We start from the raw sequence: 57,671 nt of genomic DNA on the forward strand, positions 1-57,671 counted from the left end.
ATAGTTCCTACACCCGCTTCAGAAACTAATTTTACAGAGATTCTAGCGGCTCTATTCGCATTCTTTAAGTCAAAGATTAATTGTGCTAAATCTTCAATTGAATAGATATCGTGGTGCGGAGGAGGTGAAATTAAACCTACTCCTGGCGTACTATGACGAGTTTTACCAATCCAGTCATCTACTTTGTGTCCTGGTAATTGACCTCCTTCTCCTGGCTTTGCACCCTGCGCCATCTTGATTTGAAGTTCCTTCGCATTGGTTAAATAATGCGCCGTTACACCAAATCGACCAGAGGCCACTTGCTTAATAGCTGAATTCATTGAATCTCCATTCGCCATTTTTTCAAAACGAATTGGATCCTCTCCACCCTCACCGGTATTTGATTTACCACCAATACGGTTCATCGCGATAGCTAATGTGGTATGGGCTTCATACGAAATGGATCCAAAAGACATAGCTCCTGTAGCAAAACGGGCTAAAATATTTTCAACCGGCTCTACTTCATCAATCGAAATCGCTTTACTTGATTTGAATTTCAATAAACCACGTAAGGTGATGGACTTTTTGCTTTGGTCATCAATTAATTGCGCATACTTCTTGTACACAGAATAATCATTCTGCTTCGTGGCTTGCTGCAATAAGTGAATCGTTGCTGGATTGAATAAGTGCTCCTCTCCTCTTTGTTTCCATTGGTAAATACCACCTACTTCTAATTTAGGCGACTCTTGCTTGCGCAATTGATAACCAGAAGTATGCTTAATAAGGGCTTCTTTGGCAATCGTATCTAAGCTAATTCCGCCTATACGAGAGATGGAACCACTGAAATACGTATCTACTACGTCTTTACCTAAACCTAGAATTTCAAAAATTTGAGCCCCTTGGTAAGATTGCAAAGTAGAGATCCCCATTTTAGAGAAGATCTTCAGTAATTCCCCATTAACGGCTTTGATGTAATTGTACTCTAGTTTATCGTAGCTCAAGTCTTTGTTCACAAATCCTTGATCTTTCATCGCTTTGATCGTCTCAAAGGCCATATACGGATTTACCGCACTAGCACCATAACCGATCAACGTCGCATAATGGTGTGTTTCCCACACATCCCCTGCTTCGATAATAATACCCACTTTTGCTCTTTTCTTCGTACGAATCAAGTGATTGTGAACAGAAGCCAAGGCTAATAAAGACGGAATAGGCGCATGTGAACTATCAATACCACGATCTGTCAATAAAATGATTGAATAACCATCATCCACCGCATCTTCTGCGTATTGATTAATACGGTCCAAAGCCTTTTTCAACACTCCTTCCTCCTCAGAAGCGCGGAAAGTCATGTGAATGGATTTTGTTTGGAAATTTTCATGGTCAATCCAACGGATCTTCTCCACCTCTTTGTTACGTAGAACAGGTTGTTGGATCTCGATTTGACGACAATGGGTAGGACTTTCCTCTAATAAGTTCGATAGACCTCCGATATCTGACAAAAGAGACATAACCATTCTCTCCCGGATGGGGTCAATCGGTGGATTCGTCACCTGGGCAAATAATTGCTTGAAGTAAGAAGATAAGTGTTGAGCCTTCTCAGATAAAACCGCTAATGGCGTATCAATACCCATAGAACCTAATGCTTCCTTCCCAGTTTCAGCCATTTGGGCTAAAACGATGCGGATATCTTCGGTTGTAAACCCAAAAATTTGTTGTCTAGAAACTAGCTCGATCGCCTTCGGTTGTCTGTACTCAGATCCGGCTTCTGGAAGATCTTCCACACGAATCTTATTGTTAACCAGCCACTCTCCATACGGTTGTTGTTGGCAAATCTTTTCTTTTAATTCTTCGTCTGGAATGATACGTCCTTGCTCCATGTCCACTACGAACATTTTACCTGGTTGTAAGCGTCCTTTCGATACAATCGCGGCTGGATCTAAATCTAAGACACCTGCTTCTGAAGCCATGATAACATGGTCATCTGACGTTACCCAATAACGAGATGGACGCAATCCATTTCTATCCAATGTAGCGCCAATCATTTTTCCATCCGTAAACGAGATACTGGCTGGACCATCCCAAGGCTCCATCATCGCCGCATGGTACTCGTAGAAATCCTTTTTGTATTTCTCCATACTCTCATTACCATCCCATGCTTCCGGGATTAACATCATCATGACATGTGGTAAAGAGCGACCTGTTAAATACAATAATTCAATAGCATTATCTAAAATCGCAGAATCGGACTGTCCTAAACTACATACCGGAAGAATCATGTCTAATTCTTCTTGAGTAAAGTATTTGCTTGAGAATAAAGCGGATTGCGCTTGCATCCAAGATGAGTTACCTTTTACCGTATTGATCTCTCCGTTGTGCGCGATAAAGCGGAATGGTTGAGCTAATTTCCACTCTGGGAAGGTATTGGTAGAGAAACGGGAGTGTACGATGGCCAAAGCCGAAGTAAAGTTCTCCTGGAATAAATCCAAGAAGTAACCCGGAACCTGCATGGTCGTTAACATACCCTTATAAATGATGGTACGGCAAGACAAAGAGGCAAAATAAAACTTATTGTTTAGGCCCGCAATTGTTTCATTTAACAACTTAGACACATATTGTCTGAAAACATAAAGCTTTCTTTCAAAATCAATTTCAGTCGCGCAATCTGCTGGTCTTTCAATAAACAATTGTTGAATAGACGGCTCTGCGTTTCCTGAATCTGCTCCTGTGATTTCCGAATTATCTACAGGAACTATTCTATAACCTAAAATACGTAATCCTAATTTCTTAGACTTACGCTCAATGACTTCTTTGCATTCTTTAATAAGCGTTTCGTCTTTAGGGAAAAAGACCATCCCTACTCCATAGTTTCCTAATGAAGGTAAAGCAAAACCTAAAGAACTAGTTTCTTCTAAGAAGAATTCGTGAGGGAGTTGCACTAAGACACCTGCGCCGTCTCCTGAATTAGGGTCACAACCACAAGCCCCTCTGTGATCCATACGAATCAACATTTTGATGGAATCTTGAACAATGCGATGCGATTTGATACCTTTTAAACTGGCAACAAATCCAATACCACATGCATCGTGTTCAAATTCTTTTCTGTACAAACCTACTTCATTCGGATTTCTCATAGGAAACTATAAATATTCTAATATAAACAATAATGAATCGAAAACAACTGAACCTGACTACTGGGTCATTTCAGATAGATAATATACCTAATTTCAAATTTAATTAAAAATAAATTTGGCAAAACGATCTATAGACAAAATATTCTTCTGAATTTGAATTATCAGAAATGCAACACAAAAAATCTTGCTATAGTGCAATTTTAATCATAATCCTCTCCATAAGACTCTCCAAATTCGCTCTCTCCCTCTGTATCGTCCTCGTCTTGGAACTCATTTTCTAAGTCATTCAAATAGATAGCATCGACTCCTTCCTGCACGGTATTCAACAAGGTAAGGTTTTCAATTTTAGCTGCATCTAATCGTTCAGCAATTGGATCGCTTTTAGTAACCACAACAAAAAGTCCACCTTCATTAGTACAAATTTTAGTCCCTTTGCGGATAGCGGAAACCCCAAATCCATCTAAATCTTCAATTTTACCTATATTTAAGATCATGTTAGCGTAGTCTTTTTTAAACAAAAGACGGATAGCATTTTCTAATTCCTCAGCGTTAGCTGATCCTAATTGTTCTGCCTTCCAATCAATAACGGCATAACTTTCGTTTTGTTCGAGTTGAAATGAATTCATATTAGACATGTTGCAAATACTGGATTGTGTTGTTATAAATACGGTTATAAATATCTTCTTGAGGTTCTTTGTGAAATGGTAAGCCTGTGATTTCCTCGTATAACAAAATGTAACGTTCAGAAATTTGCTGAACGAATTCATCTGTAATGGTGGGTATATTCTGACCTTCTTTTCCTTGGAAACCATTAGCTATTAGCCACTCACGAACGAATTCTTTCGATAATTGTTTCTGAGCCTCTCCTTTCGCGAATAATTCAGCATACGGTTCCTTATAAAAATAACGAGACGAATCAGGTGTGTGAATTTCATCCATTAACATGATCTTCCCTTCATAAAGACCAAATTCGTATTTCGTATCGACTAAAATCAAGTTTTTTTCAGCTGCCATTTCCTGCCCTCTTAGGAACAATTGATGTGTGATGGCACATAGTTCATCCATGTGGCCTCTTGAAACAATGCCTTGTTCAATAATCGCCGCTACAGAAATATCTTCGTCGTGTCCTTCACTTGCCTTTGTGGTGGGCGTAATAATAGGAGTAGGCAGTTGTTGATTCTCTACTAAACCATCCGGTAAGGTGACACCACAAACGCTTCGTTTTCCAGCTTTGTATTCACGCCAAAGATGTCCTACTAAATAACCCCGAATAACCATTTCGATGGCAAATGGCTCGCATTTTAAACCATAAGCCGCATTAGGATCTGGTGTAGCCACTAACCAATTAGGCACGATATCAGCCGTCTTCTGTAGAAAATAGCTGGCAATTTGATTTAAGACCTGACCTTTAAAGGGAATTAACTTAGGAAGAACGACATCAAATGCTGAAATACGATCTGAAGTAATCATCAGTAAATGGTCTCCTATTCCATAGACATCACGTACCTTTCCTCTATAGAAAGACGTCTGATTAGGGAATTGATAAGGGGCTGGAATCATGGTTTGGCTAATTAATAGATAAGATTTTTTTGCTTCTTCTTCATTAAGTCAAGTAAAGATAAAGCTTCTTGTGTATTTATTTTTTGAGTTTGGCTGATCATTTGAGCTGAACTGGCTTGTTTCTTTAATTTGTTCTGAGGAAAATTGATTGCGTACAATTCAAATGCTTTAACGAGTGTATCTACATTTCCATTTTGAATGATAGAACGATGTAAATCAGTATATCCCTCCCGAGTATGACCATTTAAAGCCATAAAATAACTATATAAAATGTCATTAGAGATACTTTGATCTTTAATCAATAGGTGTTCTCCCTGAATCGAATTCTTATGTGTTTTTAATTCCAGAATGGCGATAAGGTGCTCGACTTCCGGGTTTGTATAGAGCGTAAAATGTTGAAGAGTTTGTGCATTACGTAACGCTGCCTCATATTGATGCGAAGCAATTTGCTTGTTAAGTAGTGTAATTTGGGCATTGTATTCTTCTGATGATTTAGCGAATATACCATCATAGAATAAAATAAAAAGATAGAATAAGGTAGAAAACATCTAAATTTTAATGGCTTTGGCTGTAAAAACACTATCAATAAATACTAAAATAACGATTAAAACTACTAAATACACTCTAACATAGGAGCCTCCAATCCAGCCATTCAGGGTATTAGTTGAAAAGATTGAAGATTTATTGCTTTCAATCGAAGTAGCTTGCCATCGGTCATTAGTTAAACCAAACAACTCAAACTGATCCTCAGAGGGGTGCTTAGGTGGTGTGGGTGTTAATACGTGTTTATGGTGAGATAATTTAGATCCATTAGCCTGTTCTAGCAAATTTAAAAATGACTCTTTGTTCGTTCGTGGGATCACTAGAAAGAATTCATCGCGCTTCCCTTCGTAGATACCTAGGCTGTAATTTCCTTTTTCAGGTAGTTCATTCAATTTATCTCGGAGCGCGTTCCATGTTAAACTGGAGCTATTATTAGCGATGACAAATAAGGTCGAACCTGCTTTTTGGCCTATGGAATCACTATTTTGCTTTCCATTTATGGTGTATAGACAGAGAGCCATAAAGGTTACTAAAAGCATAAAACGGAGAATATATTTAAAAACGACTATTCTCGAGATTTGAAATACCTTTCCTTTGGCTATATAATACTTATAAGCAATCAATAGGCAGGAACCCATAAATAATCCAACCAATAAAATACCAATTTCCTTTAAATTCATAAAAGGGGGTAAATTCAATTAAAATTAAATTGCTATTTTTACAATTCTATCAAAAATAGCATGGATATATTAAAAAGTAAGCGTCTCGATCACCTAAAATATGAAATTCGAGGACCTGTGTATGATAAAGCGTTAGCTCTTCAAAATCAGGGTTACAAGATCACTTCCTTGAATATAGGTAATCCCGCCGCCTTTGGCTTTGAAACGCCAGACGAGATTGTCCATGATATTATTGTAAATATACGAAATGCTCAGGGATATGTTGATTCCCGAGGTCTATTTGCTGCGCGCAAAGCGGTCATGCAGTATTACCAAAACTTAGGTGTTAAGAATATTTTAATAGAAGACATCTATATAGGAAATGGGGTTAGTGAGCTTATTTCCTTAGTGATGACTGCCCTATTGAATACAGATGATGAAGTATTAATCCCTTCGCCAGATTATCCGCTGTGGACGACTGTGGCAGGTTTAGCAGGCGGAAAAGCGGTGCATTACATTTGCGCAGAAGAGAAAGATTGGGCTCCCGATTTAGCCGATATTGAAGCTAAAATAACCGCTAAAACGCGGGCTATTGTTTTAATTAATCCTAATAATCCTACAGGAGCAGTTTACTCGGAAGAAACAGTGAAGCAAGTGGTGGCCTTAGCGGCTAAGCATCAGCTTGTTCTCTTCGCAGATGAAATATATGATAAAATTTTGTTTGATGGAACAGCTCACCATACGGCAGCCGGTCTTTCTGATGATATTTTGATTATCACGATGGGAGGATTGTCTAAAAATTACCGGGCGGCAGGGTTTAGAGGTGGTTGGATGATTTTGACAGGTGCAAAACACAAAGCTAAATCTTATATTGAGGGGTTGAATTTCTTATTCAGCACGCGACTGTGTGCGAATGTGATCACACAATATGGAATTCAAACGGCATTGGGCGGATATCAGTCTATTAATGATTTAGTGGCTAAAGAAGGCCGCTTAAACCGTCAAATGAACCTTGCGTATGAACGTATTAATGCCATAGATGGAGTTAGCGCAGTTAAGCCTAAAGGTGCTTTGTATTTATTCCCTAAAATAGATTTAACTAAATTCAATTTTGAAGACGATAACCATTTTGTGATGTCTTTACTAGAAGAACAAAAAATTCTAGTGGTAGGTGGTCAAGGGTTTAACTTCAAAGGAAAGGATCACTTTAGAATCGTCTTTCTCCCGCATGTAGAACAATTAGGTGTGGCTCTAGATAAAATTGCCTTACATTTTGAAAATTACCGTAAATGATTTTTAACGAATTCTCTCGGAAGCAAAAGCTGTTTATATTCCTTTTTGGAGTATTCTTAACGAATGCAATCGTGGCGGAGATAATTGGTGTTAAGATTGTTAGTATTGAGCGGACGCTTGGATTTTCGCCTTTACATTGGGCAACACCATGGGGGGATTTTTGGGATTTAAATCAAACGGCTGGAGCCTTAAACTGGCCTTTGGTATTTATTACTTCCGATATTATTAACGATTATTTTGGAAAAAAAGGGGTTCGATTCATCTCTTTCACAACTGCCCTATTTATCGCATTTTCCTTCCTAATTATTTATACAGCGACTTTATTAGTACCAGCGGATTTTTGGGTGGAGGTAAACAAGGGGTCCGAAAATTTTAATATCAATTCAGCATTTGCGAGAATATTTCGTCAAGGATTGGGAATTATTCTGGGATCGTTATCCGCGTTTTTAGTTAGCCAAATCATTGATGCGTTGGTTTTTGAAAAGATTAAATCCAGAACGGGTTCTAAGCACATTTGGTTGAGAGCTACTGGTTCCACCTTGATTTCACAATTAATAGATAGCGTGTTAGTAATTGGTATTGCTTTCTATGCATTTGGAAATTGGACTTTTGCACAATGGATGAATGTTTCCTTCAATAATTACTTCTACAAATTTATAGTAGCTATTCTATTTACGCCTATACTTTACCTAGCTCATTGGTTAATTGAAAAGTATCTAGCTAAGGATAAAGCGCTTTAAATTATCCGCAATCACGGCAGTTGAAATACCTACGTTTAAAGATTCTGCTTCACCAAAAGCAGGAATGGTAATTTGTTCATCTAAGCTTTCCATTATTTCCTCCCGTATTCCATTGGATTCATTACCTAAAATAATAAAACCCTTATCTGGAAACTGATAGTGATGGATATTTTCGCCATTCAGAACGGCTCCAATCTTTTTATATTCCGGGTGTTCTTTGAAAAAAGTAGGTAAATCAACGTAGGTAAATTCGATGCGCGAGAACGAACCCATGGTAGAAATAATTACTTTGGGATTATAAAACTCGGTGCAATCCTCCGAAAGTACTAGTTGCTTGAAACCATACCAGTCGCAAATACGAATAATAGTTCCCAAATTACCTGGATCCCGAATACCATCAAGTACGATTGTATACCGATCTTGAATGATAAATGGAGGAAATTTCTTTTGTTGAACGACAGCTAGTCCAATCTGATTGTTAACTAAGGTGCTTAATTTTTGAATACTCTCTGCATCCAAAAAATAGATAGGAGCTTTTGATTGTTGACTAATTTGATCGGCGAGAGAAACATGAACTTCGTTCAACAGGAAAAAATCTACTGTAAAGTCAGACTTTAACAATTCAAGTAGCGACTTCTCCCCTTCCACTAAAAATAAATCATTCTCTTTTCTTCCTTTTTTAGAATGTAGGGAATTAATTAACTTTATTTGTTTATTAGTTAGCATCTCTTGAAGAATCAATCAATTATCGGTTTTATTATCCTCAGTATAGGGCTCATTTCTTGTGGTCAATACCACTCCTTTGAGATCCCGAGTCCGGTTATAAATCAAATTAACTTAACGGGTAATCGCCAAATTTCTAAAGCTGAATTACGCACCAATGTAATGGGCGTTAAGAATTCATATCGCCGATTACTGCCTGCAAAATTATACACTTATCTGGGCATTAAAAGGAAAAGAAAAGATTCTCTTGAAATTAAACCTAGTTTCATTCAATTCTTTAAGTCCCCTAACCCTAGTTATAATTTAGCATGGTTAACGACAAACAAGGTACAAATCGAACGCTATTATCGAGAAAATGGCTTCTTAAAAGCCAAGATAAAGTCGAATGTAGATTCTATAGCTAATTTAGTTAATGTAACTTTTGAGATTGAAGAAGGAGAACCTAGTTATTTCACAAAAGAGGACTCGCTTTCGGTTGATAATCCCATTTTAGCAGAGCACGTTAATTCTTACATAAAAGAAAATAGTCTAATTCGTCCCATGGGTCGGTTAAAATTAGAGGTATTAAAAAAGGAAAAAGAGCAATTAAGTCATCATTTGCGAAACGAAGGTTATTATTATTTTTCGCCGGATGCTGTAGGTATCCGGATTAATGATGTGAAAGATTCGACATTGCGACGCATTTCGCTTTATTATAAAATACCGGAGTTTAAGAATCATACACTTATTGCTAATTATGATCGCCTTTATCGCATAGGTGTTCCGGAATTTAGTATCTCAGATCCTTTTGGAAATCCAGCAGAACATCCGCCTTTAAAGAGTCTAAGTAAGTTAATCAACCTTCAGGAGGATGACTTGTATTCAGTCGATTTATTTAATCAGAGTTTAAAGAATATCTACCTAACAGATCAGTTTAAAACGGTATCTATTCGATTCGACACGACGAGAACTAGGTTGTTTCCTAAGATTGAGTTATTCCAAAATGAAAAATACAATTTTAGCTCTGAATTAGGAGGTAGCATATTTAGAGGAATACCAGGGCCTTTTCTAACGAATTCATTTAAAGTCAGACGGCTTTTTTCGAGTTTAGATTATTTTGATTTTTCTACACGAATCGGATATGAAGCTCAATCTGGATTTATTAATACGACAGATACGCGTAATAATTTAGAATTGAACGTTTCTGCCTCCATCAACTTCCCTAGTCTGTACTTGCCTAAGGCATTGATAGGAAAATTAGGTTCCTATTACGGAGCAAAGACTTCCGTGGGTGTTGGTTTTGATTTCATTAATCGTCCGGAATACCAACGTACTAATTTGAATTTGTTTCAACGATATACTTGGCAAAAAAGTGAATATAGCTTCTTTACATTTTCTTTGATTAACCTCAATTTATTAAATACCATTTATCCGGAGACTGCCACATCAGATTCATTTAAAGCCTATTTAGATGAATTAAAAGGTAAAGGGAATAATTTATACCGAAGTTTCAATCCCAGTTTTGTGAGTAGTTTGTCATTTCAATACATTTACCGGGACTTACTACCCAGCAATGAGTTGAAGAATGGAAAAATTTTTCAAATTGGGCTCGAATCTGGAGGTTCGACCTTAAATTTTGTTCCGAGTCATAAATTTAGTTACGTAACTGACCTGTTGAATAGTGGACAAGATATCCAGTTTTACCGCTTTTTACGGTTGAATTTTGATTACCGCAAGTATAAAATGCTAGGTCGAAATCAGAAATCTCAATTTGCATTTAAACTCATAGGAGGAGTAGCCTATGCCTATGGTGATGAAAATGACTATCAATTACCTTATGAAAAAAACTTTTTCATCGGTGGGCCTTCTAGCGTCAGAGCATGGAAACCGCGTCGTTTGGGACCAGGCTCTTATGTTTCCTCGTCAAGTCTAGTAGAGCAGCCGGGTAGTATTTTAATAGAATCATCGATTGAATATCGATTTAGATTATTCCCTTTATTTGGCCAAATGAATGGAGCCTTCTTCGTGGATGCAGGTAATGTTTGGAATATGACACAAGGAAATACGGATCCTAGTACCCAATTTCATTTGAGTGACTTCTATAATCAGATTGCGGTAGGCACAGGCTTTGGCCTTCGTTGGGATTTTGACTTCTTTCTATTGCGCCTTGATTTGGCGACGAAGGTCATTAATCCGGCTAACCCTGTAAATCAAAAATGGGTTCTGTCACAAACTTCTTTCGAAGGAGGACAAAACCCAATTGAATTTAATATTGGTATTGGCTATCCTTTTTAAGGGGATTATTTGCGTGCCATTACCTTGATTGCTTTGGCTACGATAGCTTCTGCATTTAAACCATATTTCTCCATTAATTCGGCTGGCTTTCCTGATTCACCAAATGAATCATTCACCCCTACGAATTCCATTGGCGTAGGATGATTCATGGCTAAATATTGTGCCACTGAATCCCCTAATCCACCATTGTACTGATGCTCCTCAGCCGTCACAACACAACCTGTCTTTTTAACTGAAGTTAAAATAGCTTGCACATCTAATGGTTTAATCGTGTGGATGTTAATTACTTCTGCTTTAATACCCTTATCTAATAAAGCTTCAGCAGCTTGAATAGCTTCCCAAACTAGGTGACCAGTAGCTAAAATTGTTACATCCGTACCCTCTACTAAATGCAAAGCTTTACCGATTTCAAATTTCTGATCCTCTGGTGTGAATACCGGAACCACTGGGCGTCCAAAACGTAAATATACTGGACCTTCGTAATCGGCAATGGCGATGGTAGCTGCCTTAGTTTGGTTGTAATCACATGGGTTAATAACCACCATACCAGGCAACATCTTCATTAAGCCGATATCTTCCAAGATTTGGTGTGTTGCTCCATCCTCTCCTAGCGTTAAACCTGCGTGTGAACAACAGATCTTGACGTTCTTTCCAGAATAAGCAACTGATTGACGGATTTGGTCATAAACACGACCCGTTCCAAAGTTAGCAAAGGTCGTAGCGAAAGGAATAAAACCACCTAACGTTAAACCTGCTGAAATACCAATCATGTTCGCTTCTGCGATACCTGTTTGGAAAAAACGCTCAGAGCTATTCTTGATAAATCCTTCTAATTTCATTGAACCAATTAAATCAGCGCACAATGCGACCACTTTAGGGTTATGCTGACTTAAATACTCCATACCTGCTCCAAAACCTGAGCGTGTATCCTTTTTTGTTTCGTAGGTAAATAATGCCATTTCTATCTGATTAATAATCGCCTAAAGTTTCTTCTAATTGCGCTAATGCGTCTTGTAATTGTTGGTCATTAGGTGCCACACCATGCCACTTATGAGAATACATCATGAAGTCTACACCAGCACCCATTTCCGTTTTCATGATGATCATGATTGGAGATCCTTTTCCTAACTCCGCTTTGGCCTTATTTAATGTATTTTGAATATCCTCCGCATTATTACCGTCCATGCGCATCACATTCCATCCGAATGCTTTGTATTTCGCTTCTAAATCACGGTTGCTCATTACTTTCTCTGTAGGGCCATCAATTTGCTGTCCATTTTCATCAATGAAAGCGATCAAATTGTCCACCTTGTGATGAGGAGCATACATCGCAGCTTCCCATACTTGGCCTTCATTTTGCTCGCCATCACCCATTAAACAGAAAACGGTAGACTTGTCACCATTTAATTTCTTTGCTTGTGCAGCTCCAATAGCCACACTAAGACCTTGTCCTAAAGATCCTGACGCAATACGAATACCTTCTAAATGTTCGTGTGGCGTAGGGTGGCCTTGAAGACGTGTGTCAATTTTTCTAAATGTAGCTAATTCAGCCGTAGGGAAATAACCCCGACGAGCTAACACACTGTAGATTAAAGGAGAGATGTGTCCATTGGACAAGAAGAATAAATCCTCATTTGTTCCATCCATATCAAACACTACTTTTCCGGTAGCATCTGTTTTCAGATTCATCGTGCTGAAATACAGATCTACTAAAAGATCTGTACAACCTAATGATCCACCTGGGTGACCGGACTGGCACCCGTGAACCATTCTTAAAATGTCTCTACGAACCTGAGAGCTAATTTTTTGTATTTCTTGTGTTTGCATGGTAGGTGATTAGTGAATTTGAGAACTGTGGTTCTTTGTATCCACCTTTTCGATAATGTCAATAATAATTCCGTTTTCGTCGATGATAAACGTAGTTCTTGCTACGCCCATATATTGCTTCCCGTACATCGATTTCTCTACCCATACTCCAAAAGCTTCCGCTAATTGATGTTCAGGATCAGATAAAAGAGGGAAAGCTAAATTGTATTTTGCTTTAAACTTCGTGTGAGAGGCATTGGTATCAATACTTACTCCTACTACTTGAAAACCTTTGGCTTGAAGTGCATCTAGATTTTCATTCAGATTGCAGGCCTGAGCAGTACAACCGGGTGTATTATCCTTGGGATAAAAATACAAGACTGTTTTCTTTCCACTAGGGATAGCAAAATTGTTTCCGTCAGAGTCCACCATGGATATGGTAGGAGCTGCATTACCTATTTGTAGTTTCATATTATGAGATAGCTAATTCAAATAAGGGAGAATCCTCTAATGCCCCAGTCAATACATCTCCGATGGCAACAGGACCCACACCCGCAGGTGTACCGGTAAAAATATAATCCCCCGTTTTTAACGTAAAATACTTAGAGACTTCTTCTATCAGTTCTGCTACATTCCAAATCATCAACTCAGAATTTCCATCTTGAACTAATGCTCCGTTCTTATGCAACGTAAAATGAATAGGGTTTTCTAAAATAGCAGGTACAAAAGGCTGCATTGCACTAACAAAGGCAGAACCATTAAAAGCTTTCGCTTTTTCCCAAGGAAGTCCTTTTTCCTTTAATTTACTCTGTACATCTCTAGCTGTAAAGTCAATACCTAAGCCGTAAGAATCGATGTACTTGTGTGCAAATTTTGCTTCAATATTTTTGCCCACTTTGCCTATCCTAAATACTAGCTCAAGTTCGTAATGAACATCAGAGGAGAATTTAGGATAGTAAAAGTGACTATTTGCATCTATTAAAGCCGTATCTGGCTTTAAAAAGACCACCGGTTCAGTAGGCCTTTCATTCGATAATTCAGTAATATGATCTACGTAATTACGACCGATGCAAATAATTTTCATGGCTTATTTCAATACTTCTGATACTAAACGAGCGGCATCTTTTAATAAAACAGCTGAGAATACTTTCAAGCCAGAGTTATTAATGATCGCAGCACCTTCTTCTGCATTTGTTCCTTGAAGACGAACAATGATAGGGATATTAATCTCACCAATGTTTTTGTACGCTTCTACAACTCCATTTGCAACGCGATCACAACGAACGATACCACCAAAGATATTGATCAAGATTGCTTTTACATTGGGATCTTGTAGGATAATACGGAAACCAGCTTCAACTGTTTTCGCGTTTGCTCCACCCCCTACATCAAGGAAGTTAGCGGGATCGCCACCAGATAATTTAATAATATCCATAGTAGCCATCGCCAAACCAGCTCCGTTTACCATGCAACCTACGTTACCATCTAATTTAACGTAGTTAAGATCATTTTCAGATGCTTCTACTTCTAATGGATCTTCTTCTTCGATATCACGTAAAACCGCTAAGTCTTTGTGACGGAATAAAGCGTTATCATCTAAGTTCACTTTAGCATCTACCGCTAAGATTTTATCATCAGATGTCTTCAACACAGGGTTGATTTCGAACATAGATGAATCAGTCTCTACATAGGCACGGTACAATGATTGGATGAATTTAACCATCTCTTTCAAAGCAACACCACTTAAACCTAAAGCAAAGGCTACCTTACGTGCTTGGAAGTCTTGTAGACCTACACGTGGATCGATCCATTCTTTAATGATTTTTTCTGGACTATGCTCCGCTACCTCTTCGATGTCCATTCCACCTTCCGTACTTGCCATGATGACATTGCAAGCCTTTGCGCGGTCTAATAAGATCGATAAATAGTATTCCTTCGGCTCAGAATCGCCAGGATAATACACATCCTCAGAAATTAAAACTTTGTTAACTTTCTTTCCTTCAGGACCAGTTTGATGCGTAATTAATTGCATTCCCAATATTTGAGAAACGCGCTCTTTTACTTCATCTAAACTTTTAGCTAGTTTAACACCGCCCCCTTTTCCACGGCCACCCGCATGAATTTGAGCTTTAACAACAAACCATCCCGTGCCAGTCTGAGCTTTTAATTGCTCAGCCGCTGAAATAGCGTTGTCAACAGAGTCAATCACAATTCCTTCTTGAATGCGCACTCCGTAACCTTTTAAGATTTCTTTCGCTTGATATTCGTGAATATTCATTTAGTAAAATTTTAATTTCGTGAAATTACTATTTATTTGCGTAAATATTAAATAACCAGTCATTCATTCGTATTTTCTAAAAAAAAGACAAAAAAATGTTAGAATTAAAAAATATTTCCAAAAGTTATGGAACTCAATTAATTCTAGACAATATCTCTTTACAAGTAAAGGAGTCTGAAATGGTGAGTATTTTAGGCCCATCAGGATCTGGTAAAAGTACGCTGCTTCAGATTATGGGCTTATTAATGAAAGCAGATGCTGGTCAGATATACTTAGATGGGATTGATTATGCTGCGCTGGTAGAAAAAGATCAAGCTACATTCCGAAATCAGAAACTAGGTTTCGTCTTTCAGTTTCATCATTTATTAGGCGAGTTTACTTGTGAAGAAAACATCAAGTTCCCTCTCTTTATTAAAGGTGGTAAACTGGGTGAAGCTGATTTAGAACTATTTGATAAAATAGTCCAAACCTTAGGCATTCAACCCATTCTGCATAAATTACCTTCACAAATATCAGGTGGAGAGCAACAGCGAGTAGCGGTTGCCCGCGCTTTGATTAATCGCCCTACCCTCTTGTTAGCGGATGAGCCCACAGGTAATTTGGATAATAAGAATGCAGAAACATTGTATGCTCTGTTTGTTGAATTAAAAGCGGTTTGGCAACAACGGATAATCATGGTTACGCACAATGAGAAATTAACCTCCCATTCTGATCAGGTTATTTATCTAAATTCCGGTAGAATCGAATAGAATTACTGCCAAAATGTCATAAATTTGCAATCTAAATTTCATTGATTGTAAAATGCAAGATTTAAAAGTACTGACGAAGGAAGAGAAAGAGGGTTTGGATGTTCCGAGAATTTCGGAGGATCAGGTGGCAGAGAACTCTTTTGGAAGAAAGGTTTATATCGAAAGTTATGGCTGTCAAATGAATTTTGCAGACTCCGAAGTCGTGACCGCCATCCTACAAGAAAACGGTTATTTTACAACGTCAAACGTTAAAGAAGCGCATACTATCTTATTAAATACGTGTGCTATTCGCGAGAATGCGGAACACAAAATTCGCCATCGTCTTCAGGTATTCACTCATTTAAAGGCAAAGAATCCTGCATTAACTGTAGGGATTTTAGGTTGTATGGCGGAACGCTTGAAGACTAAATTAATCGATGATGAAAAGATTGTCGATTTAGTAGCCGGTCCAGATGCGTATCGTGATCTTCCTGCGCTATTAGACGAAGTTTCGAATGGCCAAAAAGCCATCAACGTTTTCCTCTCTCGCGAGGAAACTTACGGCAACATCGAACCTGTTCGACTAAATTCAAACGGTGTTACGGCAATGGTCAGTATCATGCGTGGTTGCGACAATATGTGTACTTTCTGCGTTGTTCCTTATACGAGAGGACGCGAAAGATCACGTGATTTACCATCAATTATCGCAGAATGCGAGAAATTATTCCAGCAAGGTTATCGGGAAGTAACTTTACTTGGTCAAAACGTAGACTCCTACAAATGGACCTCTGAAGAGGGTCAATTGGTCAATTTTGCCCATTTACTGGAGGCCGTTGCCTTAGTCAGTCCTTTGTTACGCGTTCGATTCTCTACTTCGCATCCAAAAGATATCACAGACGAAGTATTGTATACGATGAAGAAATACGATAACATCTGTAAGAATATACATTTACCTGCACAGAGCGGGAGTAATCGAATTTTGGAATTAATGAAGCGTTCGTATACTCGAGAATGGTACCTAGACCGAATTAAGTCCATCCGAAACATTTTAGGTGAAGAATGCGGCGTTTCTCAAGATATGATTGCTGGGTTCTGCACTGAGACTGAAGAAGATCACCAGGACACTTTATCCTTGTTAGCGGAAGTAGAATATGATTTTGGATATATGTTCGCTTATTCTGAGCGACCAGGAACACCAGCGGAAAAGAAATTAACGGATGATGTGCCAGAAGAAGTAAAGATGCGTCGTCTACAGGAAATCATTGATTTACAACGCATTCATTCAGCTAAACGCAATGAAATGTGGGTAGGCAGAAAGGTTCAAGTATTAATAGAGGGAGATTCAAAGAAATCGAAACTACATCACTTTGGAAAAATAGATTCAAATAAAGTGGTCGTATTCCCTAAAGGAAGCGAAGTTAAAGGAGATTATGTGTATGTCAATGTAACTCATTGTACATCAGGAACTTTATTAGGTGAATTATGTTAGATAATAGTCATCTTGCCAGTATAAAAGCACGATTTGGGATCATTGGCAATGCCCCTGCCCTTTTGCGTGCCATTTCTGTAGCGGAACAAGTAGCAGCGACGGATATGACCGTATTGATTACAGGGGAAAGTGGTTCAGGTAAAGAATCCTTTTCTAAAATTATTCATTCCCTTTCTAAACGCAAACATGGTGCCTTTATCGCTGTAAACTGTGGTGCAATACCGGAAGGAACGATTGATTCTGAATTGTTTGGGCATGAGAAAGGATCTTTTACAGGTGCTATTGAAGCGCGTAAAGGATATTTTGAAGTAACGGATGGTGGAACCATCTTTCTAGATGAAATAGCCGAAATGCCTCTAGGTACTCAAGCACGGTTGTTGCGTGTGTTAGAGAATGGGGAATTTTACCGTGTTGGATCCTCTAAAGTACAAAAGACCAATGCGCGCGTTGTGGCTGCCACGAATCTCAACTTACAGCAGGCCATTGAAAAAGGAAAATTCAGAGAGGATCTGTATTATCGATTAAGTACAGTTCCTATTTACGTTCCACCTTTGCGTGAACGCGGAGATGACATTGAATTACTTTTTAGGAAGTTTACGACTGATTTTTCGGAATCACATCGAGTAAAACCGATTATGCTGACGAAAGAAGCAAAAGATTTGCTTCAAAAACAGCGTTTTCCAGGTAATATACGTCAATTAAAAAATTTGGCAGAACAAATTTCAGTTTTGGAATTAGGCGATCGAATAATAGATGAATTGCAGTTACAGTATTATTTGGACTTCAATGAGCCCAAATTAGGCAATTCGGTTGTCAAATCAGATGCTTTTTCCGGTCCTGAGGGAATGAATGAGCGGGAGATCTTGTATAAAATCTTGTTTGATTTAAAGCGAGATGTAACAGAATTGAAAAAGATATTATTGAAAGTAGTGGAATCAGATCAGTCCAAAGCGTACGAGATTCTACACGATAATATGGCTATCTTTGAGGATGTTAGAAATCATCCTGAAGTGAGTAATACCCCTTCTGGATTATCTTTACCTGTACACGAGCAAGAGGAGATGAAATATGAAGATGAACCCATTGATTCGAATTATGAAGAGGTCATCTTACCTGCTAACGATGTGACGTTATCCTTAGAGAAACAAGAAAAAGAAATCATTATCCGAGCCTTAAAGAAGAATAAGAACAAACGTAAGTACGCGGCAAAAGATTTAGGGATCTCGGAGCGTACTTTGTACCGTAAAATCAAGCAATATGATTTGGAAGAAATGGATTAATGTATTCGTTTTAGGAGCAGTAATAGTGGGTTTATCCTCCTGTTATAGCTTTAAAGGAGCTAGTTTAGATCCTAACCTTAAAACAATACAAGTCAGCAATATCCGCATGGAAACAGCTGGTGGTCCCGCTAACCTTAGTTTGGAATTAAATGAAAAGTTAAAAGAGTACTTTCAGCGCAATACCTCATTAAAGATTAATAATAAGAACCCTGATTTATTAATTGAGGGAAGTATTGTAGGTTATGAATTAACGCCTCAAGCACCTACTGGAGATGATAAAGCCGGATTAAATCGCATTACATTGCGTGTTCAATTTCGGTTGATAAATCGCTTAGATGAGGACAAGAATTTTGAACAAGAATTTTCATTCTATCAAGATTTTCCACAAAGCCAGACATTGACACAAGTGGAAAAAGCTTTGATTCCTAAATTAGTAGATCAGATTATTTTAGATTTGTTTAATAAAATTGCGGGAGACTGGTAATATGGAAACTTCGAAAGCACAAAAGCTTTGGTTCTTATTGAACAAAATTGATCGGTCGGATCAAATGGACCTAAATCAGGATAAAGCTATTTATCCCTATTTCTATTTACTTCATTGGAATGAGCGTTTTTCTATTTTAAAGCAGCAAAAGATTGCGCTTCAGTCTTCTCAACGCAGACAATACTTTGAGTCTATTTATGATATTTCTAGTGAAATGGAAGAAATACCAGAAATTATTCCTGCAGAAGAAATCAAAGCCCTACAAGATTCCCTTATTGATCAGTTTATTTTAAATCAGCCTACTTTAGCTAAACCCAAAAGAAGTGATTTAGATGATACCCCTCAAGAAGATTTAGCAGCCACAACGTTTGCCCTACCCGTATCTGAAACGGTGGCTATTCTATTAACAAAGCAAGGTAAATATTTACAAGCGATTGAATTATATGAGAAGTTAAGTTTGATTAAACCTGAAAAAAGACTTTACTTTGCAACTCGAATTTTAGAAATACAAAATTTACTAACAGAATAAATATGTTTACTTTATTAATTTCATTGATTGTTATCTTTTCAGCCTTGTTAGTTGTGCTTATTTTAGTACAAAACCCGAAAGGTGGTGGTATTAGCGGAGAATTTTCTTCTTCTGGGGCTACACAGATGTTTGGCGTTCAGAAAACGGGGGATCTTGTGGAACAATTAACTTGGGGTTTCTCCATTGCTATTTTGGTTTTAGTTTTAGTTACTAATTTCACTTTATCTGATGCTAAAGAAACAAGTACTTCTGTAAACGTAGAAAAAGCAGCTACTAAAACGGTACCTGTTGCTCCTGCTCCAGTAGCGCCTAAGCAATAGTTTTTACTTATATAGCCTTTTTAATACTGCCAAAATTTCAGCAATGAGTTTTGGCATTATTATTGTATGAGCCTTTGTACCATGTTCGCATGGATGTATAATCTCTAATTTAAAATTAAATTTATAACACATGTCAAATTTAAGTATTAAGCCCTTAGCGGATCGGGTTGTTGTAGAACCAGCTCAAGCTGAAGAAAAAACAGCATTTGGTATCATTATTCCTGACACAGCGAAAGAGAAACCACAAAAAGGAACAATCGTAGCGGTGGGAAATGGAAAGAAAGACGAGCCTATCACTGTAAAAGTAGGTGATTCGGTTTTGTACGGTAAATACTCTGGTACAGAAATCATTATTGATGGTAAAGATTACCTAATCATGCGTGAGTCTGACATTTTTGCAGTTTTATAATTTTAACAATTCATTAATTACAAAATCATATGGCAAAGGAACTATTTTTCGACAGCGAAGCGCGCGAAAAGATGAAAAGAGGGGTTGATACCCTTGCAAATGCAGTTAAAGTAACTTTAGGACCTAAAGGTCGCAATGTTATTATTGATAAGAAATTCGGTTCACCATCGATTACAAAAGATGGTGTATCGGTAGCAAAAGAAATTGAATTAGAGGACGCTGTGGAAAACATGGGTGCTCAATTAGTAAAAGAGGTTGCTTCTAAAACCGCTGATCAGGCTGGTGACGGTACAACTACTGCCACTGTATTAGCTCAATCTATCTACACCATTGGTTCTAAAAACGTAGCTGCGGGTGCCAATCCAATGGATTTGAAACGCGGTATAGAGAAGGCGGTTGACGCAATCGTAGCTGATTTGAAAAAACAATCTCGTGCGATCACCACTTCTAAAGAAATTGCTCAGGTAGCAACGATTTCTGCAAACAATGATTCTGAAATCGGAACGATGATTTCTTCAGCTATGGAGAAAGTCGGTCGTGAAGGTGTTATTACCGTAGAAGAAGCTCGTGGTACTGAAACTGAAGTAAAAACAGTAGAAGGTATGCAGTTCGATCGTGGTTATTTATCTGCTTACTTCGTAACAAATACAGACAAAATGGAGGTTGAATTAGAAAAACCATTCATTTTGATCTCTGAGAAGAAAGTTTCTTCAATGAAGGAATTGCTTCCTGTATTAGAGGCAGTAGCACAAACTGGTCGTCCCCTATTGATCATCTCTGAAGATGTGGATGGAGAGGCTTTAGCTACTCTAGTTGTTAACAAAATGCGCGGAGCATTGAAAGTGGCTGCTGTGAAGGCTCCAGGTTTCGGTGATCGTCGTAAAGCGATGCTAGAAGATATCGCGATCTTAACGGGCGGTACTGTTATCGCAGAAGAAAGAGGTTTCAAATTAGAAAATGCAACGATCGAATATTTAGGTCAAGCTGAGAAAGTGATCATTGACAAAGACAATACGACTATTGTAAATGGCGCTGGATCAAAAGACAATATTGAAAATCGTGTGAATCAGATCAAAGCTCAAATCGAGAATACAACATCTGATTACGATCGTGAGAAATTACAAGAGCGTTTAGCTAAGTTATCCGGTGGTGTAGCTATTCTTTACATCGGTGCTGCTACGGAAGTAGAGATGAAAGAGAAGAAAGACCGCGTTGATGATGCATTACACGCTACTCGTGCCGCTGTTGAAGAAGGTATCGTAGCTGGTGGTGGTGTCGCACTTATTCGCGCTATCCAATCTTTAGATAAATTAAAAGGCGAGAATGAAGATCAATTAACAGGTATCAACATCATCCGTCAAGCAGTTGAATCACCATTACGTACTATCGTTGCGAATGCGGGTGGTGAAGGTTCTGTAGTAATCAATGCTGTAAAAGCTGGGAAAGATGATTTCGGTTATAATGCACGCGAAGATAAATATGAAAATATGATCGCTGCGGGTATTATTGACCCTACTAAGGTTACACGTTTAGCATTGGAAAATGCAGCGTCTATCGCAGGCTTGTTGTTAACAACAGAGTGTGTGATTGCTGACAAACCGGCAAACGAACCAGCTCACGGACATGGCCCAGGTGGCGGTGGAATGGGTGGAATGATGTAATTTTAATTAGATTAATCCTTGAAAACTCCCCATATTTGGGGAGTTTTTTTTTGAATAAGACCGTATGAAAAGAATTGCCATTGATATGGATGACGTTTTGGCGAAAACCACGCACGTTATCATTGATCGAATTAATCAATTAGTTGAAAAAAAATATAGTTACGAAGAACTAATGTCAGGGAATACATCCGTGAAAGAAGAGTTTTACGGCCACTATTTAGCTAATAACTCGTTTTTGTGGGAACCTGGGTTCTTTGAACATATTCCCGTCAATGAAGATGCCGTAGAGGTAGTTAAAAAATTAACGGAACGCTATGAAGTTTTCATCGTTTCTGCAGCTACCGAATTTCCTAATTCACTAAAAGAGAAAATAGGATGGATGGAGCAGTATTTTCCTTTTATCACGTGGAAACATATCGTTTTCTGTGGGCATAAACACATGATTCAAGCAGATTACTTGATTGATGATCATGAAAAGAATTTACACACATTTACGGGCACTCCCCTCCTATTTACTGCACCGCACAATTTGCATATCCATGATTTCCAGCGGGTCAATAATTGGAAGGAAGTTGAAAAATTACTGTTAGATTAATGAAAAAGGTGCGTTTTAGTATTGGTATTTTATTTTTTATTTGTGGTTTAAATTTCGCCACTTGGGCTACGCGTATTCCCGATTTCAAATCGTTTTTAAGCCTTTCTGATGCACAATTAGGAACAGTTCTGATGGGGCTACCGATTGGTTCATTAGTCTCTTTGCCTATTGCAGGTTGGTTATTGACTAAGTACGCCTCTCGTTGGATTTGCATTATGGCTATTGCCATGTACGTAATTGTGATTCCAGGTTTAAGTCTGATGAGCTCACCTATTACCTTATTTGTGGGTCTTTTCTTTTTTGGAATGGCAGGGGATATTATGAATATAGCCATGAATACACAGGTGGTTAGTTTAGAGGCTAAAATGAATAAGATCATTATGTCGTCCTTTCATGCGGTGTTTTCCATAGGTTTAATGGCAGGTGCCTTTTTAGGTGGAATTTTAGAGAAGGAACATTTTACAACTACCGAACATTTTAGTTTAGTGGCCTTATCTAATATTTTATTAATTCTATTCAGTTTTCCGAATCTGTTAACGGATAAGCCAGTACAAGATGAGTCCAAACCAAAATCCTCTATCTTGAATTTAGGTCCATATCTGATTATTCTTTCCTTTATTGCTTTTTGTGGCATGTTATGTGAAGGGGCTATGGCGGATTGGATCTCTTTGTATTTCAAAGAATACAGCCCAGACTCCCCTTTCCCAATTACGATTGGTTTTTCTTTCTTTGCTGCGGCGATGGTGATAGGACGTTTTGTAGGAGATAAAATTTCACTGAAATATGGTGTGTCTAACATATTAATTGTAAATGGCATTTTAATAGGCTTAGGGATGTTGCTTACGCTTTTATTTCCCTCCATTTACCTTAAAATAGGCGGTTGTTTTTTAACTGGAATTGGAATATCCACTATTGTCCCGTTAATCTATTCACAAGCGGGAAATCAGAAAGAAATTATGCCTTCCATTGCCATAGCTGGAGTGTCTACGATTGCCTATATAGGTTTTTTATTAGGTCCCGTATTAATTGGCTACTTATCTGATTTCGTGGGATTAGATAAAGCATTATTTCTGATTGTTGTTTTAGGATTCTTAGCGGCTTTTATTTCCAAAACTTGGGCAAGTAAAAAATGATCATCGAATACCGGAAACCTTCTGCGGCCTTAGCGCCATTTGTTGACCATTTGTGGGAAAAACAGGTGGACGTAACTGGTATTATACCCTATGATATAGAGACAATTTTTCCTGAGGATCAAACAGTGCTCACCTATTCATTGGGTATAGAGTATTTTCGGTCACATGCTAACACAGATCACTTTCAGCCGATTAATGGAATACAATTAGAAGGTTTGCATCAAGCTCCTAACTTTTATAAACACCAACCTGGTATTCATATTTTTGGAGTAAAATTTCGGGTTGGTGGTTTATTTGCCTTCTTGCCCTCTCCTATTTCTGCAACGAATAATGAGAGTTCTGCAGCAGACACGCTCTTGCCAGATCTCCCATCATTACGTCTTACAAACAATTTTGATGAACGTTGCGAAACAATAGAAGCCTACTTATTAGCCCATTTGATTGAAAAGCAGGCTAAAAAGTATTTGAAATTATTATTGATGTTGCAGGAACTCGAAGGTGATTCAACATCGATGCCTAGTTCCTATAAAACACTATCCAGACTATTTCAGGAAGTAATAGGTATCAGCCCAAAGGAATACGTTCAAATCAAACGAATTAATCAATCTTTGGCCTTATTCGCTTCGACTAAAGACATTAAAAGTCAGGATTTAGCGGATCAATTAGGATATTATGATTCCGCTCATTTTATCAATGAGTTCAAGAAGTATACCGGTAAAACACCTAAGAGCCTTAAGAATAGTCTTTTTGACATGAAGGATTCTGAATTCATTGATGAGTTTAAGCAATACATTTCTCCTGAGCATTTGCTTCATTACACCTCGATTTTTCACAAGAATTCATAATTGTCCTTTTTTTACAATTTATATCCCATAAAAATTTCTAAATTTTGTGTGGAACAAATATCACTATGAATAAACACGTTATTTTTTGGTCTATTACTGTTGGATTAGGCGGACTCTTATTTGGTATGGACGTTGCTGTCATTTCTGGTGCAGAACTAGCTATTCAACAACTCTGGCAATTAGACTCATTTACGCACGGATTAGCCATAGCTGCGGCTTTATATGGTACAGTAATAGGTGCTGCACTAGGTGGAATTCCGGCTGATCTATTCGGACGTAAGAAGACTTTATTTTGGATAGGTCTAAGCTTTTTTATCTCCTCTATAGGGGCAGCCATCGCATCTGACGTAAATTTATTTATGTTATTCCGATTCTTAGGTGGCTTAGGAATTGGAGCTTCATCCGTGGTAGCTCCAATTTATATCTCAGAAATTGCCCCAGCTAAGCATAGAGGTAAATTAGTCATCTCCTTTCAACTGAATATTGTTCTTGGTATTTTGATCGCTTATGTCTCTAATTACTTTATTCAAGGGATGGAAAACGATTGGCGCATTATGTTAGGTGTTGTGTCTCTTCCTTCACTATTATTCTCTGTATTGATTTTATTAACGCCTGAAACCCCTCAGTTTTTATTATTAAAACGCAATGATCTAGCAGGAGCACGTAAGGTTTTAGAATTAGCAGATCCTAATCCAGAAGAGACGATCGAACGTATTCAAAATAATGCCAAACAAAGCACGGAGAAAGAACGCTTGTTTTCAGGGAAATTTGTTTGGCCTTTGACCTTAGCCTTTCTGTTTGCTTTTTTCAACCAAATGTCAGGCATCAATGCCATTATCTATTATGCTCCGCGAATCTATGAATTAACAGGTTTAGGAAAAGAAAGTGCCTTGTTGTCCACAGCCGGTATTGGTATTGCTAATTTATTATTTACCTTACTAGGCTGGTATTTAATTGATCGTGTAGGCCGCCGAATATTGATGTATATCGGTTCAATTGGCTATATTGTTACGCTAAGTTTAATTGCTTATGCCTTCTATACGGAAAGCTACACTTTTGTCCCTGTTTATATTTTTGCATTCATTGCATCACATGCCATTGGGCAAGGATCTGTTATTTGGGTATTTATTTCAGAGATCTTCCCTAATTCTGTGCGCGCATCAGGTATGGCTTGGGGATCATTAACACACTGGGTGTTTGCCGCGTTAGTGGCTAATTTCTTTCCTTTGTTCACTGAAAGTTATGGCGGTATACTCATCTTTGGCTTTTTTGCGGTGATGATGGTAGCTCAATTAGCCTATGTGGCTTTTATGATGCCAGAGACGAAAGGAGCGAATTTGGAAGACATTGAAAAACAAGTAATCATGCATTAATGGTATTACTATGATATATTTCGATCCTAACAGTAGCAAACCGAAGTACCAACAATTAATTGATGGTATCATTGATGGAATTAATTCCGGCTTATTAGAGCATGGAAAACAATTACCCTCCATTAACAAAGTGGCGAGTGAGTTCAATATGGCTCGAATGACCGTTACAAAGGCCTATGATGATTTGCGCGAAAAGGGTTTAATTAGTTCCCATCACGGTAAGGGATTCTATGTATCTAGTACAAATACCAAGAATGCGCTACGCGTTTTTATTCTAATGGATGCTTTAACACCCTACAAAGAGATTTTGTACGAAAGTATTATCCAAAACTTAGGAGAAGACGTAAGCCACAATTTGTTCTTCCACTACCATGATATGGAATTGTTTGAGGAGTTAATTACGAACAATTTGGGAAAATACAATCACTACATCATCCTACCCCACTTTAATATAAGTGTAGCTAGAATCGTATCGAAAATACCGAAGGATAAATTATTAGTGCTGGATATTAATATCAAAGAATTTAGTGATGACTATTCGATTCTTTTCCAAAACTTTGAATCTAATATTTACCAAGGTCTAAGTACCTCTTTAGAGAAAGTTAAGAAATACCAGCAGATCAACTTGGTTTTAAGTTCGAAAAGTTTCCAATATACACCGGATGGAATCATTCAAGGATTTACGAAATTCTGCACTGTCAATGACTTAGAATTCGATATCATTCCTGATTTAGATGACGATTATGAACTACAAGTGAATCAGGCCTATATCGTCTTTAGGGAATACGATCTGATCAAAATGATTAATTGGACTACAAAGAACAAATTAAAGGTCGGAAAAGACGTAGGAATCATTTCCTATGATGATACACCGTTAAAGGAAATCATCGCCGAAGGCATATCTGTCATTTCAAATGATTTTAAGAAAATGGGACAACGCGCTGCTCAAATGATCATTAATCGGGAGAAAGGGCGTGAGTCAAACGAATTCTATTTTATTGATAGAGGATCCTTATAGATCTAAATGCACATTGAGCCAGCCTGCATCCATTTTTACTCCTAGCGTGTTATAGAAGTCTATAGCCGGTTGATTCCAATCCAACACTTGCCACATCATACCTGTACATTTTGTGCGCTTGGCTTCATCGATGGCTTCCATAATCAAGCGCTTACCTAATCCTTTGCCTCTGAAACTTTCTTTGATGTACAAATCCTCTAAATAAAATCGTCTACCCTTCCAAGTCGAGAAGCGGTAATACCAAAGAGAAAATCCGCCTAATTCTCCATTCATATAAATAAGATTCGCGGAAAATAAGGGATTATCAGAAAATCCGCCAGCCACATAATCATTGATTGTGGAACTAACTTCTTCGGGAGCCTTTTCAAAAATGGCTAATTCCATCACTAAATCACGGACCAAGCTAATATCTTCTTTAGTCGCTCTACGTATTTCTATCTTATCCATTAATAGCTCTTAGTTTAGTTAATAAGGTTAAAAAGTCTTCTGGAAATTCTTGTTCAAACTGCATAAATTCGTTCGTTGTCGGATGTACAAAACCTAACGAATAGGCGTGCAAAGCTTGCCTTGGACATATTTTAAAGGCATTTTCGATAAAGGATTTATAGCCTGCCATCGAAGACATATAGCGAATTTTATCACCACCATAAGTAGCATCCGAGAACAAAGGGTGACCAATTGATTGAAAATGGGCCCTGATTTGATGGGTTCTGCCTGTTTCTAGTTTAAATCGAACGAACGATGCGAAACCAAAGGATTCTACCACTTCATAATGCGTGATGGCTATTTTACCTAATTCATGATCATCTGGGAAAATGGTCATTACTTTTCTATCCTTCGGGCTGCGGCCGATTTTACCTTTTAAAGTACCTTTTGATTCTTTAGGAACACCCCAACAAATCGCGTAATAGGTTCTTTCAATACTATGCTCAAAAAATTGTTGGCCTAAAAAATTGAGGGCAAATTCTGTTTTACCGATGACCAAAATACCTGATGTGTCTTTATCAATCCGATGTACTAAGCCGGGACGTATGTCTTTTTGACCTGGGAGATTTTGGCAATGAAATAACAAACCATTCACCAGTGTTCCAGACCAATTACCCTGTGCAGGATGCACCACCATTCCGGGAGACTTGTTGACCAAAATTAATTGTTCGTCTTCGTAAATAATATCGATGGGAATATCTTCTGGATATACTTCTTTATCACGTGGAGGAGTTGCGAATGATACGGAAATCGCATCGAGAGGCTTAACACGGTAATTTGACTTAATCAACTCTCCCTTTACCTTCACAGATCCAGCATCGATGCCCACTTGAATCTTATTGCGACTTGTGCCCGCAATTTTAATCATCAAATATTTGTCGATTCTGAGTAATTGCTGACCTTTGTCAACGGTGAAATTAAAATGCTCAAATAAATCATCTTCCTCTTCGGAATCAGGAGCATTCATTTCTGGATCGATGGACATAGCAAATTTCGAATTTAACGCGTTACACTTACCTTCTCCGATAGAAGAGATTTTTGATGAATGCTGGAATTCAAAAGGAATTCAGGTGTTTGTCAAAAGAGACGACCTCATCCATCCCATCATTTCGGGAAATAAGTGGCGCAAATTAAAAAAATATCTCCAAACCTTTTCATTTAGTACCCATTCCGGGCTATTAAGTTTTGGTGGAGCCTATTCTAATCACCTCTATGCCCTCGCCTTCACTGGTCATTCGCTGGGAATTCCGACAGTTGGAATCATCCGCGGTGAAGAGTTAACTGCAGGAAGTAATACCTATTTGAGCCAAATGAATTCTTGGGGAATGCAATTGCATTTTATCTCGAGAACGGACTATCGTTCTAAACCCATTCCATCTACTTATGAAAATTACGCTGTCATTGCGGAGGGTGGATTTGGCGAATTAGCGATTCAAGGGCTGGAGAATCTAGTGAGTGAGTTACCTGTTTTTGATTTGATATATACCGCTGTTGGAACAGGTGCCACAGCTATAGGAATTGCAAAGCATACCAAGAAACCGGTGATAGGTGTATTGACATTAAATAACCGTACAGAAATAGAGGCGCATTCACTGCCTACCAATTTGAACATAGAAGATGCCTATGTTTTTGGTAAATATGCTAAACAGAATAATGAATTAGACCATTTTTGCCGAGATTTTAGCAACCGTCACGGTATTTCCATAGAACCTATCTACACAGGTCGTATGTTTTATGCCTTATTGGAACACATAAAAAATGGCCACATAGCTCCGAATACGAAACTAGTGGCCATCCATACCGGAGGAGTTAAATAAAACTATCCTACCGAACCTTCTAATGAAATAGCTAACAGCTTTTGCGCTTCGACTGCAAATTCCATCGGTAACTGATTCAATACTTCTTTAGCATATCCATTAACAATTAAAGCAATCGCCGTTTCGGTGCTTAAACCACGCTGATTGCAATAAAAGATTTGATCCTCCCCAATTTTGGAAGTAGTCGCCTCGTGTTCAACAGATGCTGTATTATTCTTTACCTCAAGATAGGGGAATGTATGTGCACCGCACTTATCTCCTAGCAATAATGAATCGCATTGTGAGAAATTCTTAGATCCATCCGCTTTTCTAGCCACTTGAACTAAACCACGATACGAATTCTGAGAGAATCCTGCCGAAATACCTTTCGATACAATACGGGACTTAGAATGCTTCCCTAAGTGAATCATTTTAGTGCCGGTATCAGCTTGTTGGTAATTATTAGTTACCGCAACAGAGTAGAATTCACCAATCGAATAATCCCCTTTTAAGATAACTGATGGGTATTTCCAAGTCACCGCAGAACCAGTTTCTACCTGAGTCCAAGACAACTTTGAATGCGCACCATCACAAATACCCCGTTTTGTTACGAAATTATAAATACCACCTTTTCCTTCTTTATCGCCAGGGTACCAGTTTTGTACCGTTGAATACTTCACTTCAGCACCCGCATGTACATAAATTTCTACCACCGCAGCGTGTAATTGATTTTCATCGCGCATCGGGGCTGTACAACCTTCTAAGTACGAAACATAGGATTCATCTTCCGCCACGATCAGGGTACGCTCAAATTGACCAGTGCCTGATGCATTGATACGGAAATAAGTAGATAATTCCATTGGGCAACGAACGCCTTTGGGAATATAACAAAACGATCCATCTGAAAATACGGCACTATTTAACGCAGCGAAGTAATTATCCTTCACCGGAACAACGGAGCCTAAATATTTCTTGATTAATTCTGGATGCTCTCTAACAGCCTCAGAAATAGAACAAAAGATCACTCCTTTTTCTGCCAAAGTCTCCTTAAACGTTGTCGCTACTGATACAGAATCGATAACAGCATCCACCGCCACATTCGAAAGACGCTTTTGTTCGTCTAATGAGATACCTAATTTCTCGAAGGTTCTACGTAATTCAGGATCAATCTCATCCAATGAATTCAATTGCTTCTTTTGAACCGGAGCTGAATAATACTTTAACTCATCGTATTTTGTGGGAGTATACAATAAATTAGCCCAATCTGGTTCAGCTAATGTTCTCCAGTATCGGTAAGCGGATAATCGCCATTCCAACATCCAATCCGGTTCATTCTTTTTCTCTGAAATAAAATGAATGATTGATTCACTTAAACCTATAGGAGCTTCGTCTGTCTCGAAATGAGATTCAAAACCGTATTTATAATCGGTTGAAGTTACTTCTTGTAAAATATCGTCTACTTTCTCTGCCATCATTTTGCATTTAGACTACAAAATTACAAAAGGATTTTGGAGAAAAATAGACTTAGTTTAGAATAAATCTAAACAACTAAAATAAAGGCGTGTTTCTGATTAAACTTTCTTCCAAAGAGATAAAGGTTTCTGTCCGTTGAATACCTGTAACGCGCTGAATCTTATCATGTAATACTTCGCGAAGATGTTGGGTGTCACGGCATATAATTTTAGCAAAGATGGAATAAATACCGGTCGTATAATGGATATTGACCACTTCAGGGATTTGTTCCAACTGTTTGGCCACATCTTCATATAAACTACTTTTATCCAAATAGATGCCTAAGAAAGCGGTTATATCCCACCCTATTTTCGAATAATCAATGAGCAATTGAGCCCCTTTTACAATTCCCAAAGATTCCATCTTTTTCATCCGTACGTGAACCGTACCACCTGAAACATCTAAGCGAGAACCAATTTCCGTGTAAGGCAAATTCGCATCTTTTACTAAAATTTCCAGTATTTTATAATCTAGAGGATCAAGCTCAAACTTCTTTTCCATTGAATTTTCGTAATTATTTCAGGTTCGAATTAAAAATTATGCAAAAAAAGACATTTATTTTTGAAAATTTTTGAAAAATTAAAAATCTCCTTTTATATTTGTCCTACTAATTATTGCAAAGGTAATAATTTTCACTGTAGGGTGATGAAATTGGCAGACGTGCCCTCCTGTCTCGGGGGTGGTGAGTTCAGGATAAACGCTTCATAATGGGTTGACCACTAAATCAGTTCTGTGTCGCGGCTAACTGCACCTTGGAGGTTCGAATCCTTCTCCTACAGCATTTTAATTAATTTGGTTTTTAGTTTGTTGATGAAGTGTAATGTTAAAAGCAATCTTATTTTAGGATTGCTTTTTTTATTGACCTGTAATCTATATATTTGATAGACAAACTAGTTTTAAATAACCTTAACCCCTAAATTATGTCATTAAGATTAGGAGACATTGCACCAGACTTCAGTGCAGACACCACATTAGGCCATATTAATTTTCATGAATTCATCGGTGATTCTTGGGTATTATTATTCAGCCATCCAGCCGATTTCACTCCTGTATGTACCACAGAATTAGGTAAAACAGCTCTTTTAAATGGTGAATTCCAAAAACGTCACGTGAAGCCTATCGCTATTTCAGTAGATAGCTTAGAATCCCACAATAAATGGGTACCAGATATTGAGGAAGTAAATTCAGTTAAAATGAATTTCCCTATTATCGCTGATCCTGAGAAAAAGGTGGCTTTATTATATGATATGATTCATCCGAATGCTTCAGAGAAAGCAACCGTTCGTTCGGTTTTTGTCATTGGACCAGATAAGAAAATCAAATTGACACTTACGTACCCTGCTTCAACAGGGCGTAACTTTACTGAAATTTTGCGTGTGATTGATTCCTTACAATTAACAGCGAATTACCAAGTGGCAACACCGGCTGATTGGGTCAATGGTGACGATGTGATTATCGTGCCAGCGGTATCGAATGAAGATGCGGTAGCTAAATTCCCTAAAGGCTTCACTTCTGTAAAACCTTATTTACGCAAAACACCTCAACCGAATTTATAGTAGGTAGAAACTCATCTTAAATGCCAAAATTCATTACTGGTGGATTTTGGCATTTTTTATTTTAAAACCGTATTTTTGTAGCTCATTAATATAATCCGCATGTTATCAACGATTAATTTTACTTCTACTGCTGCCTATAAAGCACTCTTATCAGATCAAACTCGTTTAGCTTCTACGACGATTCCTGAATTATTTAAAGGGGATGCTTCAAGACAAGCTTCTTATAGCCAAACATTTAATGGTATCTTTTTTGACTATTCAAAAAATCTAATCGATGCAAAGGCTTTTCAATCGTTACTTCAATTAGCTAAAGAATGTGGTTTAGAAGAGGCCATCAAAGCTCAATTTTCAGGGGATAAGATTAATCAGACAGAGGGTCGTTCCGTTTTACATACAGCCTTAAGGGCTAAATCATCCGCTTCAATCAAAGTAGATGGAGAAGATATTATTCCTAAGATTCAAGCGGTTAAAGCTCAAATGAAGGAATTTTCAGAGAAAGTAATCTCTGGCTCGTGGAAAGGTTTTTCTGGAAAAGAAATCACAGATGTCGTAAACATCGGTATTGGAGGATCTGATTTAGGTCCCGTGATGGTTACTGAAGCATTGAAACCCTACAAAACACGATTAAACGTACACTTTGTAAGTAATGTGGACGGAACCCACATTGCAGAGACATTAAAAAAAGTCAATCCAGAGACAACCCTTTTCTTGATTGCTTCTAAAACATTCACCACTCAAGAGACGATGGCGAATGCCTTCTCTGCTAGAAATTGGTTCTTAGAAGCGGCTAAAGATAACGCGGCTGTTGCTAAGCATTTTGTGGCATTATCTACGAATACAAAAGCGGTGGCTGAATTTGGCATTGATACAGCAAATATGTTTGTGTTTTGGGATTGGGTAGGCGGTCGTTATTCCTTATGGTCTGCGATTGGTTTATCTATCTGTTTATCCGTTGGATACACACACTTCGAGGCTCTTTTAGCGGGTGCTGAAGCCATGGATAGTCATTTTGCTTCAGCTTCCTTTGAAAATAACATTCCCGTTATTTTAGGATTGCTAGGAATTTGGTATGTTAATTTCTTCAACGCGCCTACACACGCCATTTTGCCTTATGACCAATATATGCATCGTTTTGCTGCCTACTTCCAACAAGGAGATATGGAATCAAATGGAAAGACGATTGATCGTACGGGCAAGCGTGTTAACTATGCAACAGGTCCAGTTATTTGGGGAGAACCAGGAACAAACGGTCAACACGCCTTCTACCAATTGATTCACCAGGGAACGCAATTAATCCCAGCTGATTTTATTGCCCCAGCAGTAACGCACAATAAAATAGGTAATCACCATACTTTATTGATGTCTAATTTCTTTGCGCAAACAGAGGCATTAATGAATGGAAAGTCGAAAGAAGTGGTTGTTGCTGAATTACAGAAAGCTGGGTTGAGCGAGACTGAGATTGAGAAATTAGCACCATTTAAGGTGTTTGAAGGAAATAAACCTACTAACTCATTCCTGGTAAAACAAATTGATCCAGCTACCTTGGGTTCTTTAATTGCGATGTACGAACACAAAATTTTTGTTCAGGGAGTTATTTGGAATATCTTTAGCTACGACCAATGGGGTGTGGAATTAGGAAAGCAATTAGCTAATTCAATCCTTCCAGAATTAGAGAATGATGAGAAAATTAATTCCCACGATTCTTCCACGAACGGATTGATCAATCAATTCAAGGCTTGGAGATAATTAGGCTTTTAACAAAGCAGTCATTTCAGAGATGGAGAGCAGGTTCTGTTCTCCATTTTTCATATTCTTTACATTCGCTTTACCTTCTTTCAATTCCGACTCTCCTATCACAGCTACATAGGCGATTTTTTTCTTGTCTGCGAATTCGAACGACTTTTTGATTTTGGCAATATCCGGATAAACTTCCGCTGGAATTCCTGCTTTGCGTAATTCATTGGCCATACCTAAACTAGCTTTGCGTCCCTCTTCATCGAAGTAGGTAAACAGAATGGCACTAGCACTAGTGGCAATTTCTGGGAATAAATTTAATTCTTCCATTACATCGAGAATACGCTCAATGCCAAAAGAGATTCCAACTCCTGACATATTAGGTAAACCAAAAGAACTCGTTAAATCATCGTAACGACCTCCGCCCACAATAGATCCAAAAGGAAGATCAACCGCTTTACCTTCATAGATCAAACCGGTATAATAGCTCAAGCCCCGAGCTAATTTATAATCAAAAACAAGATTCTCGGCAGTGAAACCATTCGTTTCAGATAAAGATAAAACCTCTTTAATTTCTGATAAACCTTGTAAACCTGTGGCATTCGTGTCAAAAAACGTAGTTAGTTTGGCGATTTTCTCTTCATTCGATCCATCGAACAAAACTAAATCTTTAATAGCCTCCGTTTTTTCTTCGGTAAATCCATTCTGAATCAATTCCTTCGCTACATTCTCCCAACCAATCTTATCCAGTTTATCTAAGGCAACGGCAAATGACACAAAACGGGCACTTTCCCCAAGGCTATCTACAATACCCGCTAATATTTTACGGGAGTTTATGAATAAGTTTACCCGAAGCTTCAATGAATGGAATATGGATTGAAATAAGGCAATAAGTTCTGCCTCATTTACTAAAGAATCCGATCCAATAATATCGGCATCACATTGATAGAACTCACGGTATCGACCACGCTGTGGACGATCCGCTCTCCATACTGGCTGAATTTGATAACGTCGGAAAGGAAAAGCTAAGTCATTGCGATTCATGGCTACAAAGCGGGCAAAGGGTACCGTCAAATCATAGCGAAGACCTTTTTCAGAAATTTTAGAAGTGAATGATTTAGAACCAGCCTCGATATCTGAAGCTGAAACTTTGGACAAATAATCACCACTATTTACTATTTTAAATAATAATTGATCACCCTCTTCTCCATACTTACCCGTCAAGGTAGACAAGTTCTCTATGGCTGGCGTTTCAATCGTTTGAAAGCCAAATCCTTGAAAATGAGTCTTTATGATGTCAAATACGTAATTACGTTTTGCCATTTCTGTAGGACCAAAATCCCTTGTACCTCGTGCGTTTGCTGGTTTCTGCATATTTCTAAAAAAACAAATTTAATTAATTATGCTATAATATTTTTGATAATAGTCGATTTTAGCTATTTTTGCAAACCAAATTATCAAAGACATGGCAGTAACTAGACTAAAACGTAAAGACAGAAGAAATAAAGCAGTAGCTAACAACAAGGTTGCAGCTATCAAAATTTTAAAAGCAAGACCTATCATCAAGTTAGTTGATGTAGAAGCTATTAAAGCTAGCTTTGCTAAATAAGAATTATATTCTTTATATTTAAACCGGTTTATGCCGGTTTTTTTATGCTCAATCCAATCCTATTCAACTATGAAAAAGACATTATTTGCCATCTCAGCCCTACTTTTAGGTTCAGCAACGTTAACACTTGCGCAAGATCATCGTCACGTAAAAGTAAATCCAACAAACTCGAATGACACGGAATATTGGGAGCCAAGCATTACTGTGGTAACTCCTGGTGCCATTCCATCCGATGCGATTGTTCTATTTGATGGAAAAAATTTAGACAACTGGGAATCAGCAAAAGATGGCTCTCCTGCAGCTTGGAAAGTAGCTGATGGAAAAATGACCGTCGTAGGTGGCAAGGGAAATATATCTACAAAAGAGAAATTCTCTAACTATCAATTGCATATCGAATGGCAATCCCCTATCGAACCAGAGACATTAAAAAGTCAAGGAAAAGGGAATAGTGGGGTATTTATGCAAGGAATGTATGAAGTTCAAGTGATGAACTCCTATCAAAATCCGACTTACCGCAACGGTCAAGCAGGCGCAATATACAAGCAAACACCTCCATTAGTAAACGCTACTTCTAAAATGGGGGAATGGAATACCTACGATATCATTTATACTGCTCCCGTATTTACTACGAATGGTGGAATTGAAACACCAGCGTATGTAACAGTGATTCACAATGGCATTGTAGTGCAAAACCACACCAAGATTCAAGGAACGACTGAATATATTGGACAGCCTTTAAATCCAGTTCACGGACCCGGACCCATTAGTTTACAAGACCACGGAAATGCAGTAAGCTTCCGTAATATTTGGTTAAGAAAAATGTAATTAATTTCTTAATTTTGAAGGGAAGGTTTTCAACATAAAAGCCTTCCCTTTTTTTGTTTCTATGAAATACATCATTAGCTGGGTTTTACGATTTATCCCGAGAAAATTCATTCAATTATTTGCCCACAGACTCATCAAAATATACAGTATTTTCTTAACCGGAAATAAGGTTTATTGCCCTGTTTGTGACCATTCCTTTCGTCATTTTCTACCCTACGGTCGATTGACACCTCGCGAAAATGCCCTTTGTCCCTCCTGCTTAAGTTTAGAGCGTCATCGTTTGATGTATTTGTATCTGAAAAATGAGTCCTCCTTTTTTACAGAAAAGCCTAAATTATTGCATATCGCTCCGGAATATTGTTTTATCGAACGTTTTGAAAAGCATTTAGGTGATCAATATATTACAGCTGATATCGAAAGCCCTTTGGCTAAAGTGAAAATGGATTTACATGATATTCCATTCGAAGACAACACATTCGATGCGGTGTTCTGTAATCACGTATTAGAACACGTGAAGGACGATGTGCGTTGTATGCAGGAAATCAGACGGGTATTGAAACCTACAGGTTTTGCTTTATGCCAAAGTCCACAACGCTACGATCTGGCAACGACCTATGAAGATGCCAGCATCACAGATCCACGGGAACGCGAAATTCATTTCCTACAAGATGATCATTTGCGCATCTATGGACGTGATTATGGTACACAATTAGAAATGTCCGGATTTACGGTAGAACCTGTCAATCTAATTGAGAAATTAGGTTTGACAGAAAGCCAAAGAATGGCATTGCCACTAGAAGAGATTATTTACGTTTGTCGCAAATAAGATGAGATATACTCCATTTTCAGCTGAATTATTTAAAAAGAATCGGGCCAAATTGTACGCACAATTACCCCCTAAATCCATCGTGGTTGTTAGTTCAAACGACATCATGCCCACAAATGCCGATGGGACGATGGGATTCAGACAAAACAGTGATTTGTTTTACTTATCCGGTTTAGATCAAGAAGAGACCTTTTTGATCTTGTATCCAGATGCTCCAGAAGCACAGTGGCGAGAAATTGCTTTTGTTCGGGAGACATCTGAGTTAATTGAAATTTGGGAAGGGCATAAATATACCAAAGAAGAGGCGACGCAGACTTCCGGGATTAAGAATATCCAATGGTCGTCTAATTTTGAATCACTTCTAAAAACCTTAGTTTACTCTGCAAATCATATCTATTTAACTGATAATGAGCATTTACGTAATGCTTCAGTCGTTCAGACGCAGAATGCTCGCTTAGGCAATACCATCCGAAAGACGTATCCTAATCACGCCATTGGTCGCCTCGCTCCTATTTTGAGTGATTTACGCATGCTGAAGGAACCTGAAGAATTGCAAGCCTTGCAAGTCGCTTGCGATATAACAGATAAAGGATTTAGACGCGTATTAAATTTCACTAAACCAGGTGTAACAGAATACGAGATAGAAGCGGAATTCATTCACGAATTCACACGCAATCGGTCACAAGGTTTTGCTTACACCCCAATTATTGCTTCCGGTGCAAACGCATGCGTGTTACATTACATCGACAATGCACTTCCTTGCAGGGACGGAGATATACTTTTATTAGATGTGGGAGCTTCATATGCTAATTACAATGCGGATATGACGCGTACGATTCCAGTAAATGGTCGATTTAATCCTCGTCAAAAGCAAGTATATCAAGCAGTCCATGCTGTATTAAATTATGCTACCGAAATCATGCAGCCGGGTGTGTTTTGGGTAGATTACCAAAAAGAGGTCGAGCGCTTCATGGAAGGCCAATTAATTGATCTTGGTTTATTTTCTCGTGCTGACGTAGAAAAACAAAATCTGTCTAATCCACTGTTTAAGAAATACTTTATGCACGGAGTGGCGCATCATTTAGGTTTAGATGTGCATGATGTTTGGGATAAATACAAACCTTTTCAAGAAGGAATGGTTCTTACCTGTGAACCCGGAATTTATATCCAAGAAGAGGGATTAGGAATACGATTAGAGAACAACTTAGTCATTCAATCAGGTACTAATATCAATCTAATGAAAAATATTCCGTTGGATTGGGAGGAAATTGAAGATTTAATGAATCAATAAAACGGGTTAAATGCCTTGTTTTGGCTATATTTGTAGCTTAGTTTATGGGGAAGCCCTAAGGAGAAATAATTCTATATGAAACACCTGCGTAATTTTTGCATCATTGCCCATATTGATCACGGTAAAAGTACTTTGGCCGATCGATTAATTGAATTCACCAATACCGTTCAAAAGCGCGACATGATGAATCAATTGCTCGATGATATGGATTTAGAGCGCGAGCGCGGCATTACGATTAAATCTCACGCCATTCAAATGCAATACCCTAAAGATGGGGAATTGTATACATTTAACTTGATTGATACTCCTGGTCACGTCGATTTCTCCTATGAGGTATCCCGTTCTATTGCTGCTTGTGAAGGCGCCTTATTAATCGTGGATGCATCACAAGGTATTGAGGCGCAAACTATTTCCAATTTATACTTGGCTATCAGCCACGATCTAGAAATTATCCCTGTCTTAAATAAAATCGATTTACCAGGTGCTATGCCGGAGGAGGTTTCGGACCAAATCATTGATTTAATCGGATGCAAAAAAGAAGATATTATTCACGCCTCCGGTAAGGAAGGAATTGGTATACAGGATATTTTAGATGCGGTTGTAGCTAGAATCCCTGCTCCTAAAGGAGAACCTGAAGCGCCCTTACAAGCCTTGATCTTTGACTCAACGTTCAACTCTTACCGCGGTATTGAGGTTATTTTCCGAGTGTATAATGGAGAAATCAGAAAAGGTGATAAAGTAAAATTCATTAATACAGGTAAAGAATACTACGCGGATGAAATTGGTACGCTGGGATTAGAACAAGAACCCAAACAAATCATTAAAACCGGTGACGTAGGCTACCTGATTTCAGGTATTAAAGAGGCGAAGGAAGTAAAAGTGGGTGATACGATCACACACGTGGCAAACCCTACCCTTTCTGCGATCCAAGGTTTTGAAGAAGTAAAACCGATGGTTTTCGCCGGTATTTATCCAGTAGAAACATCGGAATTTGAGGATTTGCGCGATGCGATGGAGAAGCTTCAGTTAAATGATGCTTCTTTAGTGTGGGAGCCTGAGACTTCAGCTGCCTTAGGATTTGGATTCCGTTGTGGTTTCTTAGGCATGTTACACATGGAAATTGTGCAAGAACGTCTAGAACGTGAGTTTGATATGACGGTGATCACGACGGTTCCCTCTGTAAAATTCAAAGTCATTACCACGGCTGATGAAGTATTATGGGTTTCTGCTCCTGCTGATTTACCGGAACCGAATTTGATTAACATCATCGAGGAACCCTATATTAAGGCACAAATTATTACCAAATCTGAGTATACGGGGGTCATCATGAGCCTTTGTATGGATAAGCGGGGTATTTTAGTGAATCAAATCTACTTGACGACGGATCGTGTTGAATTAACGTTTGATATGCCCTTATCTGAGGTCGTATTTGACTTCTTTGATCGCTTAAAGACAATTTCGAGAGGATACGCTTCCCTAGATTACGAATACAAAGATTACGAGCCAGGTGAAATGGTGAAGCTTGATATCATGTTAAATGGAGACAAAGTGGATGCTTTATCAGCTATCGTACACCGGGACAAGGCCTATGATTGGGGTAAACGCTTGTGTGAGAAATTACGTGAATTGATCCCGAGACAGCAATTTGAAATTGCGATTCAAGCGGCTATTGGGCAGAAAATTATTGCTCGTGAGACGGTGAAGGCGTTGCGTAAAGATGTTTTGGCCAAATGTTATGGTGGTGACATCTCTCGTAAACGTAAATTATTAGAGAAGCAGAAGAAAGGAAAGAAACGGATGCGCCAAGTGGGTAACGTAGAAATTCCACAAGAAGCATTTATGGCCGTTCTTAAACTAGATTAATACGGAATAATTATCACATAAAATTTTTAAAAACAGGGTTTAAAGCGTAATTTTAAACTTTCAAACAAAATAAGATGGCTGAAATTATTAGAATGCCCAAGATGAGCGACACGATGTTAGAAGGTGTGATCGCTAATTGGCTAAAAAAAGAAGGTGACGTTATTAAATCAGGTGACATCATTGCAGAGGTCGAGACAGACAAAGCAACGATGGAACTAGAAAATTACGAAGACGGTACTTTATTATATATTGGTGTAAAAGTAGGCGAAGCAGTTCCTGTAGATGGAATTATTGCGATCGTAGGTACACCAGGTGAAGATTATTCAGCACTATTAGCCGCACCGGCTGCAGCCACATCTCCTGCTCCCGTAGCATCTGAACCTGTTGCCGCAGCGGCTGCTCCAGTAGCGCAAGCGCCAGCTGCAACTCCTGCCATTGATTTAAGTGGTGTGAAAGCAGTGGCAGTTCGTATGCCTAAGATGAGTGATACCATGATCGAGGGTGTCATCGCTAAATGGTTAAAAGCGGTGGGTGATGTCATTAAGAATGGCGATATCATTGCGGAAGTAGAAACAGACAAAGCAACGATGGAATTAGAGAACTATGAAGATGGTACTCTATTATATATTGGTGCAAAAGAAGGACAAGGTGTCATTGTAGATGGTATTATTGCCATTGTAGGTGAGCCGGGTGCTAATTTCCAGTTAATCTTGGATGCAGAAGCGGCTCCTAAAGCAAGTATTCCTGCACCAGCGCCAGCAGCTCCTGTAGCTGCTCCTGTAGCAAGTGCACCAGCGCCTATCGTTACTAAAGCGCCAGTGGTGGAAGAAAAAACAGCTTCTAAACCAGGTGCAGAATTGAAGGCTAGTCCTTTAGCTCGTGCTTTGGCAAAAGAAAAAGGATATAACTTAAACTGGATCACGGGAACGGGTGAAGGTGGACGTATCACGAAAGCTGACGTAGAAGAATACAATCCTAATTCAGGTGGCGCAAATGCGAACTTCACTGGAGGAGTAGAAAGCTTCGAAGATATTCCGAACAGTCAGATGCGTAAAACTATCGCACGACGTTTATCTGAATCTAAATTCAGCGCTCCAGAATTCTATCTAACGATGGAAATCAACATGGATAAAGCGATGGAAGCACGTGTGAGCATGAATGAAACATTCCCCGTGAAGATTTCATTCAACGACATGGTGATCAAGGCTACTGCCCTATCCCTTGCGAAACACCCGAAAGTAAATTCTTACTGGATGGAGGATCGTATCCGTGTCAACAAACATGTACATATCGGTATGGCTGTTGCAGTGGAAGACGGTTTGTTAGTTCCTGTAATCCGCTTTGCATCGGAAAAATCAATCGCACAAATCTCTGCAGAAGCTAAAGATTTAGGCGCTAAGGCTAAAGGTAAATTATTACAACCGAAAGATTGGGAAGGTAACACATTTACGGTTTCTAATTTAGGTATGTTCGGTATTGATCAATTTACTTCCATCATCAACTCACCGGAGTCTTGTATTCTTGCCGTAGGTGGAATTAAAGAAACGGTAGGTGTGAAGAATGGCCAATTCTATGCCACCAACATTATGAAATTAACATTGACTTGTGATCATCGCGTGGTAGATGGTGCTACAGGAGCTGCGTTCCTGTTAACCCTGAAACAATACCTAGAGGACCCAATCAAAATGTTTTTATAAAATTGATTCTGCAAGCCTCGAATAACCTCGAGGCTTGCTTTTTTTAGATTAAATACGATGAGCACAAACAATATCAGAATTGCGGTACAGAAGTCAGGACGCCTTAGCGATGACTCTTTGAAATTATTCAAGGAGTGTGGCATTAAATTTGAGTCAGGCGGATCTAAGCTTCGTTCTATTTCGAGCAACTTCCCTATTGAATTTCTTTTCTTACGTGACGACGATATTCCGGGTTATGTGGAAGATGGTGTGGCTGATTTAGGTGTTGTTGGTTTAAATGTGTTAATGGAACATACGCGAAAAGTGGATGTGGTTAAAGAATTAGGCTTTTCTAAATGTCGCCTTTCATTAGCTATCCCTCGTGGTGAGAACTATACGGATTTAAAACAGTTCGAAGGAAAAAGCATTGCGACTTCGTATCCGAACCTAACAAGCCAATTCCTACTCAAGAACGGTGTTAAGGCAGAAATGCACGAGATCTCAGGTTCTGTAGAGATAGCCCCTTCTATCGGACTCGCAGAAGGCATATGTGATATAGTTTCTACAGGTGGTACGCTACTAAGCAATGGCCTTAAAGAAGTGGCGACGGTTTTCCAAAGCCAAGCCGTGATGATCGCAAACGCGACCTTATCATCCGAGAAGCAGGCCATTTTAGATAAATTATTATTTAGAATAGACTCGGTTCAAAGAGGCCAAAATGCGAAATACGTAGTTTTAAACGTACAAGAACAAAACATTGATAAAGTGACCGCTTTTTTACCGGGCATGAAATCTCCTTCGGTCTTGCCATTAGCTACGAAAGGCTGGTTCTCATTGCATTCGGTGATTGAGGAAAATGACTTTTGGAATATCATTGAAAACCTACGTGATGCGGGTGCTGAAGGTATTTTAGTTTTACCAATTGAAAAAATGATTCTCTAATCATGTTTACACAAATCAATTATCCTTCTCGTATAGATTATGCAGCTATATGTCAGCGTCCGGCTTTAGAGCAGGGACAATTAGATGCCTTAATTTCTGACGTTTTTAGCCAAGTTAGATCGAAAGGCGATCAAGCCTTACGGGAATTAACGGCAACCTACGAAAAGAGAGAGATTACAGATATTCTGTATACGGCCGCAGAAATGGAGGATTTAGCCTCAAAAACAGATATAGCATTACAAAAGGCAATCGATCATGCCTACGCTAATATTTATGCCTTTCACGAAGCACAAAAGTTAGAAACCAATAAAATTGAAGTTAATCCGGGTGTTGTTTGTTGGCAAAAATCAACAGGCATCGATAAAGTAGGAATCTACATTCCTGGAGGAACCGCTCCCCTATTCTCTACCGTATTGATGTTGGCCATTCCGGCTCGCATCGCTGAATGTCAGGAAGTGGTTCTTTGTACACCTGCTACTCACCCTGCTATTTTCTACGCTGCAAAATTATGTGGCGTAACGAAGATGGCTAAAGTGGGCGGTTCACAAGCTATTGCCGCATTGAGCCTAGGAACGGAGAGTGTTCCTTCTGTTTATAAAATCTTTGGCCCAGGAAATCAATATGTTACGGCGGCTAAAATGTATGCTAACCGATTAGGCACAGCGATTGATATGCCGGCTGGACCATCTGAAGTAGCTGTCTATGCTGATCACACGGCTAATCCAGCTTATATCGCTTCCGATTTGTTATCACAAGCAGAACATGGTGCGGATTCACAAGTCATATTAGTGAGCACGTCATCTTCTATAGTTGAAGAAACGATGGAAGCGATCCATATTCAATTAGCTGAGTTACCTAGAAGAGACTTAGCTGAAAAAGCCCTAGCTAACTCTAAATTTGTCTTAGTAAATACTTCATCTGAGGCGGTAGACTTATTAAACGAGTATGCCGCAGAACACTTGATTTTGGCTTGTGACAATGCGGAAGAATTCTCAGGGCACATTAGAAATGCTGGATCGATCTTCTTAGGACATTATACTCCCGAATCTGCAGGTGATTATGCTTCAGGAACTAATCATACGTTACCTACTAATGGATTTGCAAGAGCTTATTCAGGAGTTAATTTGGATTCGTTTACGAAGAAAATCACTTTGCAGTCGATCACTAAACAAGGTCTAGAGCAATTAGGTAAGACCATTATTGATATGGCTGAGGCAGAATCATTGCAAGCTCACGCGAATGCCGTTAAAATTAGATTAAGCTAAGTATGAATTTCGAAAACTTCATATTACCCCATATTTGGAACTTAAAGCCTTATTCATCAGCACGAGATGAGTTTAAAGGGAAGGAAGGCATATTTTTAGATGCGAATGAAAATCCGTTAGGTTCAGGCGTTTCTGAGAACTGGAATCGCTATCCTGATCCGTTACAATTAGCCATTAAAGATCAGTTAGCCGCCATCAAATCGTGTTCTACGAATCAAATCTTCCTGGGAAATGGATCTGACGAGGCTATCGATTTACTCATGCGTATGACATGTCAATCAGGTGTCCACAACATTATATTGTGCCCTCCTACTTATGGCATGTATGAGGTGAGTGCATCCATCAATCATATTGAGCAGCGTAAAGTTAGCCTAAGCAAGAATTATCAATTAGATGTGGAGGGAATTTTACAGACGGTTGATCAAAATACTCGTTTGCTTTTTCTTTGTTCGCCTAATAATCCGACCGGAAACAAATTGAAACGTTCGGATATCTATACGCTAATTGAATCCTTTAAAACAGGTTTTGTCGTCATTGACGAAGCATATATCGATTTTTCGGATGAACCTAGTTTCATTTTAGAATTAGCGAAATACCCTCAGGTCATTGTGATGCAGACGCTTTCCAAAGCCTATGGATTAGCTTCCTTGCGATTAGGAATGGCCTTTGCACATCCCACCCTTATTCAATTATTAAATAAAATAAAACCTCCCTATAATATTGGAGGAGCAACACAGGAGATTGTTTTTAAAGCCTTAAAAAACCCTTCATTTAAGAATGATTCTGTTCGATTAATTTTGGCAGAGCGAACTCGGCTTGTAGACTCGTTACAAAACATTCCTGATATCATTCAGATCTACCCATCAGATGCCAACTTCATTTTAGTTCATTTCAAGCGTGCTACTGAGTTATTTAATTACTTAATTGAGTCCCAATTAATCACTAGAAACAGAAGTTCTGTCGCCTTATGTGAAGATTCTATTCGAATTACGATTGGGTTATCAGAAGAAAACGATAAATTAGTTCAACTAATTAAACAATTCTATTCTGCATAACATGTTAAAACGCTTTATTCTATTCCTATTCTTCTTTTGTAGCCTGACTTCGGTTAAGGCACAGATGAAAGATTGGGCAGCTGGTTTTAGAGTGGGAGAACCAGGTGGATTTATGATTAAGCGCTACCTACCTAATGGGAAAAATGCGGTTGAAGTTAATTTTGGGACGTATGGAGGTCTTTGGGGAACTAATCGCTCATACCAAAATGGGTCATTTCAGAATATTGGTTTTTCCATTAGTGCCCAGTATTTATGGCACCGTCCTACCCTAGTCAATTCCGATTTACATTATTATTATGGGGCTGGTCCGCAATTTGTATCCAGAAATCTTTTCTCCGATAATTCAGTTTTTCCTGAAACAAAACGGGGATTAGGTGCGGCAGGCATCGCTGGCTTAGAATATTTTCCGATTGATGCGCCCAATCTATCTTTTTTTGCGGAGTTAGGGATGTATTCAGAAATACTACCTAACCCATTTTTCCTGCACATCCAAGGTGGTGTGGGAGTTAAGGTCAATTTTTAATGGGGATGTAGCTCAGTTGGCTAGAGCGCTTGCATGGCATGCAAGAGGTCGTCGGTTCGAGACCGATCTTCTCCACATTTACAGTCGATCTTTAAAAGATTCGTAACTGAATGATTTCAGCAGATAGAAATCCCCTTTAAAATCTATCTTACCTATACTAGGTAAATTTACTCCGTTAAAAGTTGTCGTTTTTACCATCGTATAATGAATCATATCTTCTAAGATAATTTCATCACCGATTTGCAATTCCTTCTCAAACGAATAATCTCCATAAAAGTCACCCGCAAGGCAGGTCATTCCACCAAAACGATACGTAGGCTTTCCTGCTTCAGGCTCTGAATTCGCTCCTCTTATCCGTGGTTTATAGGGCATCTCTAAGGTGTCAGGCATATGGGCTGCAAAAGAGACATCTAAAATAGCCACCATAATACCGGCAGACTCAACTATATCTAAAACAGTTGATTTTAAAAAACCTGTTTGCCAACCTACGGCAGAACCCGGTTCTAGAATAATCTGCAGATTGGGGTATTTTTCTCGAAAACCTTTTAATAATCCAATTAAATGTGTGACATCGTAATCTGCTCGAGTAATCAAGTGTCCACCACCTAAATTCAACCATTTTAAGCTGGGTAACAAATCCCCAAATTTCGCTTCGATAACCGCAAGCGTACGTTCCAATACAAAGGAATCATTTTCACATAGCGTATGCGAATGTAAACCCTCAATTCCATCCGGTAAATCGCCTAAATCAGAACGACGAATACCTAAACGCGAGCCTGCCACACAAGGATTGTACATATCTGTTTCCACTTCTGCATACTCCGGATTAATACGTAAACCACATGAAATTCCTGCAGCGTGTGCACGATCCTTAAAGTGATGGTATTGATTCAGGGAGTTAAAGGTAATGTGACCAGCATACGAAGCTAATTCAACCCAATCTGCTTCTAAATAAGCAGGAGAATACACGTGAGGTCTAACACCCATTTCCTCAAAAGCTAAACGCGCTTCATGTAGGGAACTGGCTGTAGCACCTGCTAAATACTGCTTTACGAGTGGAAATTCATGGTAAAAAGAAAATCCTTTTAATGCACAAATAATCTCTATACCTGCTTCTTCTTGAACTCGCTTCAAAAGTGCAAGATTTGCAACCAATAAATTTTCCTCCAATACATAACAAGGAGATGGAATCGAAGGATAATAGGTCATTTTAGTATTCGTGAGGTAAAGTGATGTTATGTTGTTCCTCCCAAGGTAAACCATGGATGTTCAATAATTCCATGAAAGGATCTGGGTTAAATTCTTCCACGTTAAATACGCCTGGAGCAAACCAAGAACCATCAATCATTAAAGAGGCCCCAATCATCGCAGGAACACCCGTCGTATAACTAACTCCCTGTGCTTGAACTTCCTTATAGCAATCTGCGTGGTGGCAGTTATTCCAAACGTAATAAGTTGCTTCTTTCCCCTCTTTGATCCCCTTGATTTGGCAACCAATCGAAGTTTGGCCAGAATAATTCTCTCCTAAGGTTCCTGGCTCTGGAAGAACCGCCTTGAGGAATTCCAAAGGAACAATATCCATACCATTAAACTTAATAGGTGCAATAGAAGTCATTCCTACATTTTGTAGAACTTCTAAGTGCGTTAAATAGGCTTGACCAAAGGTCATCCAAAAACGTGCACGCTTTAGCGTAGGGAAATTCTTTGTCAATGACTCTAATTCTTCGTGGTAAAGTACATAAGACTCTTTAGGGCCAATGTTTGGGTAATCAATGGGCTTGTGAATCGACATCGGTTCGATCTCAATCCATTCGCCATTCTCCCAGTATTTACCTTTCTGCGTAATCTCGCGGATATTAATTTCCGGGTTAAAATTAGTAGCGAATGCTTTTCCGTGATCTCCTGCGTTACAATCGATGATATCTAGGTAATGCATCTCATCGAAATAATGCTTGTTTGCATAAGCCGTATAAACACCTGTCACACCTGGATCAAACCCACAGCCTAACAAAGCCATTAATCCGGCTTTCTTAAACTTCTCTTGGTAGGCCCACTGCCATGAATATTCAAACTTAGCTACGTCTTTAGGTTCGTAATTCGCGGTATCTAAATAGTGAACACCTGCCTCAAGACAAGCATCCATAATGGTCAAATCTTGGTAAGGTAAAGCCACATTGATAACTAAGAATGGCTTTTCCTCATTGAAAAGAGCCACTAATTCCGGTACATTATCTGCATCCACCTGACGTGTTTTCACGGCAGTAGGCAAACCTATCGCAGCACACTCAGCGGCAATGGCATCACATTTTGATAAAGTACGAGAAGCTAAAACGATCTCAGAAAAGGAAGCAGGATTCATCGCGCATTTCTTTACGACTACATTACCCACGCCACCAGCACCAATAATTACAATTTTTTTAGACATAGCATTTTAAAAAGAAATGCAAAAATAGAACATCAATGCCTAAAAACCATATTAATTTTTAAATGGACGAATAATTTTGACGATACGATCGAGCCAAAACTTTTGGTACAACAAATCCTCTCGAACGCCGTACGTGGTACTCGCATGAATAAAGCTAATAGCGGGTTGGTCTTTGGTCACTAAACCGACGTGATTAATGAGCCCCACTTTCCCCGTTGCAAAAAACACCCAATCCCCCAACTGAATGTCTTTCAACCTAATTTCATCCCCAAATTTCGCTTGATCCGAAGAAACACGAGGGATAGAGAAATCATTAACGGCATAGGATGTGAATAATAATCCAGAACAGTCCATCCCCTTTTTATCCATGCCGCCCGTTTTGTAGGGAACTCCTTTAAATTTTTTCGCCTCTTTCACGATAGCTTTAATTTCAGAGCTACTATAATACGAAGAACCTGATCGGTGAAAAATTCTCTTTACAAATGAGCAAGAATCTAAAATCAACACTAAAAAGGCGAGGTAAAGTAAACGCTTATACATAGACTAATTCTTTCGTTTCAATATAAATTAAAACTCCTTGTGTCACCTGGTATCCCATTTCCACTAAAGTTTGTTTATAGCGTTGTATTTGCTCCTGGTGTTCCGGCTTTTGTTTCCCCGTTTTAAAATCAATCACTTGTAAAGCCTCTCCAATTTTATTAACCCGGTCTGGGCGAATAATTTTTCCGTCCGGGCATAATAAATCAACTTCCTTAAAGGCTAAAATATCTTTTACGAAGAAGGCACGCACTTGCTGAGATTCAAAAAGGGCATCTAAAGAAGATACATCCACCTTTGATTTCGCTCTCACCTGTGACCATGCCTCCATATCAGGCAATTGAGCTAATAAATCATGCAATTGATTTCCTATTTCCCGTTTTTTAGAAGCGGAGGTATACAAATCCGATTTAGCTGAATTCACCCGAAGTGAAACAGGGGCATTGACACCCCCTAAACGTATTTGAACCTTTTTCTCTAGGTCAAATGTTACATCATGCGTTAATGACGGAATGACTGATTCGTTTGAAAATGTAAAATAGGCAGTTTTCCAATCTTTTTCTGTCTTTAAATAAAGAGGCAATTCGGTTGATTCAGATAGCGTTTGCGCATAATCATAGACTAATCTGCCCACGGAATTAGCATAAGTGGAAATAGTCTTGGTGTGCATATCAGGCTCTGGGACAGTAAGTAGCAGATGCAAGGATTGTTTAGGTCGTGTGGTTGCGACGTACAACATATTTAACGCATCTAGAAAAATGGCTTCTTTTTCCTTTTTTGTTTGTAGTGCCAAAGTAGGAAAAGCCAAAACCTCCGAGGAGGTCACTCTCCCATATATATGTTTTAAGCGTGCTATTTCACCCATACCTAAATCTTCCGATTCCTCCTCTCCCATTTCATACCAAATCTTCTCTGAATCAGCTTGGAACGTCCAATTGACGAATGGCAGAATGACCACGGGATATTCTAAACCTTTGGACTTATGAATACTTGAAATAGTAACGGCATCCGCTTGGTTAGAACTAGTAATACAATACGAATTCCGATTTAGATTAAAATGCAGCAGGAATCCAGCCACCAATTTGTCCTTCAAAAGAACATATTCATTTAAAATATCTAAAAACTTCCAAACATACTCCTGACCTGTGCTATCAATCAAAAGATCAAAAGCTGCAACCACATCATACACCCAACGTAAAAGATCGGAAAATGCAGGAACCTCCATTCCCTTACTTAAAAAATACTGTTCAGCTTTTTCAAAAGCGTCACCTGCTAATTCTTCCACATAGGTTAAATCCAAAGCCGAAACCTCCTGTCCCTTCATTTCAGCATATTGATAGATCACTTCATACAAATAAAGCGATTCTTTAGGATGCTCTTTCAGAGCTAAAAAAGAAAGGATAAATCCTACAACAGGTGAATAATGGACTAAAAGAGAGTCTGATGAAATAACAGGAACTCCCTCTTCTTTTAAACGCAAGGCTAAATACCTAGCATGTTTATTCTTTCGCGCCAAAATAGCTATGTCTGCATATCTAAATCCAATGTGTCGATTATGTCTGATCAAATTCATCACCTGCTCAAACATAAACTCATTTTCTGGTTCTGTAAACCCAAAATTCTCTTGAGATTTATGGTATACGATTAAATCAACCTTACCGTTAAAATCAGATGAAGCCACTTTCGGATTTTGCTTTAAATTAGCTCCATAAAGGGGTTCTATTAAAGGACATAAGGCTAAAACTGATTCATTCTCCACTAAAGAATGGTAAAAACGATTATTAAATTCAACTATCTCGGTGGCACTTCGGTAATTATCATTTAAGGCTTTAGGGCCTATTTGGTTTAATAAATAATCAAATCGTTGTTCATCAAGCGAGTCCGTTGCAAAATGATCAGAAACTAAAGATACATCCTGAGTGGCTAAAGAAGCAATCAAACTAACTTCCCCTCCCCTAAACTTATAAATCGATTGCTTCGCATCCCCTACTAATAAACTACGTTTCCCCACAGATGTCGCATTCTCCACTAAAGGCATAAAGTTCTTCCATTGCAAAATGGAGGTATCCTGGAACTCATCAATAAATATATGGAAATAGCGATCGCCTAATTTCTCATAAATAAAAGGGATGGGATCCTGTGAAATCACTTCGTACACCCGTTTAGAAAATTCAGAAATGGGAATTGCTGAGTTTTCTTGTTGATAAACCCGCATTTCGCGTTGAATCAGATTTAACAAGGCAAGCTTCTTTAAATCCTTCAAAACCCAATGCAAAAAACGATACCGTTTTACATACAACGACTGCAAGTCAATGAATTGCCTTCCTAATTCACCTAATTCAGCTGCATGCTGCTCAATTATAGCTTTATCTGCACCAGTTGCTTTAGCTGAAGTCCACATATTTGCCTCAATCGCTTTCTTAAAATTAGCATAAGCTTTATCGGCTATCTCAGGATTACGCAAAAAGGATCGCATATTTCCCACTGGACCGGTCCCTCCATAATAATAGAAGGCATCCGGTAAACCAAGCGAATCTATAATCCTTATAAAGGATTCAGCCGCCCCTTTCACTTCTTGCAACATCTGTTGAAGTAAGCCGCGTAATTGATCTTCTAAACGAAGAAAATCACTGACTTGAAAAAGTGATAGATTCGGCTCAATCGCTAAAAACTTCTCTTCTAACGAAATCTTTAGAAAACCATGCAAACTATCCCGCATTCGATTCCAATTCCGTCCTTCCGCTATTTCTTGATTCGCAAACGATAAAATTAATTCGCTCAGTTCGGCATCTCCCGTACTATTTACCTGATCTAACAGCCGATTAATTAATTCATGAATCAATCCATTGGAATCTAATACTACCTCATATTGACTAGGGAGATTTAATTCATCAATGAAGGAGGCACTGAGTCTTTGGACAAAAGAATCAATCGTCATCACGGAGAACAATCCATAATCTTGAAGGATTTGTTGCAAAGTGGTACCCGCCCTCTCCGCTAATTGTTCTTTTGTTAAATGAATACCGTCTTCTGCTAATTCGGATTGCACCTTATCTAGAATCGCTAAAACTTTTGATTGTTCAGCAGAGGATGTATAAGTGAAAGTGGGATAATCTGCCATTCCTGCTAAAAATTGCAAAATTCTTTGACGCATTTCTTCCGCCGCTTTGATCGTAAAGGTGACGGCCAAAATCCGACGGAAATATCCCTTCGATTCCACCTCTGAGAGCGCCATCTTGATATACTCAATCGTCAAGGTATAGGTTTTACCTGATCCGGCTGAGGCAGAAAAGAGGGTGATTTGTTGAGGTTTCATCGAAATTCTATTAAGAATGCAAGATAAAATAAAAATAGGATTAATTCGGTATGCTTTTATTTACCTATCTTTGTTTCCCGTAACCAATTCAACAATTCTTTCAATGTCTGGTAAAGGGAATCCCAAGAAATCCAAGTTCATTTTTGTTACGGGTGGTGTAACAAGCTCGTTAGGAAAAGGCATCATTGCCTCGTCTTTAGCGAAGCTACTTCAAGCGCGAGGTCTAACCTGTACAATCCAAAAGTTTGACCCTTATATCAACATCGATCCAGGCACACTGAATCCATACGAACATGGCGAATGCTATGTAACAAATGATGGGGCAGAAACAGATCTTGACCTAGGCCATTACGAGCGTTTTTTAAACACGCCTACTAGTCAGGCAAATAACATCACCACTGGTCGTATATACCATAATGTCATTACCAAAGAACGTCGTGGCGATTATCTAGGCAAAACCGTACAGGTGGTACCTCACATTACTGATGAAATCAAACGCAATATAATGCTCTTAGGCGAATCAGGTAAATTTGATATCGTCATTACAGAGATTGGTGGTTGTGTAGGTGATATCGAATCCTTGCCTTTCATCGAGGCTGCGCGTCAATTAAAATGGGATTTAGGAGAGAAGAACACTTTATTTATTCACTTGACCCTAATTCCTTATTTAGCGTCTGCCGGTGAATTAAAAACTAAGCCTACCCAACATAGCGTTAAACAATTATCTGAGTCAGGTATTCAACCAGATATCTTAGTTTGCCGTACAGAACACCCACTTCCTCAGGAAATGAAGAAGAAAATTGGTTTATTCTGTAACGTATCGGAAGCCGACGTAATCGAAGCGCGTGACGCGTCTACGATCTATGAGGTTCCTTTATTAATGAAAGAAGAGCGTTTAGATAGCCGTGTTTTATACAAACTAGATATCTATAACGATAAAGAATCGAATTTAAAGAATTGGACATCCTTCCTTTCTAAACTTCAAAATCCCAAGTTTGAAATCAACATTGGTTTAATTGGAAAGTATGTAGAATTAAAAGATTCTTATAAATCCATTGCGGAGGCCTTTATTCACGCTGGAGCCGCTAATGACATTAAAGTAAACCTTCAATGGTTGTCTTCAGAAACGATGGACTCGGAAGATTTATCTGAAACTTTGGCGGGATTAGATGGCATTTTAGTGGCACCAGGTTTTGGTGAAAGAGGTATTCAAGGAAAAATTAACGCAGTGAAATATGCCCGTGAGAACAAAATTCCATTCCTTGGAATTTGTTTAGGTATGCAATGTGCAGTCATTGAGTTTGCTAGAAATGTTATGGGCCTAACAGAGGCGCATTCATTTGAAATGAACCCGGAAAGTCCTGATCCCGTTATTAATTTAATGCTAGAACAAAAAGACATTTCTGAAAAAGGGGGAACCATGCGTTTAGGCTCCTATCCTTGTAAGATTGAAAAAGGAACTTTGGCCTACAAAATTTACGGAAAAACTTCCATTCAGGAACGTCACAGACATCGCTATGAATTCAACAACGATTACTTAGACCAATTCCATAAAGCAGGATTAATTACTTCAGGTATTAATCCTGATTCCAATTTAGTGGAGATTGTAGAAATTGAAAATCATCCTTTCTTTGTAGGTGTTCAATTTCACCCAGAATATAAATCGACGGTTGAAAGTCCGTCTCCCCTATTTGTACAATTTGTTAAGGCAGCGCATCAACACGCTGTTCCATTCATCAAAAATTCAAAATAAGTAATCATGGATAGAAATTCCATCACGGGTATTGTATTAATTATGGGTATGCTGTTAGGCTACCAATATTTCTTTGCCCCTAAAGAGGTTCCTGCGGTAAAAGCAAAAGTGGTAACTCAAAAAACCATTATCCCTAAGGATACTGCCAAAATAGTACCGATTGATTCTAGCATTAAGCAAGAACAAATCTTTACCTTAGAGAACAAGGATATCATCGTTAAGGTATCTTCTAAAGGTGCTAAGCTAGTAACTGTTCAATTAAAGAACTACAAAACCTATGCTAACTTTAATGTCGGAAAATCAGACGGCTTGTATTTGTACAACACTGCATCAGATGAATTTAGCATTGAATTACCCACTGCTGCAGGAAAGGTTAAAGTGGCAAATCTCGACTTCAAAGGGGTTCAAACAGGTAATAAAGTAACTTTCTCTGGGGCTTTAGCTAATGGGCAAATCATTTCATCTAGCTATACTTTACCTGAATCAGGTTTCCTGGTAGACTACCAATTAGATGCTAAATCAGTGACCTTAACGGGCGGCGACTATTTCATTCATTGGAAAGAGCAAGTTCATCAATCAGAGAAAGATATTACCGAAGAGCGTAAAGCTACTATTAATTATTTATTGACCGAAGATGAGGAATTTGATTACCTATCAGAAAACCCTAGCTCCGTAACGAATGAGAATTTAGATCAAAGCACTAAGTGGATTAGTTTTAAAAAGAAGTATTTTTTAACGGGATTAATTCCACAGGGGTTCAATTTCAAGTCTGCAGCTTTAACAGCAACGCCTAATTTGACAGATTCTGTCAATATTAAAACCTTAGATGCGCAGATTATTGCTTCAGCACAAGATTTAGGAGCTGGAAAATCAAACTTCACTTTCTACTTTGGACCTAATGACTATTCGATTGTTAATAAGGTTGAGGCACCTAATTTTGGTAAGAACGTCAAACTAAGTTATGATTTCTTATTGCCGATTACGAAATACATTTTCGTTCCATTATTCGGATTCCTAGAAAGTTTGTTTTCGAATTACGGTTTGTTAATTGTTGTTTTAGTCTTAATCATCAAGACCGCATTATTGCCCTTAACGTATAAATCTTACGTCTCTATGGCTAAGACGCGTATTTTAGCTCCTGAAATCGCGGCGATTAAAGAAAAGATCGGGGATGATGCAGCGCGCGTTCAGCAAGAAACCATGAAATTATACGGCGAGGTGGGTGTGAATCCATTAAGCGGATGTATTCCCGTATTAGCGACGATGCCTGTTTTAATGGCGGTATTCATGTTATTCCCTAATTTGATTAACCTACGCCAAGAATCATTCTTATGGGCCAACGATTTATCTACGTATGATTCATTCTTAAATCTACCATTCAACATTCCGTTCTATGGTTCACATGTTAGTTTATTCTGTTTGTTAATGACAGTTTCACAGCTAGCTTACGGTTATTATAACAACCAAATTACACCAGATCAACCGGGTCAACCGATCAACATGAAAATGATGGCCTATGTTACGCCAGTTATCTTCATGTTCGTAATGAACTCCTTCCCTGCTGGGCTAAGTTTCTACTATTTCGTATCGAACTTAGTAACGATCGGTCAACAACTAGCGATCCGTAAATTTGTGAACGAAGATAAGATCAAAGCTTTATTAGACGAAAATCGCAAGAAAATCGCCGCTGGAGGAGGTCCTAAGAAATCTAAGTTCTCTCAATACCTTCAAACACAATTGAAGACTATGGAAGAGCAACAAAAAACTACCGCTAAAAATCCGAAGAAGAAATAAGATGACTACCCTAAGCGCAGCCTATTTTGAGAAAGCCAAAGAATTAATTCCAGGTGGAGTTAACTCTCCTGTTCGTGCCTTCAAATCAGTAGGAGGAAATCCTGTGTTTATCAAATCAGCTAAAGGAGCTTATTTACATGATGTTGATGGTAATTCCTATATTGATCTAATTGGTTCTTGGGGACCTATGCTCTTCGGACAAGCACATCCGGGAATTGAAGAGGCTGTTCGTGGAGCCTTAAGTAATGGATTTTCTTTTGGTGCTCCTACCTATAACGAGGTATTGATCGCAGAGAAAATCATCTCCATGATTCCTTCCGTTGAAAAGGTTCGTTTAGTGAATTCTGGAACGGAAGCAACGATGGCGGCCATTCGCTTAGCTAGAGCTTACACAAAACGGGATAAGATCATTAAAATGGAAGGCTGTTACCATGGTCATGGGGATTCTTTCCTAATTGCGGCTGGTTCTGGCGTTGCCACCTTAGGAACCCCAGATAGTCCAGGAGTGACCGTTTCAACCGCTAGAGATACCTTAACGGCTGTATATAACGATTTAGAAAGCTTAGAGAACCTTTTCAAAGCTAATCCAACTGAAGTAGCCGCAATCATCGTTGAGCCTGTTGTGGGTAATATGGGATTAGTTATACCCCAAGAAGGTTATTTAGAAGCTGTTCAGAAAATGTGCCAACAATACGGGGCCTTACTTATATTCGACGAAGTGATGACGGGATTCCGTCTATCAGCAGCCGGATACCAAGGACTGGCTGGAATTCAACCTGATTTAACCACCTTAGGAAAAATTATCGGTGGAGGACTTCCGGTAGGTGCCTATGGCGGCAAAGCTGAGATCATGGATATGATAGCTCCTGCTGGTCCTGTTTACCAAGCGGGAACGCTTTCAGGAAATCCATTAGCAACGACGGCAGGTTTAGCCATGCTAAACCTAATAACCGAAAATCCGGGAGTATATGCCGCTCTAGAGCAGCGGGGTTCAGCCTTAAAAGAAGCTTTAAGTGCAGATTTGAAGACATTAGGTCTTAATTATACCATTAACCAAATCGGCTCCATGTTTACTTTGTTTTTTACTGACAAAGCCGTAAACAATTTTAGTGATGCTAAAACATCAGATACGGCCCTATTTGGTAAGTATTTTAAAGGTATGCTGGACAAAGGTATCTATTTACCTCCCTCTCAATACGAATCGTGGTTCTTATCAGCTGCCTTAGGGGATTCTGAATACGATCAAATCATTTCAGCTAGCAAAGAAACACTTCGTTCCTTATAAGATGAAAGCGCCAGCCTACAGCCTGATTATTCCTGTTTATAACCGTCCACAAGAGTTGGATGAGCTATTAGGCTGTATTCAATCACAGGAATTCAAAGATTTTGAAGTGGTCGTTATTGAAGATGGATCAACAGAAGATGCTTCCGCCGTTATTGAAAAATATAAAGAGGCATTCTCCTTAGCTTATTATGTCAAAGAAAATGGAGGACAAGGTTTTGCGAGAAATTATGCATTTGAGCGTGCCAAAGGAGATTACTTCATCATTCTCGATTCAGACGCACTTTTAGAGCCCAGCTATTTAACGGAAGTAGACAAAGCGGTGAAAGCAGAAGGATTAGACTTATTTGGAGGACCAGATCAGGATCATCCTAGCTTCACTCCCATCCAAAAAGCCATCAGCTATTCCATGACCTCTTTCTTTACCACTGGAGGTATTCGAGGAAAAGAAAAAAACATCGGAGGCCAATTCCATCCCCGCAGTTTCAATATGGGTATTTCCCGAAAAGTATATGAAGCGACAGGAGGATTTAAAATCACCCGAATGGGCGAAGACATTGAATTCAGTATTCGGTGCATTTCACTCGGATTTAAATCAGGCCTAATCTCTAAAGCCTTCATCTACCATAAACGCAGAACGGACTTTAGGCAATTCTATAAACAATTGCATTTCTTCGGACGAGCGCGAATCAACATTAGTCGATTCTTTCCAAAAGAGCTAAAAGCGGTACATTTCTTCCCATTCTTATTCT

At 38.7% G+C, this 57,671-nt stretch carries 53 protein-coding genes and 1 tRNA gene (2 of these 54 running past the window's edge); 34 read left to right on the forward strand and 20 right to left on the reverse strand.

Annotated features, from left to right (window positions below):
- The 5 genes from gltB to EWU21_RS09395 all read right to left on the reverse strand — a co-directional run.
- Nucleotides 1-3,113: the 5' portion of a glutamate synthase large subunit gene (gene gltB / locus EWU21_RS09375; protein ID WP_130896700.1), read on the reverse strand. It extends 1,456 nt beyond the left edge of the window; the window shows 3,113 of its 4,569 coding nt (coding positions 1-3,113); its start codon is at nt 3,111-3,113; the stop codon falls past the left edge of the window.
- A 200-nt stretch (nt 3,114-3,313) separates the two neighbouring features.
- On the reverse strand, nt 3,314-3,739 hold the full coding sequence (locus EWU21_RS09380) for an STAS domain-containing protein (RefSeq protein WP_130896701.1): 426 nt from the start codon (nt 3,737-3,739) through the stop codon (nt 3,314-3,316).
- Between the two features lies 1 nt (nt 3,740).
- Nucleotides 3,741-4,673: a phosphoribosylaminoimidazolesuccinocarboxamide synthase gene (locus EWU21_RS09385; RefSeq protein ID WP_130896702.1), complete on the reverse strand. Its 933-nt coding sequence runs from the start codon at nt 4,671-4,673 to the stop codon at nt 3,741-3,743.
- 11 nt (nt 4,674-4,684) lie between these two features.
- Nucleotides 4,685-5,221, reverse strand: coding sequence for a hypothetical protein (locus EWU21_RS09390; protein ID WP_130896703.1), 537 nt, complete (start codon nt 5,219-5,221; stop codon nt 4,685-4,687).
- Nucleotides 5,222-5,755: a hypothetical protein gene (locus tag EWU21_RS09395; RefSeq protein WP_130896704.1), complete on the reverse strand. Its 534-nt coding sequence runs from the start codon at nt 5,753-5,755 to the stop codon at nt 5,222-5,224.
- Nucleotides 5,756-5,956: 201 nt separating this feature from the next.
- Between EWU21_RS09395 and EWU21_RS09400 the strand changes: the two genes are divergently transcribed.
- Both EWU21_RS09400 and EWU21_RS09405 read left to right on the forward strand, forming a co-directional pair.
- Complete coding sequence (locus tag EWU21_RS09400; RefSeq protein WP_130896705.1) at nt 5,957-7,168, forward strand: pyridoxal phosphate-dependent aminotransferase; 1,212 nt, start codon at nt 5,957-5,959, stop codon at nt 7,166-7,168.
- Nucleotides 7,165-7,908, forward strand: a complete 744-nt coding sequence (locus tag EWU21_RS09405) for a queuosine precursor transporter (protein ID WP_130896706.1) — start codon at nt 7,165-7,167, stop codon at nt 7,906-7,908. Before EWU21_RS09400 ends, EWU21_RS09405 begins: the two co-directional genes overlap by 4 nt.
- Here the strand turns inward: EWU21_RS09405 and EWU21_RS09410 are convergent.
- Nucleotides 7,885-8,634 (reverse strand): TrmH family RNA methyltransferase, encoded by a 750-nt coding sequence (locus EWU21_RS09410; RefSeq protein ID WP_130896707.1) that lies wholly within the window; start codon nt 8,632-8,634, stop codon nt 7,885-7,887. The genes EWU21_RS09405 and EWU21_RS09410 overlap by 24 nt on opposite strands.
- Nucleotides 8,635-8,637: 3 nt before the next feature.
- Here EWU21_RS09410 and tamL point away from each other — a divergent pair, with 3 nt between their 5' ends.
- Complete coding sequence (tamL, locus tag EWU21_RS09415) at nt 8,638-10,905, forward strand: translocation and assembly module lipoprotein TamL (RefSeq protein WP_130896708.1); 2,268 nt, start codon at nt 8,638-8,640, stop codon at nt 10,903-10,905.
- Between the two features lie 5 nt (nt 10,906-10,910).
- Here tamL and EWU21_RS09420 read toward each other — a convergent pair whose 3' ends face one another.
- Genes EWU21_RS09420 through sucC form a run of 5 tightly spaced genes read right to left on the reverse strand, consistent with a single transcriptional unit; the run spans nt 10,911 to nt 14,989 of the window.
- Nucleotides 10,911-11,864, reverse strand: a complete 954-nt coding sequence (locus EWU21_RS09420) for a transketolase family protein (RefSeq protein WP_130896709.1) — start codon at nt 11,862-11,864, stop codon at nt 10,911-10,913.
- Nucleotides 11,865-11,874: 10 nt separating this feature from the next.
- Nucleotides 11,875-12,732 carry a transketolase gene (locus EWU21_RS09425; RefSeq protein ID WP_130896710.1) on the reverse strand — a complete coding sequence of 286 codons (858 nt, stop codon included), beginning with the start codon at nt 12,730-12,732 and terminating at the stop codon, nt 11,875-11,877.
- Nucleotides 12,733-12,741: 9 nt separating this feature from the next.
- On the reverse strand, nt 12,742-13,182 hold the full coding sequence (bcp, locus tag EWU21_RS09430; protein WP_130896711.1) for a thioredoxin-dependent thiol peroxidase: 441 nt from the start codon (nt 13,180-13,182) through the stop codon (nt 12,742-12,744).
- Nucleotide 13,183: 1 nt separating this feature from the next.
- The gene (locus EWU21_RS09435) at nt 13,184-13,795 is read right to left on the reverse strand and encodes a fumarylacetoacetate hydrolase family protein (RefSeq protein ID WP_130896712.1); all 612 of its coding nucleotides are present in this window, start codon (nt 13,793-13,795) and stop codon (nt 13,184-13,186) included.
- 3 nt (nt 13,796-13,798) lie between these two features.
- A complete protein-coding gene (gene sucC / locus EWU21_RS09440) occupies nt 13,799-14,989 on the reverse strand; it encodes an ADP-forming succinate--CoA ligase subunit beta (protein WP_130896713.1) in 1,191 nt (396 codons plus the stop codon).
- 95 nt (nt 14,990-15,084) lie between these two features.
- Between sucC and EWU21_RS09445 the strand changes: the two genes are divergently transcribed.
- From EWU21_RS09445 to EWU21_RS09505, 13 genes are all read left to right on the forward strand, one after another.
- Nucleotides 15,085-15,738 (forward strand): ABC transporter ATP-binding protein, encoded by a 654-nt coding sequence (locus EWU21_RS09445; protein ID WP_130896714.1) that lies wholly within the window; start codon nt 15,085-15,087, stop codon nt 15,736-15,738.
- A gap of 52 nt (nt 15,739-15,790) precedes the next feature.
- Complete coding sequence (gene miaB / locus EWU21_RS09450) at nt 15,791-17,206, forward strand: tRNA (N6-isopentenyl adenosine(37)-C2)-methylthiotransferase MiaB (RefSeq protein ID WP_130896715.1); 1,416 nt, start codon at nt 15,791-15,793, stop codon at nt 17,204-17,206.
- Nucleotides 17,200-18,486, forward strand: a complete 1,287-nt coding sequence (locus EWU21_RS09455; RefSeq protein ID WP_130896716.1) for a sigma-54 interaction domain-containing protein — start codon at nt 17,200-17,202, stop codon at nt 18,484-18,486. The genes miaB and EWU21_RS09455 overlap by 7 nt, the downstream gene beginning before the upstream one ends.
- On the forward strand, nt 18,464-18,970 hold the full coding sequence (locus tag EWU21_RS09460; protein WP_130896717.1) for an LptE family protein: 507 nt from the start codon (nt 18,464-18,466) through the stop codon (nt 18,968-18,970). Before EWU21_RS09455 ends, EWU21_RS09460 begins: the two co-directional genes overlap by 23 nt.
- Before the next feature lies 1 nt (nt 18,971).
- Complete coding sequence (locus tag EWU21_RS09465; RefSeq protein WP_130896718.1) at nt 18,972-19,499, forward strand: hypothetical protein; 528 nt, start codon at nt 18,972-18,974, stop codon at nt 19,497-19,499.
- Nucleotides 19,500-19,501: 2 nt separating this feature from the next.
- Nucleotides 19,502-19,819 (forward strand): preprotein translocase subunit SecG, encoded by a 318-nt coding sequence (gene secG, locus EWU21_RS09470; protein ID WP_130896719.1) that lies wholly within the window; start codon nt 19,502-19,504, stop codon nt 19,817-19,819.
- A gap of 130 nt (nt 19,820-19,949) precedes the next feature.
- Nucleotides 19,950-20,228, forward strand: a complete 279-nt coding sequence (locus EWU21_RS09475; RefSeq protein WP_130896720.1) for a co-chaperone GroES — start codon at nt 19,950-19,952, stop codon at nt 20,226-20,228.
- Between the two features lie 29 nt (nt 20,229-20,257).
- Nucleotides 20,258-21,889: a chaperonin GroEL gene (groL, locus tag EWU21_RS09480; protein WP_130896721.1), complete on the forward strand. Its 1,632-nt coding sequence runs from the start codon at nt 20,258-20,260 to the stop codon at nt 21,887-21,889.
- 64 nt (nt 21,890-21,953) lie between these two features.
- Entirely contained in the window at nt 21,954-22,484 is a 531-nt protein-coding gene (locus EWU21_RS09485; protein WP_130896722.1) for a 5' nucleotidase, NT5C type, read from the forward strand.
- The gene (locus EWU21_RS09490) at nt 22,484-23,617 is read left to right on the forward strand and encodes an MFS transporter (RefSeq protein ID WP_130896723.1); all 1,134 of its coding nucleotides are present in this window, start codon (nt 22,484-22,486) and stop codon (nt 23,615-23,617) included. The genes EWU21_RS09485 and EWU21_RS09490 overlap by 1 nt, the downstream gene beginning before the upstream one ends.
- Nucleotides 23,614-24,462, forward strand: a complete 849-nt coding sequence (locus tag EWU21_RS09495; protein ID WP_130896724.1) for an AraC family transcriptional regulator — start codon at nt 23,614-23,616, stop codon at nt 24,460-24,462. Before EWU21_RS09490 ends, EWU21_RS09495 begins: the two co-directional genes overlap by 4 nt.
- A 59-nt stretch (nt 24,463-24,521) precedes the next feature.
- Nucleotides 24,522-25,835 (forward strand): sugar porter family MFS transporter, encoded by a 1,314-nt coding sequence (locus EWU21_RS09500; RefSeq protein ID WP_130896955.1) that lies wholly within the window; start codon nt 24,522-24,524, stop codon nt 25,833-25,835.
- 10 nt (nt 25,836-25,845) lie between these two features.
- Nucleotides 25,846-26,853: a GntR family transcriptional regulator gene (locus EWU21_RS09505; RefSeq protein ID WP_130896725.1), complete on the forward strand. Its 1,008-nt coding sequence runs from the start codon at nt 25,846-25,848 to the stop codon at nt 26,851-26,853.
- Here the strand turns inward: EWU21_RS09505 and EWU21_RS09510 are convergent.
- Complete coding sequence (locus tag EWU21_RS09510; protein ID WP_130896726.1) at nt 26,848-27,300, reverse strand: GNAT family N-acetyltransferase; 453 nt, start codon at nt 27,298-27,300, stop codon at nt 26,848-26,850. The genes EWU21_RS09505 and EWU21_RS09510 overlap by 6 nt on opposite strands.
- Nucleotides 27,293-28,324: an RluA family pseudouridine synthase gene (locus EWU21_RS09515; RefSeq protein ID WP_130896727.1), complete on the reverse strand. Its 1,032-nt coding sequence runs from the start codon at nt 28,322-28,324 to the stop codon at nt 27,293-27,295. The genes EWU21_RS09510 and EWU21_RS09515 overlap by 8 nt, the downstream gene beginning before the upstream one ends.
- On the opposite strand from EWU21_RS09515, the gene EWU21_RS09520 reads away from it, so the two are divergent.
- The gene (locus EWU21_RS09520) at nt 28,317-29,156 is read left to right on the forward strand and encodes a 1-aminocyclopropane-1-carboxylate deaminase/D-cysteine desulfhydrase (RefSeq protein ID WP_130896728.1); all 840 of its coding nucleotides are present in this window, start codon (nt 28,317-28,319) and stop codon (nt 29,154-29,156) included. The two genes, EWU21_RS09515 and EWU21_RS09520, sit on opposite strands and share 8 nt — an antisense overlap.
- 2 nt (nt 29,157-29,158) lie before the next feature.
- On the opposite strand, the gene sufB is transcribed toward EWU21_RS09520, so the two are convergent.
- Both sufB and EWU21_RS09530 read right to left on the reverse strand, forming a co-directional pair.
- The gene (gene sufB, locus EWU21_RS09525) at nt 29,159-30,607 is read right to left on the reverse strand and encodes a Fe-S cluster assembly protein SufB (RefSeq protein ID WP_130896729.1); all 1,449 of its coding nucleotides are present in this window, start codon (nt 30,605-30,607) and stop codon (nt 29,159-29,161) included.
- 76 nt (nt 30,608-30,683) lie between these two features.
- Entirely contained in the window at nt 30,684-31,148 is a 465-nt protein-coding gene (locus EWU21_RS09530; protein ID WP_130896730.1) for an Lrp/AsnC ligand binding domain-containing protein, read from the reverse strand.
- Between the two features lie 419 nt (nt 31,149-31,567).
- On the opposite strand from EWU21_RS09530, the gene EWU21_RS09535 reads away from it, so the two are divergent.
- Together EWU21_RS09535 and pgi are read left to right on the forward strand one after the other, a co-directional pair.
- Complete coding sequence (locus EWU21_RS09535; protein WP_130896731.1) at nt 31,568-32,203, forward strand: peroxiredoxin; 636 nt, start codon at nt 31,568-31,570, stop codon at nt 32,201-32,203.
- 99 nt (nt 32,204-32,302) lie between these two features.
- Complete coding sequence (gene pgi, locus EWU21_RS09540; protein ID WP_130896732.1) at nt 32,303-33,949, forward strand: glucose-6-phosphate isomerase; 1,647 nt, start codon at nt 32,303-32,305, stop codon at nt 33,947-33,949.
- Here pgi and hisS read toward each other — a convergent pair whose 3' ends face one another.
- Complete coding sequence (gene hisS / locus EWU21_RS09545; protein WP_130896733.1) at nt 33,950-35,311, reverse strand: histidine--tRNA ligase; 1,362 nt, start codon at nt 35,309-35,311, stop codon at nt 33,950-33,952.
- Nucleotides 35,312-35,402: 91 nt separating this feature from the next.
- Here hisS and EWU21_RS11320 point away from each other — a divergent pair, with 91 nt between their 5' ends.
- From EWU21_RS11320 to EWU21_RS09595, 11 genes are all read left to right on the forward strand, one after another.
- Nucleotides 35,403-35,546 carry a hypothetical protein gene (locus EWU21_RS11320; RefSeq protein ID WP_201737843.1) on the forward strand — a complete coding sequence of 48 codons (144 nt, stop codon included), beginning with the start codon at nt 35,403-35,405 and terminating at the stop codon, nt 35,544-35,546.
- Nucleotides 35,547-35,615: 69 nt separating this feature from the next.
- Nucleotides 35,616-36,371 (forward strand): 3-keto-disaccharide hydrolase, encoded by a 756-nt coding sequence (locus EWU21_RS09550; RefSeq protein ID WP_130896734.1) that lies wholly within the window; start codon nt 35,616-35,618, stop codon nt 36,369-36,371.
- Nucleotides 36,372-36,432: 61 nt separating this feature from the next.
- On the forward strand, nt 36,433-37,197 hold the full coding sequence (locus EWU21_RS09555) for a class I SAM-dependent methyltransferase (RefSeq protein WP_130896735.1): 765 nt from the start codon (nt 36,433-36,435) through the stop codon (nt 37,195-37,197).
- A 1-nt stretch (nt 37,198) separates the two neighbouring features.
- Complete coding sequence (locus EWU21_RS09560) at nt 37,199-38,488, forward strand: aminopeptidase P family protein (RefSeq protein WP_130896736.1); 1,290 nt, start codon at nt 37,199-37,201, stop codon at nt 38,486-38,488.
- A 75-nt stretch (nt 38,489-38,563) separates the two neighbouring features.
- Nucleotides 38,564-40,351: a translation elongation factor 4 gene (gene lepA, locus EWU21_RS09565; protein WP_130896737.1), complete on the forward strand. Its 1,788-nt coding sequence runs from the start codon at nt 38,564-38,566 to the stop codon at nt 40,349-40,351.
- 74 nt (nt 40,352-40,425) lie between these two features.
- Nucleotides 40,426-42,048, forward strand: coding sequence for a 2-oxo acid dehydrogenase subunit E2 (locus EWU21_RS09570; RefSeq protein WP_130896738.1), 1,623 nt, complete (start codon nt 40,426-40,428; stop codon nt 42,046-42,048).
- Nucleotides 42,049-42,105: 57 nt separating this feature from the next.
- Nucleotides 42,106-42,969, forward strand: coding sequence for an ATP phosphoribosyltransferase (hisG, locus tag EWU21_RS09575; RefSeq protein WP_130896739.1), 864 nt, complete (start codon nt 42,106-42,108; stop codon nt 42,967-42,969).
- 2 nt (nt 42,970-42,971) lie between these two features.
- Entirely contained in the window at nt 42,972-44,234 is a 1,263-nt protein-coding gene (gene hisD / locus EWU21_RS09580; RefSeq protein WP_130896740.1) for a histidinol dehydrogenase, read from the forward strand.
- A 2-nt stretch (nt 44,235-44,236) separates the two neighbouring features.
- Nucleotides 44,237-45,289: a histidinol-phosphate transaminase gene (gene hisC / locus EWU21_RS09585; protein ID WP_130896741.1), complete on the forward strand. Its 1,053-nt coding sequence runs from the start codon at nt 44,237-44,239 to the stop codon at nt 45,287-45,289.
- Nucleotide 45,290: 1 nt separating this feature from the next.
- The gene (locus EWU21_RS09590) at nt 45,291-45,812 is read left to right on the forward strand and encodes a hypothetical protein (protein WP_130896742.1); all 522 of its coding nucleotides are present in this window, start codon (nt 45,291-45,293) and stop codon (nt 45,810-45,812) included.
- A gap of 1 nt (nt 45,813) precedes the next feature.
- Nucleotides 45,814-45,887: transfer RNA gene (locus tag EWU21_RS09595), tRNA-Ala, on the forward strand.
- Between the two features lie 3 nt (nt 45,888-45,890).
- On the opposite strand, the gene nspC is transcribed toward EWU21_RS09595, so the two are convergent.
- From nspC to EWU21_RS09615, 4 genes are read right to left on the reverse strand one after another with little or no spacing between them, the layout of a single operon-like run.
- A complete protein-coding gene (gene nspC, locus EWU21_RS09600; RefSeq protein WP_236633210.1) occupies nt 45,891-47,021 on the reverse strand; it encodes a carboxynorspermidine decarboxylase in 1,131 nt (376 codons plus the stop codon).
- A 1-nt stretch (nt 47,022) separates the two neighbouring features.
- Entirely contained in the window at nt 47,023-48,237 is a 1,215-nt protein-coding gene (locus EWU21_RS09605) for a saccharopine dehydrogenase family protein (protein WP_130896744.1), read from the reverse strand.
- Between the two features lie 51 nt (nt 48,238-48,288).
- Nucleotides 48,289-48,777: a C40 family peptidase gene (locus EWU21_RS09610; RefSeq protein WP_130896745.1), complete on the reverse strand. Its 489-nt coding sequence runs from the start codon at nt 48,775-48,777 to the stop codon at nt 48,289-48,291.
- The gene (locus EWU21_RS09615; RefSeq protein ID WP_130896746.1) at nt 48,770-52,090 is read right to left on the reverse strand and encodes a UvrD-helicase domain-containing protein; all 3,321 of its coding nucleotides are present in this window, start codon (nt 52,088-52,090) and stop codon (nt 48,770-48,772) included. The genes EWU21_RS09610 and EWU21_RS09615 overlap by 8 nt, the downstream gene beginning before the upstream one ends.
- Nucleotides 52,091-52,193: 103 nt before the next feature.
- On the opposite strand from EWU21_RS09615, the gene EWU21_RS09620 reads away from it, so the two are divergent.
- The 4 genes in view from EWU21_RS09620 to EWU21_RS09635 are tightly spaced (at most 6 nt apart) and all read left to right on the forward strand, a layout consistent with a single transcriptional unit that may run on beyond the window.
- Entirely contained in the window at nt 52,194-53,843 is a 1,650-nt protein-coding gene (locus EWU21_RS09620) for a CTP synthase (protein WP_130896747.1), read from the forward strand.
- 6 nt (nt 53,844-53,849) lie between these two features.
- The gene (yidC, locus tag EWU21_RS09625) at nt 53,850-55,637 is read left to right on the forward strand and encodes a membrane protein insertase YidC (RefSeq protein ID WP_130896748.1); all 1,788 of its coding nucleotides are present in this window, start codon (nt 53,850-53,852) and stop codon (nt 55,635-55,637) included.
- Nucleotide 55,638: 1 nt separating this feature from the next.
- Complete coding sequence (gene hemL, locus EWU21_RS09630; RefSeq protein WP_130896749.1) at nt 55,639-56,922, forward strand: glutamate-1-semialdehyde 2,1-aminomutase; 1,284 nt, start codon at nt 55,639-55,641, stop codon at nt 56,920-56,922.
- Between the two features lies 1 nt (nt 56,923).
- Nucleotides 56,924-57,671 carry the 5' portion of a glycosyltransferase gene (locus tag EWU21_RS09635; protein ID WP_130896750.1) on the forward strand. 236 nt of this gene lie beyond the right edge of the window, so 748 of the gene's 984 nt are visible here — the first part of the coding sequence; its start codon is at nt 56,924-56,926; its stop codon lies off the right edge, out of view.

The organism is Aquirufa antheringensis, assembly GCF_004307425.1.
In the GTDB taxonomy this organism is placed as follows: domain Bacteria; phylum Bacteroidota; class Bacteroidia; order Cytophagales; family Spirosomataceae; genus Aquirufa; species Aquirufa antheringensis.

Coding starts and splice junctions, on each gene's coding strand:
- sucC (WP_130896713.1), bottom strand. CDS start 14,989: ATGAATATTCACGAATATCAAGCGAAAGAAATCTTAAAAGGTTACGGA.
- yidC (WP_130896748.1), top strand. CDS start 53,850: ATGGATAGAAATTCCATCACGGGTATTGTATTAATTATGGGTATGCTG.
- EWU21_RS09495 (WP_130896724.1), top strand. CDS start 23,614: ATGATCATCGAATACCGGAAACCTTCTGCGGCCTTAGCGCCATTTGTT.
- hisG (WP_130896739.1), top strand. CDS start 42,106: ATGAGCACAAACAATATCAGAATTGCGGTACAGAAGTCAGGACGCCTT.
- EWU21_RS09455 (WP_130896716.1), top strand. CDS start 17,200: ATGTTAGATAATAGTCATCTTGCCAGTATAAAAGCACGATTTGGGATC.
- hisD (WP_130896740.1), top strand. CDS start 42,972: ATGTTTACACAAATCAATTATCCTTCTCGTATAGATTATGCAGCTATA.
- EWU21_RS09605 (WP_130896744.1), bottom strand. CDS start 48,237: ATGTCTAAAAAAATTGTAATTATTGGTGCTGGTGGCGTGGGTAATGTA.
- hisS (WP_130896733.1), bottom strand. CDS start 35,311: ATGCAGAAACCAGCAAACGCACGAGGTACAAGGGATTTTGGTCCTACA.
- EWU21_RS09425 (WP_130896710.1), bottom strand. CDS start 12,732: ATGCAAACACAAGAAATACAAAAAATTAGCTCTCAGGTTCGTAGAGAC.
- EWU21_RS09390 (WP_130896703.1), bottom strand. CDS start 5,221: ATGTTTTCTACCTTATTCTATCTTTTTATTTTATTCTATGATGGTATA.
- secG (WP_130896719.1), top strand. CDS start 19,502: ATGTTTACTTTATTAATTTCATTGATTGTTATCTTTTCAGCCTTGTTA.
- groL (WP_130896721.1), top strand. CDS start 20,258: ATGGCAAAGGAACTATTTTTCGACAGCGAAGCGCGCGAAAAGATGAAA.
- EWU21_RS09400 (WP_130896705.1), top strand. CDS start 5,957: ATGGATATATTAAAAAGTAAGCGTCTCGATCACCTAAAATATGAAATT.
- EWU21_RS09590 (WP_130896742.1), top strand. CDS start 45,291: ATGTTAAAACGCTTTATTCTATTCCTATTCTTCTTTTGTAGCCTGACT.
- EWU21_RS09385 (WP_130896702.1), bottom strand. CDS start 4,673: ATGATTCCAGCCCCTTATCAATTCCCTAATCAGACGTCTTTCTATAGA.
- bcp (WP_130896711.1), bottom strand. CDS start 13,182: ATGAAACTACAAATAGGTAATGCAGCTCCTACCATATCCATGGTGGAC.
- EWU21_RS09380 (WP_130896701.1), bottom strand. CDS start 3,739: ATGAATTCATTTCAACTCGAACAAAACGAAAGTTATGCCGTTATTGAT.
- EWU21_RS09405 (WP_130896706.1), top strand. CDS start 7,165: ATGATTTTTAACGAATTCTCTCGGAAGCAAAAGCTGTTTATATTCCTT.
- EWU21_RS09420 (WP_130896709.1), bottom strand. CDS start 11,864: ATGGCATTATTTACCTACGAAACAAAAAAGGATACACGCTCAGGTTTT.
- EWU21_RS09535 (WP_130896731.1), top strand. CDS start 31,568: ATGTCATTAAGATTAGGAGACATTGCACCAGACTTCAGTGCAGACACC.
- EWU21_RS09460 (WP_130896717.1), top strand. CDS start 18,464: ATGATTTGGAAGAAATGGATTAATGTATTCGTTTTAGGAGCAGTAATA.
- EWU21_RS09515 (WP_130896727.1), bottom strand. CDS start 28,324: ATGTCCATCGATCCAGAAATGAATGCTCCTGATTCCGAAGAGGAAGAT.
- pgi (WP_130896732.1), top strand. CDS start 32,303: ATGTTATCAACGATTAATTTTACTTCTACTGCTGCCTATAAAGCACTC.
- EWU21_RS09445 (WP_130896714.1), top strand. CDS start 15,085: ATGTTAGAATTAAAAAATATTTCCAAAAGTTATGGAACTCAATTAATT.
- EWU21_RS09560 (WP_130896736.1), top strand. CDS start 37,199: ATGAGATATACTCCATTTTCAGCTGAATTATTTAAAAAGAATCGGGCC.
- miaB (WP_130896715.1), top strand. CDS start 15,791: ATGCAAGATTTAAAAGTACTGACGAAGGAAGAGAAAGAGGGTTTGGAT.
- EWU21_RS11320 (WP_201737843.1), top strand. CDS start 35,403: ATGGCAGTAACTAGACTAAAACGTAAAGACAGAAGAAATAAAGCAGTA.
- EWU21_RS09530 (WP_130896730.1), bottom strand. CDS start 31,148: ATGGAAAAGAAGTTTGAGCTTGATCCTCTAGATTATAAAATACTGGAA.
- EWU21_RS09395 (WP_130896704.1), bottom strand. CDS start 5,755: ATGCTTTTAGTAACCTTTATGGCTCTCTGTCTATACACCATAAATGGA.
- EWU21_RS09475 (WP_130896720.1), top strand. CDS start 19,950: ATGTCAAATTTAAGTATTAAGCCCTTAGCGGATCGGGTTGTTGTAGAA.
- lepA (WP_130896737.1), top strand. CDS start 38,564: ATGAAACACCTGCGTAATTTTTGCATCATTGCCCATATTGATCACGGT.
- EWU21_RS09505 (WP_130896725.1), top strand. CDS start 25,846: ATGATATATTTCGATCCTAACAGTAGCAAACCGAAGTACCAACAATTA.
- EWU21_RS09620 (WP_130896747.1), top strand. CDS start 52,194: ATGTCTGGTAAAGGGAATCCCAAGAAATCCAAGTTCATTTTTGTTACG.
- EWU21_RS09465 (WP_130896718.1), top strand. CDS start 18,972: ATGGAAACTTCGAAAGCACAAAAGCTTTGGTTCTTATTGAACAAAATT.
- EWU21_RS09555 (WP_130896735.1), top strand. CDS start 36,433: ATGAAATACATCATTAGCTGGGTTTTACGATTTATCCCGAGAAAATTC.
- EWU21_RS09615 (WP_130896746.1), bottom strand. CDS start 52,090: ATGAAACCTCAACAAATCACCCTCTTTTCTGCCTCAGCCGGATCAGGT.
- nspC (WP_236633210.1), bottom strand. CDS start 47,021: ATGACCTATTATCCTTCGATTCCATCTCCTTGTTATGTATTGGAGGAA.
- EWU21_RS09510 (WP_130896726.1), bottom strand. CDS start 27,300: ATGGATAAGATAGAAATACGTAGAGCGACTAAAGAAGATATTAGCTTG.
- EWU21_RS09435 (WP_130896712.1), bottom strand. CDS start 13,795: ATGAAAATTATTTGCATCGGTCGTAATTACGTAGATCATATTACTGAA.
- EWU21_RS09410 (WP_130896707.1), bottom strand. CDS start 8,634: ATGCTAACTAATAAACAAATAAAGTTAATTAATTCCCTACATTCTAAA.
- EWU21_RS09550 (WP_130896734.1), top strand. CDS start 35,616: ATGAAAAAGACATTATTTGCCATCTCAGCCCTACTTTTAGGTTCAGCA.
- hemL (WP_130896749.1), top strand. CDS start 55,639: ATGACTACCCTAAGCGCAGCCTATTTTGAGAAAGCCAAAGAATTAATT.
- sufB (WP_130896729.1), bottom strand. CDS start 30,607: ATGGCAGAGAAAGTAGACGATATTTTACAAGAAGTAACTTCAACCGAT.
- EWU21_RS09520 (WP_130896728.1), top strand. CDS start 28,317: ATGGACATAGCAAATTTCGAATTTAACGCGTTACACTTACCTTCTCCG.
- EWU21_RS09610 (WP_130896745.1), bottom strand. CDS start 48,777: ATGTATAAGCGTTTACTTTACCTCGCCTTTTTAGTGTTGATTTTAGAT.
- EWU21_RS09485 (WP_130896722.1), top strand. CDS start 21,954: ATGAAAAGAATTGCCATTGATATGGATGACGTTTTGGCGAAAACCACG.
- EWU21_RS09570 (WP_130896738.1), top strand. CDS start 40,426: ATGGCTGAAATTATTAGAATGCCCAAGATGAGCGACACGATGTTAGAA.
- EWU21_RS09490 (WP_130896723.1), top strand. CDS start 22,484: ATGAAAAAGGTGCGTTTTAGTATTGGTATTTTATTTTTTATTTGTGGT.
- hisC (WP_130896741.1), top strand. CDS start 44,237: ATGAATTTCGAAAACTTCATATTACCCCATATTTGGAACTTAAAGCCT.